This window comes from Virgibacillus sp. Bac330 (assembly GCF_003667845.1).
In the GTDB taxonomy this organism is placed as follows: Bacteria; Bacillota; Bacilli; order Bacillales; family Amphibacillaceae; genus Virgibacillus; species Virgibacillus chiguensis.
This window is the reverse complement of record NZ_CP033048.1, coordinates 57,672-115,342: the sequence shown is the minus strand read 5'-3', so window position 1 is coordinate 115,342 and position 57,671 is coordinate 57,672. Positions and strand designations below refer to the sequence as shown.

The following is a 57,671-nucleotide window of genomic DNA, read 5'->3' as shown; positions in this document are numbered from 1 at the left end:
TCATCAGGTAACACTTCAGCATATACTTCATCTATACCAAGCTGATCTGCAACCCAGTTCGCCACTTTTTTATTATCTCCTGTTAGCATAATGGAATGAATGTCTTGCTCTTTGAGCGTAGATATTGCTTCTTTTGCTGTTTCACGCACCATATCAGCTAAAGCAATCATCCCAATTAATTGTTCATCTACAAGCACAAACACAACCGTTTTTCCTTGCTCCGACATCTCGTTAAATAGTTCTTTATCATATTCGAGCTGCTTATTATGAACATATTTCGGACTAACTACATGTACTATCTTTCCATTCACTTTCCCTTGAATCCCTTTACCAGTAATCGATTCGAAATCCGTTACTTTGTCCACACGTATTTCTTTCTCTTTCGCCGATTGAACGATACCTGTTGCAATGGGATGTTCAGAATTTTGTTCTACACTGGCGGCATATGCAAGTACATCTACTTCCCTTTGTCCCTCTACCGGCACAATATCCGTTACACCAAATTCACCTTTTGTTAACGTTCCTGTTTTATCAAAAACGATGGCATTTAAATTTCTCGCTCCTTCAAAATTAGCTCGGTTACGAATAAGCAAACCTTTTTTTGCTGAAATGGATGTCGACACAGCAACGACTAATGGCGCCGCTAAGCCCAATGCATGCGGACAAGTAATCACCATAACCGTAACCATCCGTTCCATAGCCACATCAAATGAATACCCAAGTAATAACCAAATAATGAGTGTTACAAAACCAGAAAGTAAGGCAATATAAAACAGCCATTTTGCCGCGCGGTTCGTTAAATCTTGTGTTTTGGATTTCGACTCTTGTGCCTCTTTTACCATCGTGACTACTTGCGACAAGAATGATTCTTCGCCGGTTTTTTCTACTTGAATGGTAAGAGAACCTTCCTTGTTCACTGAACCACCGATTACTTCGTCGTCTATCCCTTTTTCTACGGGGACAGATTCACCAGTTAATAACGATTCATCTACCGCAGATTTCCCATCCCTAATAATGCCATCAACTGGAACTTTTTCTCCCGGTTTTACGATCACATAATCTTTACTTTTTAACTCAGATAATGGTACATCTTGTACATTTCCTTGCTCATCTAATTTGTGCGCTTCATTCGGCATGAGTTTTACCAACTGCTCTAACGCATTAGATGCCCCCATTACCGAACGCATCTCTATCCAATGCCCAAGTAGCATAATATCAATTAGTGTCGCTAGTTCCCAGAAGAAATCTTTTCCTTCCCAACCGAACACTGTAAGAGAACTATACCCATAAGCAACGAGAATCGCTAAACCAATTAAAGTCATCATCCCAGGGTTTCTGTCTTTTAATTCACGAATGGCTCCAGTAATAAACGGCCAGCCACCATAGAAAAAAACAAAGGTCGATAACGCAAATAAAATATATTGATCGAATGGAAATTGCCAATCAACGCCAATAAATTCTTGAATCATTGGGGACAAAGCTAAAATAGGTATCGTAAGGATAAGTGAAATAAAAAACCGTTTTTTAAAGTCATTTACCATATCTCCATGGTCATGACCGCCGTGATGTCCATGATGCTGATGCCCCTCCCCATGACCTTGGTGCGCAATGTTTTCATTATGCGCATGAGTCTGGTGATCATGATGAGAGTGGTCGTTCTGATGATGGTGACCGTAATGTTTGTGCTTATGATCCTCATTTTGTTTCATTATACCCCTCCTACTTCATTTCCTTTTTTAATATAAGTTACAAACTAAATTTTCATACCACAATACTATACCCCCCTACGGTAACTGTCAAACAAAAATTTTTAATTTCTTACTATAAAGTGAAGCTTCTTTCATTCCACTATTAGAGCATTCAAAGAGATAACGTAAAAAGTTCTTACGAAAAAAGGATTTAGGTGCCGTTATTTTCTTTCTTACACTTGTTCAAACTCGTATCTTCAATTTATGAGTCTTACAGCACCTTATATTCAGGATAAAACAATCCCTTTTTAAGACATTGACAAAACATTGCTATTAACATGTTTAAAAACGCATTGCATGGGAAACATACGAACTAAAAGGAGGAAGATAGAATGGCACATCAACAACAAGAGGAATTAATTCAAGCTTTACATGAATGCATGACTGCTTGCAATCATTGCTATGATGCTTGCTTACGAGAGGACAACTTAAACATGATGGCGAATTGCGTTCGTCTAGATCGTGAATGCGCAGATATTTGCAGCTATGTCGAACAAGCACTTACGAAAGGGACGCCATTCGTGTCTGAATTGACTGCTTTATGCGCAACTATTTGCGAAGCTTGCGGCGAAGAATGCAAAAAGCACGAACACGACCATTGTCAAAAATGTGCAGAAGCCTGTTTTAAATGTGCGGAAGTTTGCCGTGCAGCCTAATATATGACTTCATTTTAGCGGAAGGTTCTCCATCCACCGTTTGATAACCAAGCGTTTTGCTAAAGCCCTTAAGAATAAGGAATGTAAGCGCTGGAATCTTCCATTTAAATTTGTTTAAACCACCCAAATTTTGAAGTGGGGATTCTTACAGTGGAAAGCCTAAAGAACGAGTTATAGGAAAAAAACAACAATTTTAAGCACAGATGATGTATATTCTTTTATAAGAACAGGGATAATATTTCATAAATATACATTAACATTTAGCTATTAGTTAAAGTTTTTTCACTACTACGAAAGTATTTTTCTATATAGAAGGAGGTTATAACACATGAACATGAAAAAATGGATCTTCAGTCTAATGGTAATTCTATTCGCAACTGTTTTCGCTGCTTGTGGAACGGATCAAGAAAACGAACAAGATAAGGAAAACACAGATACCAATCAACAACAAGAGGAAAAAAATCAAGAAAACGACTCCAATGATGCAGAAGATAAGGATATGATGCATTCTAGCTCAGGGGAGGTTCCTGACGGGTTAAAAGAAGCAGAAAACCCTAAATTCCCTGTTGATAGTAAAGCGATTATTGAAGCGAGTCATATGGAAGGAATGAAAGGTGCGGAGGCAACCATTAAAGGTGCATACGACACAACGGTATATTCCGTTACGTACACCCCGACAGACGGTGGTGAAAAAGTAAAAAACCACAAATGGGTGATTCATGAAGAATTAAAAGATGTGGGTAAAGAGCCTTTGAAGCCAGGGGATGAGGCAACAATTCAAGCCTCCCATATGAAAGGTATGGACGGCGCTAAGGCTACGATTGATTCAGCAGAACAAACAACCGTTTATATGGTTGATTATACGTCAACAACAACCGATGAAGAGGTTACTAATCACAAATGGGTTACAGAAGATGAACTATCTTCTGTAGAACAATAAGCAGATAGCTACTTTTAAAAAAGATTACTTCAAAGATTATAGGAACAAAGGCTTGGTGCGCCCGGTTAGCAACGTCGCGAGTGGAATCATGCCCCCGCAACAGGAGTATGCCGTCGCCCTCCGGCAAGCCCACCTTTAGTCGGCTTTCCTATTTAGTACGAACCGATGATGACTTAGATTAGGGCGCTGGAGCCGGACGTGGTTAAATAACTTAGTAATTTTATCCACAGCTGCATTTTATAATTTCCTAGGCCATTATAAAGCCTATGAATAAGGATTCCGTGCGAATATGCCACGGAATCCTTTTGCATTCGTTTGTAAAACTTAAGAAATAAACCTTCGAAGTCAGATTAGTATTACGCACTAGATATTATTTTGCTATGATAATACTTCCATTAGCTGTCCTCGCTTTAATAACATGCTCTCCATCTCCAACAACAGCATTCCAATTATCCGTACCAAACACTTCGACACCACCATTACCCGTGCGCAAGTCGTACGTCACATTCGTCGGTTCTTCCTCTACATTTATATCAATACTTCCATTTTCGGTATTCATTTCCATCGATTGATCCAAGGTTTTAGCAGTCAAAGTAATTGATCCATTACTTGTTTCTCCATGCAGGCTTCCGGCTACATCATTCAGTTCAATGCCGCCATTTTGCGTGGAAACTTCTGTCGTGTCAGTTATGACTTCATCCAGCATAATTTCTCCATTTGCTCCTGAGGCTTGTAAGCTTTTTACAGTGAACTTTTTCCCGTGAATTGTTCCATTTTTCGTATCAGCTTGGATCGTTTCATACGCTTTTTGTGGTAAATGTACCGTAAGTGTCAGTGAATCACCTTGGTTAAAAAAACGAAACTTGAATTTTTCCGACTTTTTCCGTACTTTTAACGTATTTTCCTTTTTGTCAATGTCCAGAAATTTTTTATCTGGCTCGTTACTTTTCCCTTTCAGTTCTAAAACGATGTCTGAACCATCAGTAGGGATAATAGTTATTTCTTCATTAATCATATCAAGTTCCAAATTTGTTATTTCATCAGCAGAAAATTCTTCCGTAATATCGACATTTTCTCTAACTAATGATTTAAATGTAAACAAACATCCAACACCCCCTATAATAATGAATATAATAGCAACTAAAATAAGTTTTTTCAATTTACTCATTGTTCAGACCACCTTTGACCATTTTAACATTAAAGTGTAAATACTTCATAAAAGCCTTAAACATATAACGGGTAACATAGTACATGCCGATAATAATAAGAATGCCAATACCTGTTAAGGCAATAGAGACAAATACATCAAATAAAAGCAACGTCTCAGGGTATAAAACGACATTTACTAAAACAACTAACGGAGATAATATAAACGATCCGCCGATTACCCACCCAGAAGCAATCAATGAAACTAAAGCAATAAATGGCCCTAATACAATGACTAAATTGAAGAAACCTAAACCAATAACAGCCCAAACCGCACGAAATACATCCCCCGCATTAGAACTATGATTCACTTTTTCCAAATGGTAGGTTGCTACAAGCTCTTTAGCAACCTGATTCGGAGCCCCTAAAGCAGCGGCAACTTCCCCTTCTGTTTTACCTTCTGCCACACCAACGGAAAAATGCTCTGCAAAATCTTGAAGAATTTCCTTTTGCTCCTCTTTAGGAAGTTTTTTAATACCTGCAGCTAACTTTTTCATAAATACATCTTTATTCAATATGATCACTCTCCTGCAACAACTTATTTACGCCACTAGTAAACTGCACCCACTCATGAATCAATTGATGCAAATAGTCTCTTCCTTTATCCGTCAGACAATAATACTTCCGAGATGGCCCTTCTTTTGATTCTTGTAGATAGGTTGTAAAATATTCCTCTTTTGCAAGCCTTCTTAATAATGGATAAACAGAACCTTCCGAAATAGCGATTCTTTTCGATATTTTATTTGCTAGCTCATAGCCGTAATGATCTTGCTTATCTAATAAAGCAAGCACACACAGTTCCAGAGCACCTTTTTTAAATTGAACATTCATGTAGTTTAAGCACCTCATTTCTTATATTTAACTTTCTACCTTCTGCACTAAAACCATGAACAAAGGCTCGGAGCGCCCGTTCAGCAACGTAGCGACTGGAACGAATCAACGAAAGTTTTAGGAATCATGCTCTTGCAACAGGAGTATGCCGATGCCCTACGGCAAATCCGTTTTTAGTCGGCTTAAAACAATGTAACGAACTAAATCTTTATTCATTAACTTGCACAGGTGTGACGAAGGTATATAATATTCGGCATAGTACACTTTATCACTCACTATTATACATTAATTAGTACCTATATATATAATATACTTTAGTACTGAATATTGCAAGGTACTAAAATAAAGTTTATTGTTTTACCTATGTTAGAAACCAAGCTTCCATAAGCAATGGCTTGAACTTTTTATTATAACCACGAAAAATGGAGACAAAACACTTGGCTTATCGTGAAAGCTTTACTCTATGGTGAAAGCCGTCGTTTCACTTTTATTACACCTTCCCTATAGGAACAAAGGCTCGGGGCGCCCGTTTAGCAACGTGGCGGCTGGAATGACATAAATGAACCTCCGTAAGGCACGAACCGATGATAACTTATCGTAGAGCGATTTCGTGAAGTCGCCTAGTTGCTGGGTGCTAGAGCCGTACGTCGCTATTCCGCTAAATCGGCATCCAACAAAAGCAACAAATTTTATACTTCCTCATTCTTCGAAAAAGAGAGGATACTCCTCTCTTTAACCAGTAAACACATCTTCTTCTGGATACCGAATTGACGATTCCCTTTTTTTAGCAAACACAAACGCCATGGTAAGTGGTCCTATTCGTCCAATAAACATCATAATCATAATGACCTCTTTCCCAAGAGTAGTAAGCTCGCCCGTCAGTCCCATGGATAGCCCTACAGTACCAAAAGCAGAAATCACTTCAAATGCAATCGTTAGAAATGGCGCATTTTCAGTGACTGTCAACATGAAAATAGCTATAAATATACAACTAATACTAATCATCATGATCGAAAGGGCACGAACAATAACGTGAGATTTTATTGTTCGCTTAAACGCTGTTGTTTCATTTTTTCCACGTAAAAACGACATCGTTGCTAGCAACATAACAACAAATGTTGTCACTTTAATTCCGCTACCAGTAGACCCACTTCCTGCCCCGATGAACATCAGTAGCATCGTAACAAGTATAGAAGATTCGTTCATTGCAGCAATATCCAAAGAATTAAAACCAGCCGTCCTTGGTGTTACCGCTTGAAAATACGACCCCCATAGTTTATCAACGAATGAAAAGTTACCAATCGTTTCTGGGTTACTATATTCTAAAACAAATAATATGCATAGAGCAGTAACATTAATAACTAACGTACCAACGAGCATTAATTTAGAATGCAAAGACAATCGATGAAATCCTTTTTTATCCCAAATATCTACCAAAACCGTAAATCCTAGACCACCTGTAATAAATAATCCTGTAATAACAATATTTACTAACGGATCACCTACATATTGCGAGAGGCTGTCAGACCAAAGCGAAAACCCTGCATTATTAAAAGCAGATATGCTATGAAACAAACTATAATTTAACCCGTCAGCCCAACCGTACGTGGGCACCCATTTTACAGCAAGGAATATAAAAGCAATTGCTTCTATCGTAATCGAAAAAATAAATAATAATTTCACAAGACGAAGGAGTCCACCTAGCGAGGTTTGATTTAAATTTAAGGACTCCTGTGTTAACAACCTTTGTCGTAACCCAATCTTTTTACGCATCATCATTAAAATAAGTACAGAGAAAGTCATGAGACCTAGCCCGCCAATTTGCATTAAAAACATAATGACAATTTCTCCGAACAAGGTATAAGTTGAGCCAGTATCAACAACAACTAAACCTGTGACAGTTATGGCAGAAGTAGCCGTAAACCAAGCATCTAACCAAGTTATAGACGTATACGTAGCTACAGGCATTTTTAGCAAGCATGCGCCTACGACAATAAAAAATAAAAACGTCAATGCTAAAATTTGTGGCGGATTACAATGAATAATAATTCCACGTATTGGATGTAATGAGATAATTTTTTTCATCATCCCCACCTCTTTCTATAAGTGAACAGATACCTACGCACATTGCTTAGAAAAACTTAGATCTCACCAAATGTTTATGGCAAAATCACAATACACTCCTATAGTGTCCCCTAAGGCGCTGTTATTTTCCATGCATCCTGCAAAATCTTTGTTAAAGGGAGTGTTACAACACCGATTATTTGAAATAAAAAAAGACCAGCAAAAACACATGGTCTCAAAGGTCGCGATTTCCCTAGGACCTCTCTCCTAATATTACATACGCTTACGAGGTTAGCTGTCGGGTTCGGGATGGAGAGCACCCCTTTCTCTATTATGAGAATTCACCCCAAGGCCGCAATAAATCATTTCTACGACCAAATTCCTGTGGTTCCCCCGTTCAAAACAAGATTCAGCAAAGGTTCATAGTTAATTATGAGTAAATCTTTTAATAAGCTATAATTTACTCCGATTGTATCGGATTGTCAATATTTAATTGTGAACTTCAGCAACTTTTTTACAAACGCAAGCGATTTCCTATCCATCTCATTAACATAAAGCAACCATAAAGAGTTCAATCTCTTTATGGTTGCTTTTTGGCACGCATTAAGCGCAAGGAATTGAATACAACTAATAACGTAGCTCCCATGTCAGCGAGTATAGCTAGCCATAAGGTGAGCCATCCTGGAATAACTAATAAAAGGGCAATTACTTTTAAAAGTAGCGCAAAGCCTATATTTTGTTTGATGATCGTTAACGTTTGTTGACTTAGCTCCATTGTATATGGAACTTTGCTTAAATCATCAGCCATTAACGCAATATCAGCTGTTTCCATAGCGGTATCCGTACCAGCACCTCCCATAGCAACACCGACATCTGCTGCTGCTAAAGCGGGGGCATCATTGATCCCATCTCCAATCATCGCAACCTTGCCGTATTGCTGCTTCAATTCTTTAATTGCTATTAATTTATCTTGCGGCATAAGCTCCGACTTTGTCTCTCTAATGCCTACTTCGCGCCCAATCGCAGAGCCAGTTGCTTGGTTATCTCCTGTAAGTATCACCGTTCGTTTACCTAGTTGGTGCAGCTTTTCAATGATAGACAGACTTCCTTTACGAACTTGGTCGGCCACAGCAATTAAACCTTCGATACGATGATCCGTTCCAAATAGCATCACCGTTTTACCTTGCGTTTGTAATGTGCGAATTTGCATTTGCAATTCTTTAGGAAGATGTGCTTTCCCTTGAAATAAGGAAGGACTTCCAATTCTGTACATAGAGTCATTCACTGTTGCTTGGGCGCCCTTCCCCGTAAAAGACTGAAAATTTTCTGCATGTAAGTTATTTACATTATCTGCTTTAGCTTTTCGTAATATAGATGAAGCAAGTGGATGCTGTGAGTAAGTTTCAATCGCTGCTGCATGCGCTAACACGTCTGATTCTGACATATCTCCAAAGGAAATAACTTCTGTAACAACAGGCTTTCCCTCGGTTATCGTGCCTGTTTTATCAAAAGCAACTACATCTATTTTTCCTGTTTCTTCTAAATGAATGCCACCTTTAATTAACACACCATGTCGAGCAGCATTGCCAATTGCTGTTACAATAGCTACAGGAGTAGAAATAACCAACGCACACGGACATCCTACGACTAATACCGCTAGCCCGTTATAGATCCAATCAGACCACGTTGCACTAAACAACAATGGTGGAATCGTAGCCACCAACATAGCAATAACGATAATGGCTGGAGTATAATATTTCGCAAAACGATCGACAAATTGTTGAGAAGGCGCTTTTTCCGCCTGTGCTTCCTCTACTAAATGAATAATTTTAGCAATTGTGGTATCTTGCGCATATTTGGTAACACGCACTTCCAAGGAACCCTCTTCATTCAAAGTACCAGCAAATACTTCATCACCAGCCTGTTTAAACACAGGGATAGATTCACCAGTTATGGTTGCTTGATTAATAGACGATTCTCCTTTAAGAACTTCGCCATCCATGGCAATTTTCTCACCTGGTTTAATCACCATGACATCATTCACTTGTACATCCTTGACATCCATTTCAATTAGCTCATCGCCCCTACGAATTGTTGCACGATTTGGGGCAATATTCATTAATGAACGAATGGATTGCCGAGCCTTCTCCATGGAATATCCTTCTAGCGCTTCACTTACAGCAAATAGAAAGACAACGACAGCACCTTCTGCCCATTCTCCAATAATAGCAGCACCTATAACTGCAATCGTCATTAACGTTTTCATGTCAAATTCAAATCTAGCTAAGTTTTTAAAGCCAGTACGAAATAGCTTCCAACCCCCGATTAGAATAGCAGCTGCAAATGTACTTACTGTTGCAAGATTACTTTCGCCCACTTGAAAGAAAAACACATATCCAAGTGCAGTGAATAAAAAGGAAAATAACGTCGTCAAATTACTTTTCTTTTTCCAAAACGATTGCTTATCTTCCGTTAATCGCTCTCTTTCTGGAAAGACTTTAATATCATCAAAAGCTCCAGCCGCTTCCAACTGTTGCACAGAAGCTTCGCCTTGCACTATAACTTTCGATGCACCAAAATTTAGTTGCACGTCGTCAACGGTTTCAATGGCACGAATATTTTTTTCAAACTTTGCTGCACAATTTGTGCATGATAACCCTCGCAGACGATAAACGTTTTTATTCTCTTCCACGATCGACACCTTCTTTTGCATGAACTGTAGCTATTGTTACGAGCTGATGCACATGCTCATCCTCTAAAGAATAAAAAACAAGTTTTCCTTCTTTTCGATGTTTCGCCAGCCCCATATTCTTTAACAAACGTAAATGATGCGATGCAGTTGCCTTCGTTGCACCAATAATCGTAGCTATATCACATACACATAACTCTCTTTCTAGTGTAAGCGCATAAGCAATTTTTAATCTTGTCGCATCAGCCAACGCTTTAAATATTTGTTCAACCCCATCCATCTTATCTATTTTAGGACGAATTCGGCTTACCGTATCCTCGTCATAACAAAACGTCTCGCAAACGTCGATTGGTTTTTCTTTAGAAGCGCCCATAATTTATCCCCCTAATAATCAAATAGTTGTTTGACTGTTTGTTTATAGTGTATGAATGAGTCCTTTTATTGTCAACTATATGTATCCCAAATTCAAATTTAAATTTGACAAATTTGTGAACATGATTGATAATAAAGAAAATACTTTAAATTTGGATATTGACTCGTAATCATTGTTAGTCTAACTACGTTTTAAAAGGAGTTACGGTACATGAAAAACGAAAAGCTGTTAAAAGCAACAAAATATGTCGGAGCAAGTATATTGTTGACCGGTATCGCCATTTTTCTTTATGGTTTCTTTGTAAGCGATTACAGTTACATTACTGGAATTGGTATTGGAACCGTTATGGGAGCTGTATTTATTTTTCTTATGGGGGTATTTTTAGTAGCCACAGAAGAAATGAATTCGAACAGAAAAACTTGGCGATAGCCGTAGTTTTGCTTATACTAGAATCCATAAAAATGTATTCTTTCCTATAGTAGAAAAAGACTTAACAAATCCGTATCTAAGATTTAATAATGCGCCCATGAAACGAGCCGTTTGCTTATGCGAAGCAGACGGCTCGTTTCATCTATTGTGCAGCGCACCATAGCATTTCGCAGCTAGACTTACTAAAACATGTTTTTTCAATGGTTGTTACAAGCCGAGTTGCCTATATCATTGATTATATATGGAAAATATTGTTTAATTGTATACATAAAATGAAACTTCAATTAGTGGGATTTTTATATCATACGGATTATTGATTGACGTAAAGGCTTTTAATTAATCTGAAGATTTAAATGCTGTTAAATCCCACTTTGACTTATTCAGCGCTCACAACGTCACATTTTTAAAGTAAGAAAACGGACAGCACCTTATATCTGGGATCAAACTGTAACCGTAGAGGAGAGCTTGTACATGACCTTAAATCAACTATTCCAATCTTTGATATCGTATATTCCAGCGACAAACATGAACATGAGAAAAGCATACCAACCTGATGAAATTATTGCAGGCGTGCAATATGATATTTTCTCAAACACTACGAACAAAAACGTAGCAGTATTCTCCGTGGATAATCAAGGAAAGCTACTTTACTATTCTGTAGAAGATGAAATTTTAAAACCATCAAATTACACATTAAAACGTGATGAATTAATTGAAAAAGCAAGTCATTTTGTAAAAACATTTTACCCTGAGATGTATAAAAATTGCAAACTAGCTTCTTTTTTAAAATTAGGAAATGCATACACGGTTCACTTCGCCTATCAGGATGAACAATTGCATTTATTTCTCCCTGAAACAGGAGTTACATTATTTTTAACGAAAAGCGGTAAAATCAGTACGATTATTTCTTTTCATGATAAGAATACGAACATACATTATCCTGATGTCATGATCTCTGCTGAAGCAGCAAAGAAACAATACTTGCACCATTTGAAACTAGAATTACTGATTGCTCCAATGGATACATATTATATAAACAATAATGGCAAATTTCGACTCGTTTACAGCATAATTGAACGTGCATTCTACATACCAGCTGACGGGGGAGAAATCTATGTGCAAAAAGATGCTATAAAACAAATTCCTTTTCATAAACCAGAAAAAGTTAAAACGAATTTACACGATATCATTGGTTTAAAGGGTTATAAGCTAATGAAGAAAAAACAAGCAAAGAACAAACGAATAGAGGTTTGGTCTACCCTACCAAATGTCATTCAGAATAAAACAGATTTTGATATCGAGGAAATAGATTCTTGTCTTATGAAATTATGCTTTGATAAGCAAGATCGATTGCTACAAATAACGAGTGAAGAACTGCCTCCAAAAGACATAAGTAAACCTATTGGCGTAGACCAAGCCGAAGAAATAGCGTATCAGTTATTATTCTACCTTTATCCTGAAGCGCACAAGCAATTGATTAGAATTGATGGTGAGGGGGAAATAGAGGATGTTTATTGCTTTGATTTCCGCTGGCAATATAACAACATCCGTATTTTACACGATATCATTTCTATAGATGTTGGGAAATATTCAGGTCGGATTTGTAGCTTTGATCATCAACCGTTATGTAAACAACGATATGAGCATGTCCATACGACACCGACACTTTCTAAGCAAACGGTCAAACAAATATACGCCGACGATGTACAAATGGAATTACGTTGGTTTCAAGATGGAGAAAGCGATTATAAATTAGTGTATGCACCCACTTTTCCAAAATTAGCTGGCGTTATCCGAATGATTGATGCGCATACAGCGCAAATATTTCAAACTGAAAAGACAGAACTATTTTGTTAGTGCATTGTTCTTAATTGAAAGTTAAAGGACACATACACCTAAAATTTTTTTTAACCTCCTAGGTGTATGTGATCATTCCGTGTTACAGTAATACTTCCAATATACAAGCGGTTTTTACGCGCTATTCATCCAGCAAAGCTACTAAAAATACTCTCTTATGAAACTTGCTAAATTATATCCACTATAAAGCAAAAACGTCTACTTTGTTCCAAATACAATTTCAAATTTAGCTCCACCTAACTCTGAACGACCAACCGATATTTTTCCATTGGATTGTTCAATGATGGCTCTAGCAATAGCAAGTCCAAGCCCCGTTTCTCCACCTTTTCCTTTCACAAAACGGTGAAAAATATGAGGAATTAAATCTTCAGGCACACCTTCTCCGTCATCTTCTATACGAATAAGCACTTTTTTATTTTCCTTCTTCATCTCGATCTGAACTTGTTGATTGGCATGACGAATGGCATTGAATGTCAAATTCAACAATGCTCGTAACATTTTCTCTGCATCCGCTGTGATTTCTGGAGACCCTGTAACGGTATGCTTCAATTCAATACCTTGCTCATTAACGATTGGAAGTGCCCTATCAACCACTTGTTCCATTATTTGTTTTAACTGGAATCGTTCTGGAGTAAAAACGTCTGGTTCACTATCTAATTTAGCTAATAATATCATCTCGTTTATAATTTTTTTTAGACGGTTAACTTCTGTTACCATCATCTCAAGACCTTTTTCTTTCTCTTCTGCATCAAAAATATGATCTCGAATTCCTTCCGCATACCCTTGAATTGTCATCAGAGGTGTTTTTAACTCATGACTCGCATTTTGAAAGAATGTTTGTTGTGAATTAATATATCTTTCCAGCTCTTGGGCCATATCATAAACACTCTGTTCGACTTCTTTAATTTCGCCTGTTGCTTTAATTCGTTTAATGGAATGGAATTGCCGTTTTTCAATTTTTTTCAATTGCTTTTTTAATTGTGAAAGCGGCGTGACTAATTTGCGTGTGAAAAAATAGCTCAGAATAATCGCAATAGCACCACCAATGAAAAACACAATGAGCAAACGAAAGAAAAAACTTTGTTGAACGAGTTCTAAATCACTTAAAGGAGTCAAAAGAATCAGCTCAACCCCTGTACTCTCTGGTCTAAAAATAATGCGCGACGTGACAAACTTAGAACCTTTATATTCCCATAATGCTTTATTAGTATCAGAAAAGTCGTTTTTCTTAAAAAAACCTGCAACTACACTATCAGGAAGCGAAGGAGAAACGGCCACATCTTGATTCCTATCATAAATAAACATTTGCAAACCTTGATCTTCCAACAAACTGTTTAAGTTCTCTACACTCGTGCTATCGTATTGATCATTTAGCACATCCACAATTAAGTCGCCTTTTTGCTTTAACTGCCGCTGCTCATCTTGAATGAGTAAATCTAAGAGTAAAGAATAGATCACATACCCCGTAATTGCCATAATAACGAAAAGCAAAGTTGTAAAAGCTACATTTAATTGCGATTGCAACTTCATGAAGTTTCTCCTTCATCTCTTAAACGATATCCATAGCCCCATACCGTTTCTAACGGTAAATCAGGAAGCTTTTTCCGAATACGTTTTACAAGGTCATCTACGGCACGATCACTTCCAAAGTAATTATCGCCCCAAATCTTGATTAACAGCTCTTCTCTCGAAAAAGCTCGGTTCACATTCTCTACTAAAATAAGTAGCATATCAAATTCCTTTGTGGTTACCTCGTATTCTTCATCCCGAAAGAAAATACGCCGTTCTTCTTTATCTATGGTTAATTCGTCAACTGTGACTCTTGCATCGTTTTCTTCTGTATGAGCCAATCTAATATTCGACCGTTTAAATAATCGTTTCACTCTAGCGACCAGTTCCCTTGGGCTAAAAGGTTTTGTTAAATAATCATCCCCTCCAAGCTCCAAACCAAGGATTTTATCAATTTCTTCGTCCTTCGCGGAAATAATAATGATGGGAACTTCACTTTCCATGCGAATTTTTTTACAAAACTCATAGCCGTCCATTCCTGGAAGCATAATGTCTAATATCCACATACCCGGAGGCTCTGTTTTCCAAAGCTCCCAGGCAGCTTCAGCTGATTCCAACAATGTAACTGTAAAACCTTCTTTTTTTAAATAGGCCGCAACAATATTACGTATATTAGGATCATCTTCAACAATTCCGATATGATGATTCATTTTTTTTCACCTTTCTCTTCATTCTTTGTCTCTATTTTCACATAACGAAAAGAAAACTTCATTAAAAATGGGTTTTCCTTGCAGAATTTCTAATACGTCTGTGGCAAATCGAAACATCTCTTATGGAAAAGGACATTTAAGTTTACGGGTATCTTACCATTAGGCTTGTCCAGCAGGAAGTTCAAATGACCACTCCGCTTAATTTTCTATTCTTTAGTTATTGTACCATTAATGAAGTAACTTCATGAACAAGAACAAATGAAAGACAGTAGATTGAAATCATTCTTCTGTCATCCATACCCTCAAACTGATCTTCAGCAATAGAAACTACTCATAGCAAGTTAAATTAACTTACAAGAACGATTAATAAATTATTTTTAGGGGTATACCAATAACAAGCGGAATAGCAGCAATTTATATGTGATCATTCCACCTAAACTTTACACATTTATTCCACAGTTATACCAAATGATTCCCCAAGGAAGCGGGTATACTAAAAGTATCAATCGGAACTTCACTCTTTGTGAAGGAACCGTTCACCATACAAGGCGAAAAACAGACATCTTTTGAGCGTCCCCCCTACTCCCCTCGATGCCTTTTGATGTCTGTTTCTTGCCTGACATTATAATCTGTCTGAAAGGGTGATGAAAATGGATGATAGAAACAATGAACAAACGAATCAACATAACGGATTTACCGATAACGAAAACCTTCCATCTCAACAATTAAACCAGAATCAAAATTCTCACCAACTAACGGATGAACAATCTAATACGCAACAAAATATGAGCTATGATAGCACCACAGGAAATAAAAAAACAGCGAATAAGTCCTTGTTACATTTTATTTTAGGTGGTATTTCTGGTGGTGTTGTATCTGTTATTATCATAGCAGTGTTAATGTTTACAAATATTATTCCAATGACACAAGACAACGGAAATGGATCCGCTTCAACAGACGGAAATAACAAAGCTCAAGAAGTCGTCAAAACGCTCGCCTCTGAGGATTCAGAAGTGTCCACAAATATCGAAGAAACCTCTAAAGCAGTTGTTGGAGTTATTAATAAGCAACAGCAAGATATTTGGACAGAAAGCCAAGAAGCAGGTACAGGTTCAGGAATCATTTATAAAAAAGAAAACAGCAAAGCGTATGTAATTACAAATCAACATGTTGTAGCAGGAGCAGAAGAAGTAGAAGTCGCTTTAAATTATTCTGAAGAACGCTTAAATGCTAACGTGTTAGGTACAGACGAGTTAACAGATTTAGCCGTGTTAGAAATTGATGGTGATCCTATCACTACCGTTGCAAACATGGGATCTTCTAAAGATTTAAAAATAGGGGAAAATGTTTTAGCCATTGGAAATCCATTAGGTATGGAATTCGCTAACACCGTAACGAAAGGTGTGATAAGTGGACTTGATCGTTCTGTACCCATCGATACAAACGGAGACAGTCGAGCAGATTGGATTACCGAGGTTATCCAAACAGATGCTGCTATCAATCCAGGCAATAGTGGTGGTGCCCTCGTCAATGAAAAGGGTGCCGTCGTTGGAATTAACTCAATGAAAATTGCCAGACAGGAAGTGGAAGGCATTGGTTTTGCTATTCCTGTAGACGCAGCACTTCCAATTGTGGAACAGTTAGAAAAGAAAGGTCAAATTGAACGTCCACTAATCGGCATTAGTACGGCAGCCATTGAACAAGTACCACCTCAATATAGAACAGACATCCAATTACCTGAAGATGTAAAAGGTGGGATGGTTATTGCAAACGTGGAAAACGGATCTCCTGCTGACAAAGCTGGGCTACAACAATTTGATGTGATCACTAAAATTAATGGAAATGACGTGACATCCATCTTAGAATTACGGAAATTTTTATATTCTGATGCTTCTGTTGGTGAGAAAATAGATGTTGAATATTACCGAGATGGGCAAAAAGAAACAACCAAGCTAACTCTGGAAGCAAAACAGACAAAAAGTGAAAACACAACAGAAGAAGGATAGAATAAAGCAGGTTACGGTCCAATTGGATCATAACCTGCTTTTTAAGGCAATCCATTTTCTCTTAATTTTAGCTATGCCGAATTCATTCCTTTTGTCTTAAGAGCAGGGGTTTTCCAAGAATATGTCGAAATGAGATACTTAAGAGGCGAAATGCAGATAAGGTAAATGAATAACATGAAATGTTTATTTTACCAAATTTACCTAATGCTGTTATAATAGAGGCCTATCTCTCATTACAATTAAAGGAGGAAGGGTATGATCTGTCCGAATTGTGAGCACGAAACAAAAGAAGGAAAGTTTTGTAAGAATTGTGGTGCACATCTTAATCTTGAAGAAGCAGCAGTAGCTGAAGAAGGGGAAAGTCAATCTGATACCACACTAAACAATAGGGATTTTTCTTCAACTGTAAGTACAGTAGGAAAACATTTTGCAAGTTTTTTCATGCACTACTTAAAATCTCCACATAAGGCGCGATTTGCCACACAGCAAGATATCATTCCTGCCATCATAAGCATCGTTTTATTCGCACTTGCAGTAACCATAAGCTTCTATGTGGTAGTAACGAGTCAAGTAGGTAGTTATTTTTTGGATATTGGCTTTTTAGATGGATTTATCATCCCATTTATACAATATCTTCTACTATTTGCTTTTATAATTATATTAACTTTCATTTCTACAAAATTAACAGCACAACATATGACTTTGCAAGAAACAGTAACAAAAGTTGGAATTTATACAATCCCTTTTCTTCTTATTTTTTTAGCTGGAATTTTACTTACTTGGATTAGAATCCCTTTTTTCAGTGTGCTTATTCCGATTAGTTTACTTGGCCCAGTTATATTCATACCATCGTTTATTTTACTTGAGTCAAAAGAAAAAGAACACGGTTACGATAGAGTTTATGTTTTAATCGCCTTTTATTTCATTTCTTTTGTAGTCATGTCTTTCCTTTTACAAGATATGATAGGAAGATTACTAGGGGGGTTATTTGGAGGATTAATGGGCGATTTTTTCCAAGGTTATTAATAAGAAAAACAAAGGCTATCGGACAGTCTTTGTTTTTCTTTTTTTTCGTATACGATAATGACTTATTTTAGAGCAACTGGACAATGGAACAGTTAGCAGTATTAAACAAGGAACAAAGGCTCGGGGCGCCCGGTTAGCAACGTAGCGACTGGAACGAATCAACGAAAGTTTTAGGAATCATGTTCCTGCAACAGGAGTATGCCGGCGCCCTCCGGCAAGCCCGCCTTTAGTCGGACTTCCTATTTAGGGCGAACCGATGATGACTTAGCTTAGGGCAATGGAGTGAAGTCGCCTAGTTGCTGGGCGTTGGAGCCGGACGTGACTAAATAACTTGGTGAGTTTATCCATATCTTCTAAATTTTGTAATAATAGTGAAAAAGTGCCTGTTATTGAGAACGGGCACTTTGATCTTCACCCAAAAAACAAATCAAAAAGATTGCTTCCTTTAGAACTTTTCTTGTTATAGAATTCCGAATAGCCACATTCTTTACAATAAACGACTAAAAATTGATTGTTTTGTACGTCGAACACCTTTGACAAGCCGGTTCCCGTCATAGCCACTTCCTTTTGATCAGCGTTTGTACTTCCGCATTTTAAACAACCTTTTTGCTGCAATCTAATCACCTCTCTATTAAAAAAACTTGTCTTGCCTTAGTCTGTCTTATACTATTATTAAAAATAATTTTACTCCCCTATAGTATAAAAATACGTTTCTCATAGAAGTTTGGTTTCAAGAAATGAACATTTACTTTTAGAAAACTCAGCGCTTACTAATTTTAAATTTATTACCTTTTTTATCTATCGCGCAAAAGAAAATGACCCTTTCTTACATCCATCTTATTTATGACTATTTTTAAATCTCAAATACAAAGCATTGTAGAGCCAGCTTTAAGCGTTAAAAATGCCGGTTGTAGAAGTTAAGAAGAGACAACCGCACCTAAATAATTTTTTCGTTAAAAGATAAAGATTTGCTTATTCTTTATCGTTCATACTCATCATCTGTTTGGTCCATAACAGGTTCCGTATATTTCCCATCAGAAGATGCACCTAAATATCCTTCCACATCTTCTACATAGCCGACTTGTTCGTCACTATTCGGATACATTTTATTATAACTAGCCTTATCACCGTAAAAATCAGAAGATGTTTCCGATGTACCATAACGGCTAACTTCCTGCCAAGCATCCTCAGCGTCATAGCCAACTTGTGTCTCATCACTTATTTTATCAGGATTTATATTAGGGCTATACACTTCCTCTTCCATGGTGCGCGTTTGGTTAAATGAATCTTGTACGGTATGCTCCATACATCGGTCTGCAGTTGGGAGAGCTTCAAGCCGTTCATAAGGGATATCATTGCCACATTCTTTGCAAATTCCATAAGTACCTTCTGCAATTGCATGTAAAGCTTTATTAATATCTTCTAATTCCTTTTCAGCATGCTCATTAAGCGCGACATCCTTTCCTCTTTCAAATAATTCGGATGCTGTATCTGCAGGATGATTATCATAATTGGACAATTCACCACTTGATTGTTGCACGGATTCTAAAGTTAACCCCGTATGCTCTTGAACATGGGAAATAAGTTCGGATTGGCGATTTTGTAAAGCCTGTTTACAATTTGCTAATTGCTGTTCATTAATCATTTTTTCACCCTCTTTTATATCCTGTTTATTTTAATACTATGCGCAAAAAAAGAGAGTGACATGCTTTATTTCTGTTCCCAAATCATGTAAATGAGAATATAGGTGTTTTCTTGTTTCTTCTTATTGCTTTTCTGTATATATTAAACCTTTTTGGGCATTGTATATATAGTATTTTTGACTTGTTTTCATTTTTTTATTTTTTCCCGTTACATTCCTGTGACATTTTAAAAAAGTCACATATACAATGTGACGAGAACCAAAGTTTTTTCTTCTTCTATTCACAAAATTCAAACCTCTCATTCTAAAATAGAGGGGTTATTTTATCCACACATCCATAATGCATTCAAAAGGCAAACGTTGCCCAGCAATGCTTATGTATTTATTTTGTTTATTAATACTGGTTATCTTACCTTTTACTTTATAAAAATTATGTTTATCAAAATACCTTAATTCGACTGTAAGATCATTAACTACAGCCATTAACAGTTTAGTGTTTATTTCCTCTTGCTGCTGTTCATCTAATATAGGTTTTTCCTTGTGTTCTTGTTCTTTCCACATTTCTTGAAGCATTTCAATATGTTCTGGCATCATGATAGATGTCCACTTGATAGAGCCACGATCATTAACCATTATGAAACAACCTTCTTTCTCACTTTTCCTGCTGACAATATATTTTCAATGTTAAATGTTAAATGTTCGTACTTGTTTACGATAAAAGCAATAGGCTAAAATACTATTTTCCTTTATTTTGATCACTCAAATATATAGCTCAGTTACTTGATTATTGCTATCCATATAAAAGATGATGATCTTTTGCTTGTTATCTAATGAATTTTTAAATAAGCCTACAATGATTACACCAACTCAGAACGTTTGTTCTTAGTGTATCACAAAACTGAACTAATGTACGTGTTATTTTATGGAAAACAAAAAAATACCACCTCCTCGCAATTCGTTTCATTATATCTATAGGAGGCGGGTTGAGAATCATCATAAATATCTTTTTTACACTGTGAGTATTTCTATCTACACTAGATACCTGGCAAAAAGAAATTACAGTTTTATTATTTCCTGTAGTAACTCTGACTACTCCGCTAAATACATCAGTTGGATTTGAAGACGATATACTTCCTGCTTGTTGGCTCTGCGTATTCATATCAAATGACCTATTAGGCACAGAAGAAATTAATGTCATTAAATCTCCTTTTACACAAAACATAATAAAATTTAAAAGGAAGACAATACATTATCCACTTTTAAATTTTATATAAATTAACTAGAAGGATAATGAGCAGTGATGCAAAATTTCCCTGTGCAGGCATTTGCGGGTGGAGAATTATCCGTGCAAGTTATTTGAACTCGATCAAAAGCTTCAAAAAATGTCACGGCACGAGTATTACCAACATTACTTAGTGGAGAATTTGGAACTTGAAAGTCCGCAACTTCTGTGGCACCGTTAAAAACGGTTACAATTAAATTAGCAGCACACCCGTTATCATAAAAAACACTCACTGTTCCAGTAACAGGTTGTTGGGAAAAATAAACATCATCAGATTCTCCACAAGCAATAGTAAAATTCCCACACACTTCATCAGTTAAAAGCTCACCATTTCCTCTGTCTGGACAGCAACAACAATTACCCATATACTTACCCCTCCTTTTTCTCCTTCAATAACAATTAATGCTGAAACAAATACTTTGCTTCAACTTTAGCCCTGTTCCATATAATTATTTAAAATTGATTAATTTGAATTATGTCAAAAGATAGTGTACTAACATTCAATAGTATTAGACCATATTTCTAGTTGTGAATATTTAATATCAGTTAAAGGGGGATTTACTCTTGAATAATTCCTATAAGGATAGCGCGTGCGGTAATTTTCAAGTACCTTGCGAATTAGGTTGTACAGAAATATTTAATGTCATCGATCATCATAAAAACAAAGCAAAAGGGTCTTTAACAGTTTTTTATCAGTCGGGATGCGCAGAAAAACTAATGATCACCATAAAAGACAGTAATTATTGCCAAAAAATATACTTTATAATGAAAGGAAGTAGTAGAACATTTGCTATAGATGACTTTATAGAAATTGAATTGACTTGTGTAAATGGTTCTAGTCAAATGCCATGCAAAGGTAAATATTGTTTAAATTATGAAATTATAACAAAAAGAAAAAAATCTGATTCTGCATGTAAACGGCCAAAAATGCATATGAATTCTAAATAACCTACGCCAATAAAAGGAGTAAGCTTTTTAAAATCAATACACATCTTTTTTTCGCACCCAAGACATAATACCATCAAGTAGCACACGATCTGATTAACCTGTTTAACCGTGTATGAGTTACCCTTAACAAAATCAGCAATCGATTCGCCAGTCGCAAATTTGCTTGCAGATTTTTTTTGACCGTTACTTTTTGTCTAGGACTAAACAATTTTGATTTTTGTTTGCTGGATGTGGTAGATTTACCACTCAACCGTCTATTCACCTCTGCTTTAACTTCGTTGTATACGGAAGAACTAAACACCTAAAGACTTAACTAAAGACTTACGCTTATTAGCATGTCCATTTACCATGCTTGCCGTCAATGACTTCTTGCGCCATCTGGGCAACAGTTTTACCTTTTGGTTTAGATGCTTTTAATGCCTGATCTACGGTTAACCTCTTTGCGCACCTTGTCATACTTAGCTTGAGCAATCCCTAGTGATTTACGTCTAGCATCGTGACTGTTACCATGTTTACCAGCAATAACTTCCTCAGCCATTTTAGAGATGAATTTATTTGCTGGTTTGTTAGGCTTAGATGGTTTTGCTTGTACGCCACTGTCACCCCAATTGCGGTAATAATCGTATACATTTGCAATAAATTCTGCCCAACTTATGCCGTTTGGTTCTAACCAACTTTGTGGATCTGTACGAACCAATTAGTAACTATCTGAATTAGTAATACAATTGCAGGAACCAAGGCCAACCAAATAGACTTCTTTTTCAACCTTACTTTCAATTAATTTTCATAGGTCACCCCCTTTTTTAAAATTTTACAAATGAAAAACGACTCGTCCGATTAGACTAGTCGTTTACCAAAAATAGTAAAGCCTCTTCATTCCGTCATTGCTACTACACTTTCATTATGATTATTATCTCATCGTTTATATAATCATCAAAGTCTGTTTCTTTTGTACCCCTTAAAATTTATCAATAAGTAATACTTCTAACGTAACCAAAGCAAAAAGCCATCCACCCCATAGGCGAATAGCTTCTGCAAATGTTTTTTTACCTTCTGTTCTATTTTTAATGCGTTCTACTTTTGCTTTAACGACACCGATTTCTTCACGCAACCCGTTATACTTTTTAATAATTTTCTCGTTTTTTGCATTTCATTGCTCAAGTCTCTAAAGTCACCACGCATGGAGTTTATTTGTTCGAATAAATCCTTGTTGGTGTACCATGGTCTTTGTTCACTCATATTTCCCCCTACATAAGACATAAAAAAGTACCTCGTTTGAGATGCTTTAGCATTCATTTAGTTTATTTATTGGCTTTAAGTTCTGCGACTTCTTTCTCTAACTCTTCAACGCGCTGCAATAAAGTTTGAGCCACTTTAGCTACAATAGAATTCATAGATTGTGTATCAAAAGAGTAAAATTTAGGATCTATATCATCTGCAATTAATAATTCTTCGGGTGTGGTTTCAGGAATTAAAACACCATATGATGTTTTATCATCAACTAAAAGTTCATCCCCTCTATCAAATACCCTATTATAAGTTTTGTATCCGGCTTTTTCTAAAATCTCCTTCGCTTCTTCAAATGTTAAATCTTCAATGTTTCTATATCTTTTTTCAATTGGTTCCATTTTAATACACTCCCTTGTTATTTTACCGACTTTAGTAATTATTTCTATACATATTTGATTTTCCCTGCATAAAAATAAAACCTATTCAGCGTCTGTCGTACTTAATCTCTCGTTAACTTTTTGCTCCACTAACCCAGCTAAACTATCCATGCTAGAGCTATTTGCAAAAAACTCTTGCATCGTCACAGGCACGTATCCATGTAAATTAATCTGCCCATACTCGTCAATTGCTCTAAAATCAATACGTACTTCATATCTTGTACTGTTGATTTGATATTCAATCATTACTGATTATCCTCCTCTTTAGATTCTTCAAATTGCTGGCAAATGTAATCGTGTATAAACGAACCTTTATTGCTTAATTCTTTGTCATAATCTAGTACCACCTTTTCAATCATTTGCAGTGCACCTTCTAGGTTTTCATCAATAACAAAATGCTCATTGTACAAATCTTCCTGTTACTTTTTAAATTCTTCTACATCTTCAATATGCCAAATCCCATCATCTAAGTACGCAGTGGATACCTGTTTGAAACCAAATGCTTGATAAAACGCCTTTAAATGCTGTTGGGCTTGAATCTTAATATTGTTTTTAAAATGATTCACTGTATATTTCATCGCTTCCTCCATTTATTCTTTTCCATATACCCTATCCCAGTAAGCTTTTGTCACAAGGACTCTACCTATAGAAGCTTCTACATATTTACTACCAGCAGGAAGTTATCTTGCGTATGCTACTAAATTTTGGTTATCTTGAAGCCACAAATGTGTTGCTTTTAAAGCATATGGGTCTATTTCTTGATATGCGCATTGCTGTTCGACTACAAATACATTCACTCGAGACTTTAATTAAGTATATAGTTCCAGTTGGTCAAGTTCTTGAAAAGATTTTTTCTCCACCTCATATCATGTCCTCTCCTTCATTATTTCTAGATAGAATAACAGGATTTTCCCATTTTTTGTCGAATGAATGTAATATATAGTGCCAATGGAAAGGAGAATGATTTTGCTTACATATGAGGATCGAATTGGTTTTATAGGTACTGGCGTCATGGGGGCGAGCATGGCAAAGCGAATTATGAACGCAGGATACCACGTTTCCATCTATACACGCACAAAGCAAAAAGCTACGAGCTTAATTAACGCTGGCGCGGATTGGGAAGATTCCATTGCCAATTTAACAAAGAACTGCAAGGTCATTATTACGATGGTAGGCTATCCAAGTGATGTGGAAGAAGTTTATTTTAGCGACCAAGGTATTTTAAAAAATGTAGCTCAAGGTACTTACTTAGTGGATATGACAACTTCTAAACCTAAACTAGCAGAGCAAATTGAAAGCGAAGCAGAAGAAAAAGGGTGCTATGCATTAGACGCGCCTGTATCTGGTGGTGATATCGGTGCCAAAAATGGCAAACTAACCATTATGGTCGGTGGAAAAGAAAAAGCATACAAAGATATACTCCCATTATTGCAAACAATGGGCGAAAACATCATTTTGCAAGGAGAAGCTGGAGCTGGACAACATACCAAATTAGCGAATCAAATAACGATTGCTTCTAATATGGTTGGCGTATGCGAAGCCATTGCTTATGCAAAAAAATCAGGACTTAACCCTGAGTTAGTGCTTGATAGTATAACAGCTGGCGCGGCTGGAAGCTGGTCACTTTCTAATCTTGCACCACGCATGATCAAAGAAGATGATGCACCAGGATTTTATGTAAAGCACTTTATTAAAGATATGAAAATCGCACTAGAATCAGCAGAAGAGCTAGGACTGTCTACACCTGGATTAGCTCTATCGTTAAAGCTTTACGAGGAGCTTGAAGCAAAAGGAGAAGCAGATAGTGGCACACAAGCCTTAATCAAATTATTTTCCTCACCGTAATAATTTTTCATACAGAAGGATAACGCATAAACCTTACGCTATCCTTCTGTTTTTATTTTTGTCACGTTTGCAAGTAATAGGAAGCATTTTTGAGTGAAAAGTTATAGCTTTATCCCTATTAAATTTTTTAAAAATTTAGTTGTTTTACATTTTAAAGCAAATTACACTTGTATTGTACAAACAATGGAAAGGAAGGGAGAAAGGTATAATGGAATCCAAAATAGAAATTATTCCAAAGCAACGAATTGCTTTTATGCGACGAACCGGCCCCTATGGTCGCGAAAATAGGCAAGTAATGGAGCGTTTAAAAAAATGGGCTACGGAAAAGAGTCTCCTTCCATCTGCAACTATTTTTGCTATACCTCAGGATAACCCGAAAAAAACATCACCTAAAAATTGCCGATTTGATGTGGGTATCACCCTCTCTGAGGAATACCTTTTACAAGAGGATAGAGCCATTCGCGAAGGTTGGATTTCTGGAGGAAAATACGTTGTTTATAACATCAATCACACAGCTAAAGATATTGCCAAAGCGTACAAAGCTATTTTCCCAGACCTCAACAAACACGGTTATCAAATAACGAACAAACCTATAATGGAAAGATATACTGGCGATATGTATAACCATCCTTATTGTGACATTTGCGTGCCTGTAAAGTAAAATTTTGGCATACCAAAAGAAGTTATCCGTTTGATAACTTCTTCTTTTTTTCATGGATGAAATCACCATTGATCGCATGGAAAAAGCCATTATACGACTTGTAGGTTCGCTATTCACACAGAAGGTTTTAACTATAAAAGTATCGAAGTTTATTGGTAACACTTGGCTTAAGACCATATTTTTTTGGGATATAGCATCATCGTTTTCCGTATAAGACAACCTTAAAGCTAAACATTAGATACTTTCCTATCTACTTACTTTTAAACAAAAGCTAATAATATAGCATAGAGGTTGCTTAAAGTTGATCATTTCCCAATATTTTCATCGTTTGCACGCATGTAAAAATGTATATGGCACACTTGCGACAAGACAGTAACCTTTCCAACAGATCATTTTCCTTTATTCATGTTTTGGTTATCTACTTCTTGCTGAACGGCAAAAGCTAAATCATCATTTCCAAATAACTGAAGCGCTTGAAGTACCGTTTCTGTTGCGATGAAATCAGCTTCTTCTTTGGGCACTGTCTCCTCCATCATTTCTTCCAACACTTTATTAGCTTGTTGATGAGGATACGCCTTTTTATACACTTCTAAAGCATCTACATCATAATTGACACACCACTGCGCAAAAACTAAAATCATCATTCTTTCATTTTGCTCATAGTTTGCAATGACCGTTTTTTCTGTTTCGTTCATACGCTTACCCACCATTTCTTAACATAAATATCCAAGAAAATGATAACGACTGTTGTAAATCAAGCGGCAAATGGTTATACATCTCCTTACTAACACCTAGCTTTGGTACACCATACCCATCTACATATTCCAAATCTATATCCGTACAAAGCTGTTGAAATTCCCAAGGCATCATTGTATTACAAATGACTGTTTCCCCATGCAAGCGCGGATAACTGTTCGCACGCGGTCCTGCAGTCGGTCCTAATATTCCTACACAGATATGTCCACCCTCTTTTACTACACGCTTTAACTCTTGCAACGCTTGCTTTGGATTTTCCGTCCACTCCAAAACATTCATTGCCATAATGGCATCGAATGTATTTGTGGAAAAAGGAATCTTTTGTACATCTCCTTCCAATACATGGATGCTATTTGGAAGTTTGTTCTTCGCATATTGTACCATCACCGAAGAAATGTCAATTGCAGCTACTTGATAACCTTGCTCATATAACTTATACGCACCATACCCATCACCACAACCTATATCTAATACATGCTGATTAGTGCTCAGAAAACGACGCAAAAATGGGATAACAGCCTGTCTGCTTCCGGTTTCCCACATGTTTTTACTGCGTTCATTCCAAGTAACGGCACGCTCATCCCATTGCTTTGCAACCTCTCCATTCCAATTAAACCCCATATTACATCCCCCTCATTCGCCTTATCCTTGTTTCCATTATGCCTTTTATCCAGCTTTTTTTACAGTAAGATCTTAGATAAAATAATTTTTCAGAAAATTACGCTTACCGTTTTACAGAAACGCTTTCTTATAAATAGTGTAATAAAAAACATGCTAAGACCACAGAATGATATAATTGGGATTGAAGTTGACAGTAACTTTTACGAATGAAATAATTGTTTACGTTTGAGTGAAGCTTAAAATTGTTCTATGTCACCACAATGGACGGATTTTATCATTTACATAAAATGAAGTTGACATATCTACATGTGTGAGAAAAAATAAAACCGCATCATTGTAGATTGTGAAAGGAGAAATAATTTGGAAGCATTTTTAATAATAGTAAAGGATATTATTTTACCAGTTTTTATTATAATGGGATTAGGTTTTTTCTTACAAAAGAAATTTGACCTTGATTTACAGACGCTGGCAAAATTAAATATTTACTTTCTTGTTCCTGGGTTTATTTTTGTTAAACTGTACGATACAACATTTTCAGGGCAGCTCTTACTACAAATAGTCGTCTTTTTTACATTATTCATTGCCTTACTCTATATCGTAGCAACAATTACCGCACGCCTTATTGGGTTTGATAAAGGAAAGTCGACTACATTTTCTAATAGTATTCTTTTCTTTAATTCTGGTAATTATGGCGTTCCTGTTAACGATTTAGTGTTTAAAAGTGATCCTGTAGCGATGTCCATTCAAGTCATCATTTTCACCTTACAAAATATTCTCCTATTTTCTTATGGCATTTTTTCCTTACAATCAATCCAAATTGGTAAACTACGAGCGTTATTCAGTTATTTTAAAATGCCCGTATTATACGCCATGCTAGCAGGAATTTTATTAAATATTGCAAATGTTTCCATACCCACTTTCGTTTGGGTTCCAGCTAATTATGTAGCTGATGCAATGGTAGCTATGGCCTTACTTACTTTAGGTGCTCAAGTAGCTCAACTTCGTCTAATTTCCAGTTTGCCAACAGTTTATATCAGTTTAGCTATTCGCCTCATTCTCGGTCCAATCATTGCGCTTGGTATTATACGTATCTTACAACTAGATGGCATGATCGCTCAAGCTCTGTTCATTGCCTCAGCAATGCCCACAGCTGTAAACAGTTCCGTTATTGCACAAGAATATAACAATCATCCAAATTTCGCAGCACAAATCGTTCTATTTTCCACCATGTTCAGTACGATTACGGTAACAGCAGTCATTTATTTATCAAGACTTTTATTTTAAAAGATCAGTTCGCAGGTATCTTCAAATATTTAGTGAAATAGGCACCTAAAATAAACAAAGCAACAGTGATCCCAAAACTCACCAAACCGAGAAATTCAAAGAAGTAGGCAATGATATTTACCATGGATATACAGAAAAAACAAATCGGTGTCAGTGCGCTTTTAATGCCTTTCACCCCTGCTCGTTTTCTTTTTTTGATCGTTACATATATAGCAATGATAAGTATCATTGCTAAACTTCCCCACATTATGTCTGAAAACAATGCCATGAGCCTCCTTTGTTTCAAGATGTTCCTATCCTATATTATTTTACTTGCTTTAAAAGCACTACAAATAGTAAAGATTTTATCTCCCCATAACCGAAAACTTGATTTATACAATAAAACAGAATTTGCGAGGATATACCCACTGCATCCCCCAACTATACCACACATACCTCTCCACGCTTGAAACAGCAGTCTTTTGGTTAAATCAGTCGATAATTTTCAATTATTTCGCGGATATGCTGCATTGTGCGATGCGCAGCTTCATCTGCTGTCAGCCTCGACCTGTTATTCAAAATCGTCGTGAGCATGCCTTGCCAAATTAACACCGTTCTCTCATTTATAGCGTTTGCATCATCTTTATTTAAATAACCATCTGTTATCGATTTATTTAATTCATACCGACTTCTTTTTGATAAATTATGGTGGTGTAGTAATGTTTTAATATCTTCTGTCATATCACCAAAAACAATAGATTGATAAATTGTATAATAATTCTCTAATATCTCTTCCGGTCGATCACCCAAATCAGCTAAAAATATCGCATTATAAACTTGAGGTTCTAAAAAAGAATGATGACAAAAACACTCCCAGCTTAAAATATATTTCTCTAAGGAATTCTTACCTTTGTCCATATATGCAGGGAGTGCTTCAATATATTTTTTTAAGTAACCAAGAGATGCAAAAAATATTAAGTGAGATAATTCTTGAAAATAATTGTATATGGTTGCACTATTATAGCTCGCCTTGTCTGCAATCTTACGAATCGTTACATGTTCAATTCCTTCTTCTTCTATGATATCCGATGTTGCATCTACAAAATAATGCCACATTCGCTGCATCTGTTTTTCTCTTTTTGTCAACGTCATTTTACCGCAACCCTTCTACCTATTTATCCTTTACTATAAAGAAGTTTTTCTACTTTATCAAGATTCAATATAAACGAATATATTATGAATGTAGAAACAATGCTTACGGTTGAATACGTTGAGAAATGCTATTTCAAAACAGTTTCTTTTATAGGTATGCTTTCATTCTTTAATAAGTCCGGCTGAATAATCTTCTCTTGGTTTATTAACCTACGAACTAGTAGCGCGTTTTTTTGTTGATTTATTAACAACGCAGCTTCTATATTATTTTGAGCATTTAAGAAAAAGTATGTAAATTGATGTTCCTTCATTCTACCACGAATAAGGGTTTTCATTTCTTTACTTGCATGACCAAAATATTGAAATTGAGACTTATACTGATCGGACCAAAAGTATGGTACCGCAGAGTAAGGCTTTCTATTATTCGAGAGCATATTATTTGCCACACACTTGCCATGATTCATCGCATGATCCCAATGTTCAATATGGATCATCTGGTTTTTATATGGCCACATCGTGCAATCTCCCGCTGCATAAATGGTCGGTACGGAAGTCTGCCCCCATTCATCAACCACATAACCCCTATCGTGATTGACATCTAAACGAGCCAAACTTGTATTTGGTTCCACCCCAATTCCAATGATTACTGCTTGGCATGAAATCTGTTTACCTTTTGCAGTTAGAACCTCTTCTACTTGAGATTCGCCTTTAAAATGAACAACCTCATCCTCTGTAACAACTTTGACTCCTTGCGTTTGATGTAAATGCAAAAAATATTTACCAAGTTCCTTTCCGAAGACATGCTCTAATGGAAGAGAAGACCTTTCAATGATGGTTACTTCTTTTCCTAGACTTCTGAATGAAGAAGCGAGTTCTGCCCCTATAAATCCTGCTCCAATAATAGCAACATGCTCTACATCTTGTATATATTTTTGCATTTTCTCTGCATCCGTTAACGTCTTTAAATAAAATACACCTTGTAAACTCGCCCCCTTCACCGGAAGCTTTTTTAATTGTGATCCTGTCGTTAATAGAAGCTTGTCATATGGCGTTAATTCCCCATTTACTTCCACCACGACACGCTTCTCTGTATTTACCGAAACAATCTCTGTTCCTAAACGAAGCTCGATACTTAATTTTTCAAAGTGAGCAGCCTCTCGTAAATGCATATCTAATGCAGATAAGTTTCCAACCATGAATTCTTTCGTTAAAGGTGGCCTATCATACGGTATATTTGTATCTCGATCAAAAAGAATGATGCGTCCGGAAAATCCTGATTGGCGCATTGTTTCTGCTGCATACACACCAGCAATACCAGCGCCAATAATAACAATTGTCATTTTCATCTCTCCCATCTATATTAACGCTATTACGACTGCTTGAAATTCTACTATCCGAGCTCCTTTTAGAAATTGATCTAGTGATCTTTCAATGAATAGAGTTGTTTTTTCCACCCCCACCGACTCTCATACGTCAAAATAATAACTTCCTTATCACCAACTCCTTATGGTAATCCCTTACATGAGAATACCCTCCCCGTTTTACTTAATTGATAAACCTTAAAATCTGCTTCAGAAAATATTAAACTAATAGAATCATTTACTCCATAAGCGATATTTCTATAACTTAATCCAAATTTGTTGATCCTTTTCTACTACTTCAAAAATAGGAAGTGACTTATCCGCTGGTCCTTCTAACACTTCACCATCCCGAATATCAAAACAGGCAAAATGGAGAGGACAAGTTACACAGTAATCATCCAATTCCCCTTCAACTAATTTTGCGTACGCGTGACTGCATATTCCATCTACCGCATAAATAACCCCTTCCACTCGAGCAAGCAGTACATCACTTTTTCCAACAGTTACTTCAATCATATCTCCTTCATGGACAATAGAACTATCTCCAATAAAAGTAAAACCTTTATCATGTAATTTATTTTCATACATGGAACTTAGCATTTATAACAGCCCCTTTATTTTCTTCATTTGTTTGAAAGACCTGGCTTTTGCCAAGTCTTTATGAAGTTAATTTTCCTTCAAATTAGTAACCCAAGGTTATGATTTAAAATACTTTGAAAACTCAGGCATGTGGTGCTTTTATCTTCCACTTAGACTTGCTTCAATCACATCTCCAATTCTTGAAAGTTTGTCTAACAACACTTTATATCCAGGATAGAAAAGCTTACCACATTGGTTCATTACATATAGTATTTTTCAAGCGTTTTAATGGTCTGTTTCGCTTAATTCTATTTGCACGTATTTCTTGAAATTTGCAACCCGCCAATCTAATTTAGTTAAAATGCCGCCATTTTCATAGGCTTTAGATTGATTCCCTAGTTGAACCCACTCACTTGCTTCCCAGTCTTGTTCACTTGTAATATGCCAAAAATCTACTGCATCTTGTATATAATGACCTTCCTTTTGCAACACATCAGGATCAAACAACCAGTATCCATTTACAACTGTTTCATCTGGAGCTACCGGGAACATCGCAGCAATAAATATATAATCAGAAGCAAGACATATATAAGAGTGTGGAAAAAGATGCAAATAATAAATATATCTTTTATCTTCTTCACTCAGTTTTGGAAATGCCGGTCGGTACGCATTACCATCTAAATTTACTCGATCGTATCCATCTTTTAATTTCATTGCCCCTACATGCTTCACCACTTTCGTATCCGGGATATTTTTATCAATCCAATTTCTCGGTTGATTTGGTGGTGTAGTACGGCTTAATTCAGGGTGAATATTCGGACAGTGATAACACTCCTCTGCATTTTCCATCAGTAATTTCCAATTCGCCTTCACTGTATAAGTCCGTTTTTCAGCAAGTTTCAACCGATGCATTTCATACTTCTCATAAATGGACCACGATGCTGGTAAATGAAAAGATGCTTTTAAAGATGGCGCATTTTCATCTACGTTTAGCCAAATAAAGCCATCCCACGTTTCTACTTTTACACCTATTAAACCGTGCTCTTCCTTATGAAATCCCTCATCATTTTCAGGTACATTAGGCGCTTTAATCAACTTTCCCGTATCTGCACTATACATCCAACTATGATACGGACAAATAATGTTCCCACGACTGAAATGCCCTGATGAGGCCGTACATAGTCGGGAACCACGATGGCGACAAACATTATAATATCCATTGATTACGCCATTATTTCCTTTTGTGATAATAAAATTCTCGTGAGCAATTTGCACCGTTATATAATCTCCCACTTTAGGAATCTCTTCTTCTCTTCCTACACAAAGCCATGTTTTAAACCAAATTTTATTTAGCTCATGATAAAACACATTCCAGTCATAATACTCTTTTCCAGGCATGGTTGATTCATACTTTGCCTCAACTGGCCACCCACCTTCAATGCTTTTCAATGTAACTCCTCCTCACCTTTACTTATTCCAAATAAGATGTTAAGGGCCTATCCTTAAAAAAACCACCATAGAATAGATAATGATTTTTATATTTACTACATAGTAGAACCCTTTTTCTAGAAAGCTTGTTGATTGCTTAGTTAATAATTTTCAGAGATAGTTTTCGTTAAAACAAAATTGAGTAAATATTCCTTCACTCCCGTTTTAGATCCGCTTCCAGACATATAATACCCCCCAAACGGCTGCATACCAACAACAGCACCTGTGCATTTTCCATTAAAAAACAAATTGCCACACTCCATATGTTCACGCGCAAACGCTAAATGTTCTCTTTTATTAGAATAAACCGAACCAGTCAATCCATATGCAGTATTATTATAAACGTTTATTCCTTCGTAAAAATCTTTGACTTGGCATACGGCTAAAACGGGGCCAAAAATTTCTTCTTGCATAATGCGCGCCTGTGGGTTAACTTCTGTAAATATCGTTGGATGAACGTAATACCCTTGTTGCCGATCGCTCTCTCCTCCTAAAACCAGGCGCCCTTCCTGCTTTCCAATTTCTATATAATTCCTTACCTTATCAAATGCCTTATTATTAATAACAGGGCCAATGTCGTTATTATGTTCTCCTGATCCAACACGTAAGCGCTTTGCTTTTCGAACTAACTGTTCAATAAAACGATCATATACCTTTTCATGTACAATTACCCTTGAACAAGCAGAACATTTTTGACCTTGATAACCGAATGCCGAAATAATGACGCCATCTACCGCAGCATGTAAGTCTGCAAATTCATCCACAATAATTCCATTTTTACCGCCCATTTCTGCTACTACCCGTTTCATCCACCGCTGTTCTGATAATCCTCTATGTGCTATTTCATCTATCTGCAAACCGGCTTCCTTAGACCCTGTAAAAGAAATAAAATTCACATCCTTATGCCCTACCATATAATCACCAATTTCTGCAGCATTTCCAGGAACAAACTGGATAACGCCTTGTGGGACACCAGCTTCCTCCATCAACTCTACAAATTTAGCAGCGATAACAGGTGTTAAAGAAGAAGGCTTTAATAGCACGACATTACCTGTTACAATTGCTGCTACAGTCATGCCTGTTACGATCGCTAATGGGAAATTCCACGGAGATATAATAGCACCTACTCCAAGTGGCTTATATTGTAATACATTTTCCATACCTGGTTCGGCAAAAAGCGTTTCCCCTTGGTCCAATTCCATAGCTTTTCTCGCATACATTTCTAAAAAATCAATTGCTTCCATTATTTCTCCATCTGCTTCTTCCCAGTTTTTCCCGGCTTCATATATTTGCCAAGCAATCCACTCCATTTTTCTTCTTCTCATTAATGCAGCAGCTTTCAATAGGTAACGAGCTCTTTCTTGAGAGGTTAATAAATTCCAATATGCAAACGTACTTCTTGCATTATCCATTGCCTCATCTATATTCTTTTTACCAGCCTTACTTACAAACCCAATAACTTCATTAAAAGATGCGGGATTATAAGAAATAAGTTGATCTTCTGTAAATATTTTCTCACCGGCTATCCGCAAAGGATATTGTTGCCCGAATTTTTGTTTAACAGCGTATAATGCTTCTTTTAGCTCCTGCTGCTTTTCTTCATCCTTCCAAATGATAGGTGACTCATTGGAAAATAGCGAAATTGACATAACGAATCGTTCTCCTCCCTTCTCTTCTTAAAACATGGCAGGTTCTGACCATAGCTTCACTTCCGTGCCAATACCTTGAGCACACGCATTTTGATAAATTTTATAACTATTTGCAGTATCTGTTGCACAAATGCCTAATGTAACAAAGAATATACGATCATCATCACTTTCTCTACAAAGCGTGCTCCCTTTGATGACTCCTCCTAATTCTTTAATGTCATCTGCATGTAACTTACCAGCCTTAGTAAGTTCGGACAATGGATATTTTTCGTCCTGTAAACGCAATTTATAATCCATGCAATATTTATTAAAACCTTCCAAAATAGCATCGTCTGTATGATCCCACATAGAGACACCAGAATGAAAGGACCCCTTTTTGATCCATTCTTTGGGAATATACTCTTCTCCGACATTTACATTCGTTGCCGTATATACAATATCTGATTGAGCAACAGTTTCTTCTACTTCTTTACAAATATGAAAAGAATACCCTAAATGACTCCAATTTGCTGCAAATTTTTCTGCCCGTTCCTCGTTAACATCGTATAATCGAACTTGCTTTATGTGTTTCATCACTTTACTTGTAGCTTCTATATGAGCATTTTGTATTACACCACACCCTACTAAACCAAGTGTTTCTGAGTCAGGCCTAGCACAGAACTTTGCCCCCAGAGCACTAGATGCCCCCGTTCTTAAAGCGCTTACAATAGTGTCATCCATTACGGCAAAAGGGTATCCTGTCTCTTCATGATAAAGAATAATAATACCATTCGATCTTGGTGTTTTCCGTTTCATTGGATTCATAGGGTTACTGGGAATTCCTTTCACAGCTGCTAACTGCATCTCTTCAGAGCGAATTAAAGCAGCATGAACACCTATCCTTTTCCCTGAATAATTGCCTTGTTCCCACAACAAATGCAACAATTCCGGTTCGACAACTTTACCTTCTGCTAGCCAAAGATTTACTTTTTCCACATATTCAAGAATCATATCCATATCTTTTGCTCCACCTTGAATACACTCTTCTTGAGATAACCACAAAACATTCACCTCTTTGTTTGAACCACTCACCTATAATCCCCCATTCTTTTTGATCATGATTATTAATTTGATTACATTATAATCACGATTACAATATAATGTCAATATATTGTCTAAATATTTTGTAATAAATAATAATTTCTTTTATTATAAAAAATAATAAGTATAAACGAAACGGGGACGTACAACAACTTTTCCTGTTAAAAATAGCTAATTAGCCTTTTTACGTACAAATCATCGTGCTATAATGAAGAATGTCAAAGAGGTTAGCGCATACATTCGTATAAAATGAGCCTTCCATTAGCGGCGTTTCTTTAATTTCCACTGATTATTATGCGGATTGAGGTGCTGTTACCTCCCTCATAGACTCGTCCAGGTCAAGATTTCCATTTCTTTAAAGTGGACAGTCTTACAGCAACTTTTATCTGGTATAAAGGTTAGCTTATTTTTAATGCTATTGGATTTAAGCCTCTATTCTAGAAGAAATGAAGGTGTGATATTTTTTGTGGAAACGTAATATTGTTTTATGGATTTCGTTAGCGTTAAGTAGTTTATTTGTAGTTGTAGGTGTTGTATTTAATCAATGGTTAGGAGAAAAAGCGGCAATCTTCTTAGATTTTGCAGTCACTTATTTTAATTGGTTTTATTTGCTCGTTGGATCTTCGTTTGTTATCATATGCGGCTTTTTAATTTTTTCAAAATACGGAAATATCAAACTGGGAAAAGATACAGATAAACCAGACTTTAGTACTACCGCTTGGATTTCGATGCTTTTTAGTGCGGGAATGGGGGTAGGACTTGTATTTTGGGGAGTAGCAGAGCCAGTAAAGCATTATTTATTTCCCCCGTATGGGGAAGGTGGAACGATAGAATCTGCAAATAATGCAATGACATATACATTTTTTCATTGGGGGTTGCACCCATGGGCTCTCTTTGGAATCGTAGCATTAAGCTTAGCTTATTTTCATTTTCGAAAAGGGTTACCTTCAGCAATCAGTTCTATTTTCCATCCTATTTTAGGCGACAAAATTCTTACGAACTTAGGAAAAACAATTGATATACTGTCGGTTTTTATTACAGCAGTAGGCATTTCTAGTACGTTTGGTTTAAGTACATTACAAATAGCTAGTGGCATGGAAGCACGATGGGGCATTGAAAATACATTTAGTACACAACTCATGATTATTAGTTTTGCAACCATTATTTTCTTAATTTCTTCCTCGACTGGCGTGAATCGCGGCATCAAATATATATCTAGTTTAAATGTCATTCTATTATTTACTTTGATGCTTTCCGTTCTTCTCATCGGTCCGACAAAACAAATTTTGGAAATTTTTATTAGTTCTACAGGAAATTATCTTGGTAACATCGTTCCAATGGGGCTAAAAATGGAGCCATTTGACCAAGAAGCAAATAATTGGATTGGCTCATGGACGGTATTTTATTGGGCATGGTGGACAACCTGGGCACCTTTTGTTGGTTCATTTATTGCTAGAATTTCTAAAGGAAGAACGATTAAAGAGTTCGTCATCGGTGTATTAGTCGTTCCATCTTTAATTTCTTTCGTCTGGTTCTCGATACTCGGAGGAAGCGCCATTCACTTGATTCATGAGTTTCAAAATACTGCCTTAGCAGATAATATTAATGCTGACGTAAATGCGGCTCTATTTGCTTTTTTTAATGAAATTCCATTAGGTTCTATTTTAAGCGTGTTAGCACTTATACTTATTTTTTCATTTTTTATTACTTCTGCTGATTCAGCAACTTTTGTACTTGGCATGCTAAGTGATAAAGGAAATTTAAATCCATCTAATCGAATTAAAATGACATGGGGAATTATTTCATCTGGATCTGCTATCGTATTTTTATTAGCTGGTGGATTAGATGCCGTAAAAACAATCTCCATTGTAGTAGCTTCACCTTTTACCTTTATTATGTTGTTTATTTGTTACAGCATTATAAAATCATTAAAAAGTGAATTTAAAGTAAAGTAACTGGGAACAAGAGCGAGTTCTGCGTGAGAGCGAGTGATTTTCTGACGGGCAGGAGCGAATTCCGCACTAGATGAGCGAATTTGCGACGAACGGGAGCGAGCTCCACGCGGGGATGAGCGTATTTACGACGGACGGGAGCGAGTTCCGCGCGGGGATGAGCGAATTTACGACGGGCGGGAGCGAGTTCCGCACTAGATGAGCGTATTTACGACGGACGGGAGCGACTCCCACGCGGGGATGAACCAATTTACGACAGACGGGAGCGAGTTCCGCACTAGACGAGCGAATTTGCGACGGACGGGAGCGATCTTCGCGTGGAGATGAGCGTATTTACGACGGACGGGAGCGAGTTCCGCGCGGAGATGAGCGTATTTACGACGGACGGGAGCGAGTTCCGCGCGGGGATGAACCAATTTACGACAGACGGGAGCGAGTTCCGCACTAGACGAGCGAATTTGCGACGGACGGGAGCGATCTTCGCGTGGAGATGAGCGTATTTACGACGGACGGGAGCGAGTTCCGCGCGGAGATGAGCGTATTTACGACGGACGGGAGCGAGTTCCGCGCGGAGATGAGCGTATTTACGACGGACGGGAGCGAGTTTTACGCGGAGGCGAGCGAGCTTTCGACGAGCAAGAGCGACTCCCGCTCGGAAGCGGGAGTTGATACATGCTTATATGCACATTGCATTTAAACCCATTCCTCTACTTTCATCTGCTCCATGCACCAAGAAACTTTCGTTATATCAACATATCCTGTCTGCTCTTCCATTGCGTTTAATACACCCATAGCTAAACCGAATTTAATCAGTTTTTCACCTGAAAGTTGTCTAGATAATCCGGTGGCAAAGCCGGCTATGACAGAATCACCGGAACCAACTGGATTAGCAGCATTAATATTCGGAGAATGTACGCGATATACCTTATCTTTATGTTTTACAACCGCTCCTTGTTCTCCCATCGTAATAACAACCCAGTCAACTCCATCAAATAATGCTGACTGAATAGCTACTCTCACATCTTCTATATCTAGCTTTTCTTCTCCAAGCAGGTCAGCTAGCTCATCTTGGTTTGGCTTAATCAAATAAGGGACTGTATCCCCTTGCAACGAACGTGCTAATAAATCACCTTTGGTATCTAATAACACCGGAATGCCAACTTCATTTGCGATAGCCAACATTTGCTCATAGTAATTTTTCTGTAACCCTTTTGGTAGACTACCAGAAATGGTTATCCAATTTGCTTGTTTCGCTTGCTCACGAAATTGACGTAAAAATTGACTAGCTTCTTCTTGCTGAATAACTGGACCATCCTCTAATAGTTCTGTTTGTTCTCCATTATGAATTATTGCAATACAATTTCTCGTATCCCCTGTAATTAGCATAAATCCATTTTCAATGTTTAATCGTTTTAGTTCGCTGTTAATAAAATCTCCTAAACTACCACCAAGAAAACCTGTAGCACTAACCTTCTCATCAAGCTGACGAATAACCCTTGCTACGTTGAGTCCTTTTCCACCAGCTGTTTTTCTAACATCTGTAACGCGATTTAGTGTATCTATGTTAAAATCTGATAAGCGATATTGAATATCTACGGACGGATTTAAGGTAATCGTCAAAATCAAATTTATTCCTCCTCATTAGGATCTTTTATCAATGCATATCTTTAACACTTAGCCTAACTCGAATCAGTATGTTTTGTAGAGAAACGGACTAATCCCTTTATGGCGAAAGACGCTATCATTTTTCTTATACAATAAGTCTAAGGATATTTTACTTTTATACCTCATGAAAAATGCTACAAAAGCTGTTCTTCGTTTAAGATCGTTTCCATAATAGACCCAACCAGTCCATCTACAGAAATTAGAGGCAAGAGCATAAGTCCTCTTACCTCTATTGCTTCCTTTTATGCTTTGCCTGCACTCATACAAATTTCTATTTTATCTTTTACTGCTGCCTTCATTTTTTCTTTAGCTGGCGTCATATACTTCCTTGGATCTGTTTCATTTGAGTGCTCGATTAAATGCTCACGAAGTCCTTCTGAAAACGGAATCTTAAGTTCTGTAGAAATATTGACCTTCGCACATCCTAAAGCAATACACTTTTGTACATCTGCTTTTGATATTCCAGAGGCCCCGTGGAGAACGATTGGTACTGTCGCTACATCGTTAATTTTTTCAAGCCGTTCAAAATCAAGTTGCGGTTCGGTTTCATACAAGCCATGCCCTGTACCAATTGCTACTGCTAAAGAATCGACACCGGTTCTTTCGATAAATTCCACTACGGTACCTGGGTCCGTATATGCCGCATCTTTCGCTTCAACTACTAGATCATCTTCCTGCCCTACTAATTTACCTAATTCTCCTTCTACTGTTGCTCCATAAGCATGTGCTTTTTCGACTACTTTTTTTGTAATAGCAATATTTTCTTCAAATGTATGATGCGAACCATCAATCATCACCGATTTGGTTCCTAATTCAAGAGATTCCACAATAGATTCATATGTTTCATGATGATCAAGGTGTAAGGCAATTGGAATATCATGCAGCTTGGCTGCTACTTCTGCGATAGCTTGTACATATGCTCTACCAGCGTATTTCATCGTTCCAGGTGTCGCTGCCAAAATGACAGGGGACTTCATTTCTGCTGCTGTTTCTACAACTGTTTGGATCGTTTCTAAATTATGAATATTAAAGGCTGGTACGGCATACCCTTCATTTCTCGCTTTGATAAGCATTTCTTTTGTGTTTTGGACATATCCCATCGTAAAACTCCTCACTTCTCGTTGTTTTTTTGATATTTAATTTCGCCACTAATGACAGTAGCTTGAATATGGCACTGCTCATCTATGACTACATAATCGGCATATTTTCCTGGACGTATGCTTCCTAGTTCTTGTTCACGACCTAAGCTATGAGCGGGACTTAGACTAGCTAAATGCCAAGCTTCATCCCATGTGCGATCAGACCATTGACTCAAGTTTTTAATCGCATCTTTTAAAATTAACGTACTTCCAGCTAAAGAACCGGTTTCTGTCCGCGCAATCCCATTTCGCATTACAACAGGGAATTCGCCTAACTGATAACTTCCATCTGGCATAAGCCCTGCACGCATGCAGTCCGTAATTAGAACAGTACGATCGCCTTTCACTCGCCACGTAAAAGCTGCGACATCAGGATGTACATGATGCCCATCACAAATTAATTCAACAAAAGCTTGTTTAGCCATTAAGGCTGATCCAGCTACTCCCGGATTCCGATGATGAAATCCAGCCATCCCGTTAAATAGATGCACAAATGTATTTGCCCCTGCTTCAATAGCAGTTTTACAGCAGTCATAATCTGCATTGCTGTGGCCAAGGCTTACTTTTACATTTGCTTCCGTTAATGCAGTAATAAATTCTTTAGATCCTTTCCGTTCTGGTGCTAGCGCAATTTTCACGATAGAACCACCCGCAAGCTGTTGCCATTTTGTAAACAGTTCTAAGTCAGGATCACGAAAATAGATAGGATTTTGTGCCCCTTTATGCTTTTCTGTAAAAAAAGGGCCTTCTAAATAAATCCCCTCTGACTGCGCTCCAGACAGCCCTTCCTCCGTCGCCTCCACAATCGCTGCTATAGATTGTTCCAAGTTTTCGGAAGAGGACGTTAATGTCGTTGGTAGAAACCGCGTTACCCCAAGCGGCAACAAAGCTTCTGAAATTTGCTGCACAGCTTCTTTGGTCCCATCCATAATGTCATAGCCATTGACACCATGAATATGTGTATCAAATAACCCAGGGGCGATGGTATAACCGCTCCAATCCACGATATTAGCTTGTGTAGTAAGGCTTTTCTTCCATTCGCCAAAACGTCCATGATCAATAGCAAGATAACCTGGACCTTCCAACCTATCTTCTAATAAAAATTGATCTGCCTTTATATAATATTGCATTCCTTACACTTCCTTTAAATTGGGTACGAATGAACAGGCTATTTTAGAAAAATTCGGTTTATTGATATAGCTTTGTGCGAAAAACGTTGTTGTTTTACTTATGCAATAAACCGTATCGTGTAAAAGCTTTATATGCCGTCCAAATCCTCTTCTTTGTTCTTTTTCGCGATTTCAAACGATTTAATGTTTGTTTGTCCTTCATATAAAGCATGTTGTACGAAATCATCTAGGTTTTGTTCCCTTTGGAATAAACTGCTTAATAGCATTGGCGAATTGGTTCCGCCAATTACCCTTACATTACCTTTTGATGCAGCAATTTTAGAACTTACGTTAAAAGGTGTGCCTCCCGCTAAATCCGCAAAACAAACAACACCACTTCCATATTCAACCTCAGCCATTGCTGCTATTAAATCATGCTCCAATTGTTCTTGACTTTCATGAAAAGGGACTGTTTTTAACCCTTCTACATCTCCTGCAATCAAACGAATAGATTCATACATCCCCTCAGGATACGAACCATGTCCAGTTATTATAATCCCAATCATTGTATGCACCCTTCCCGACTTCCATTTTCATTTATTTCCTTACCTACATAACTCCAAAATAAGATCCGATAAGCCCTACAACGACGGTTAATCCAATTAAAGTAAGCGGTGAACGACCTTTTTTAAGCAGCCAATAAACGAGTAGTGTATAGGCTAAAGGTAAAAGAGCAGGCATGATTTGATCTAATATATCTGTTTGAACATTTAATTCAGATTCACCTTGTGTCCACGTGTAGTCAATTTTAAATGAAACGTACGTAGCTATTAATCCTCCAACAACGGTTAATCCGACAATAGAGGCCGCACGTGAAACATGCTGTGTTCCTTCTTTCAATTTTGCAATTGCTTTTACTCCTGTTTTGTAGCCATAGTTCATTAAACCGAATCTAACTCCAAAATGGATGATATTGAACATGATTAGAAACACAAAGGGGCCAAAAATATTACCATTTACCGCCAGAGAAGCACCGATACTCGCTGTAATAGGTAATAATGTAAGATAGAATAACGCATCCCCTATACCACCTAAAGGTCCCATCGTTGCCACTTTAATTCCACGAATAGCTTCTCTATCTTCCTTCTTTTGCTCCATTGCTAAAATAATACCCATAATAAAAGTGACAAGAAATGGATGCGTATTAAAGAATTCCATATGGTCTTTCATCGATTTACTTAAATCTTTTTTGTTTTTATGAATCGATTTTAAGCCTGGTAATATAGAGTAAAGCCAACCTGCTGCTTGCATACGCTCATAGTTAAATGAAGCTTGTAATAATAAAGATCTCCATGCTAATTTTCTAAGTTCCTTCGTTTGTAAATCCGGAGCAGAAGTTGTATCTTCATAATGATAACTATTAGATGCCATCCGTAATCTCCTCCTCTTTAGGCGCAGGACCTTGTTTATTTTTATTTTGATAAAAATCATATAGCGCTATCGCTAAACCAATTAAAGCGATTGCTAATATTGGTAATTCTAAATATGCCGCAAGAATAAATCCTACGATAAAGAACATAATATACTCTACTTTCATCATAATTCTCAGTAACATTGCAAAACCAATAGCTGGCATAATTCCTCCTGCAATGGATAGGCCATCTATAATCCATTGGGGGACAGTTTCAACAAAGGCAGCTGCTTGTTCTGCTCCGAAATAAATTGGTAAAAATGCGATCAGTGCATTAAAAGAAAATAGAATGGCAATACCTAAATAATTTATCCTGTCTATCCCTTTTGTATTTGCATCTAAAGCAAATTGATCTGCTTTATGCATGACAGGGGCAAATAATGTGAAAAATAATGTAATTAATCCTTGTACCGCGACAGCAAATGGTATTGCTACCCCCACAGCCACTTGTGGATCTTGACCAGCTATCACACCAAAGGCTGTACCAATAACTCCTCCAATAACTACATTTGGAGGTTGGGCTCCTGCAAGCGGAACCATTCCCATCCAAATTAATTCCAACGTACCCCCGACAATTAAACCAGTAGTTACATCACCTAAAATTAAACCGACAACTAAACCGGTAACAACAGGACGGTGCATGTGGGTTAAACCTACATATAAATCAATCCCAATAATACCTGCCCAAATAGCAATTAAAACCGCTTCCATTAACATGTTTGATTCCTCCTTTGTAGCGTAAGTTATTTAAGAAGATCCATAATGTCTTGCCCTTTTTCGTTTGGAACTCCTCTTAAATCAAGCGTTACCCCCATATCATGCAGCTTATTAAATGCTTCAATATCTTTTTCATCAACAGAGACAGTAGAAGAAATTTGCTTTTTCCCTTCTGCATAATGCATATTACCTATATTGATATGGTCTATTGGTACACCGCCTTCTTTTAAAGCTAGTGCATCATGAACATCTTTAACGACGAGAAATATCTTTTGCCTTGGTGAAGCCTTATGGATCACATCAATGGTTTTTTGAATAGAAAAGTACCTTGCCTGAATAACATCTGGCAACACCATATCCATCAAACTCTGTTGCACTTCGTCTTGTGAAACTTTATCATTGGCAACTACGACTAGATTTGCTCCTAAATGGTTAACCCAAGTAACTCCCACCTGGCCATGTATTAAGCGATTATCAATTCTTGTTAACAAAATATTTGGTTTTGTAGTCATTTTTTTCATCCTTTCGATTTGTTTAAATAAAGGTTGAGAAATAAGATTTTTATTTCAATTACTGTAGAAATGCACTGCTATAACAATTTAATTGCTTTTAGGATGCAGTAATACATTTTAAAACACGTACTTTCACTTACGTCCCAACCTCATTTCTTACCATAAAGTAAAACCCTTCAAAAATAGGCATCTATTGCTGTAGCCGATATTTATTTACACGTAACCAGCCTTTCACTATGCGAATGACATAGGATAAATCGTTACGCCTTGCACTACGCGATTGACGGATCCGTCTGGGCTTGGGTTATCTGGCGTAATTCCTAATTGAATCGATTTTTTCAGTGCTAAAACTTGTGCAAATACGACGTATAGTAAAGATAGGTAGAAATCATTTTCTAGTGACTGCTTGCTATTATTAACAGACACTGTCCAGTTTGCATATTGACTTACTTCTTCATTATCCATTTCAGTAAGCGCAACCGTTTTAATGTCCTTTGGTTCTCCGGATAACTCTTTTAATATATCCAAATCATATTTTTGTGTATAAGCATCTTGAGACATAAACAGTACGACGATGGATTTGTCATTCAAAATAGATTTCGGTCCGTGACGGAATCCTAACGAAGACTCGTGAACAGCTACCACTTTACCTGCTGACAGCTCAAGCATTTTTAAAGCTGCTTCATGAGCAAATTTCCCAAGCGAACCAGAGCCTAAATAAACAATCCTGTCCATACTATGCTCTAACACCGCATCTACCGTATTCACAACGCTTTCAATAAATTTCTCTCCATTAGTAATAACCGTCTGTAGCTTCTCACCTGCATTAGTATCTTTAGAAAAAGCCAAATAACAAATGACCATCATACTCGTAAAGCTGCTTGTCATAGCAAACCCTTGATCATGCGCTTCTTCCGGTGTAAGAATCGTTATGCTGTTCTTATCATCTTTTGTGTTGCCTGCCAGCTTCCCTTCTGGATTACATGTAATATTTACTTGATAAAAATGGTCGATCCTATCTGTTGCCAACTTAACCGCAGCCAAACTCTCCGGACTATTCCCTGATCTTGCGAACGATACCAAAATGGTTGGTACTTTCTTGAAGAGATAGTTAGTCGGATTAGAAACGAGATCTGTTGTTGCAATTGCTTCAAATTGCACCTTTCCCTGATCTTGTTTTTGTAATTCAGGAACTAATATGTCACCAGCAAACGCTGACGTTCCGGCACCAGTTAAAATTACTCGCACTTTCTCATGCTTACTATATATAGCATGTAAAAAGTTGTGAATTTCCTCCTTTCTCTCTGCAAATATGTGTAATGCTTTATTCCAAACTTTAGGCTGCTGATAAATTTCTTGAGCCGTATGACCTGCCTTGCCTTTTTCTAATTCTTTCTGAGTTAAGCCAAACATGATGCTCCTCCTTCATTCATCTGGTTATGTTGTCATAACCAGTTGTGTTATGAAATAGCTCTATTAAGTATAATATGAACTCAATAGAGGTTTTTTACGTTAGTTCTACTGTATAATCAAATTTATCGCCTCGTGCTACGCTAATGGTATACTCAATCAGTTGCTCGTGATGATAGGCAAATCGTTTAATTAACATAGCTGGTTGCTGGGTTGGAGCATTTAAATAACCAGCTTCTGTTTCCCGTAATTGGGTTGCTGAAAAACGTTCAATTGCTCTCGTAACATGGACCTGATAATCATGTGAAAAAATATCATACATAGGCTTTTCCATCAATTTTTCTTTTGTTAAATATGGAAACCACTTCTTTGGTAGATAGGATGTTTCATACATAAGTGGTTGTTCATCTGCAAGTCGTAAACGTACGACCTCAAATACTTCATCCAACGGTTCTAACCCCATTTTATTTGCTATCCTAGTATCAATGGCTATCTCTTTAAAAGATAAAACCTTGGTCATCGGCGTCTTTCCCACTTTTTTCATTTCTTCTGTAAAGCTGTACAATTTAACTAAATTTTGTTCAATGGAGCTAGCCGATACAAATGTTCCTTTTCCATGTAACTTATAAATATAACCTTCTCTTTCTAACTCTTGCAGCGCCTGCCTAACCGTAATCCTACTTAATTTATACATATCACACAGTTCACGCTCAGAAGGTAATTTATCATGTTCTTCATACGTCTCTTGTTCGATTTTCTCAATGATTTCGTTCATAAGTTGTAAATATAAAGGCACCTTACTACTTTTGTCCAAGACTTTAAATGCCCTCCTCTCTATGTGGTTATAACCAGTTGTTGATTTTAGTATAAAATAAACTTTACATAATGTAAAGGCTTTTATACGAATAAAATGTACATAGTTGCCACTAGTATAATACAGATACATATCTATTTTTTCACATAATGCGTTGCATACAGCTTTTCCACATAAGGACTTCCTGACTTCGAAAATCGTAACTGTTGTTTTGCTCCTTTTCCCCAAGATTTATATACCGTTTCAGAAGGCTTTAAATCCTGTTCTCGGGCAAACTTTCTTAACGTTTGCAAGATAAATTGCAGTTTGGATAGGTTACCAAGTATCATTCGCTCTAAGTAGGAAACCCTTTTACGCCTCCAATCTTCCACTTGCTTCGGAGTAATTCTTTCCATTTTTATTAATACATCTAGCGGACTAATGTATCCTTTTTCTTGCACTAATTGTGCCGCATAATAGCGAACGCTTTTTTCAATTTTTTGTTTACTCATGTTACCCCCCCTTTTTACAAATGACCACATTTAATAGCATTACGTTTATTTACATCATTAAAGTATACTATATAATAAAGCGAATCTTCCATCCATGGAAATGTTTCAACACCCCTTAGAAAAATTGATAGCTTTGCGCAAATTGCTATTTCATTCTACAACTTTCCTCCCTATATGATATAATCGTATTATATTTTAGAGAGGAGGGATTATAAACATGCAAATGGAAGAAAAGATCATTACGATGCTGGAACAAATCTCTACAAGCATACAAGAACAAGGGGAACGAGTTGGTTCTCTTGAAACACGCTTCGATAACCTCGAGAAGCGTTTTGATAACCTTGAGCAACGATTTGATAATTTGGAATCGCATTTTGATAACCTTGAACAACGTTTTGATAATCTGGAGTCGCGTTTTGATAACCTTGAACAACGTTTCGATAATCTGGAATCACGATTTACTGAGCAAGAACAAAGACTTGATGAACAAGGACAAAGAATTGCAACTATCGAACACAAACTTGATGAACAAGGACAAAGAATTGCAACTATCGAACACAAACTTGATGAACAAGGGCAAAGAATTGCAACTATTGAACAAAGATTGGATGAACATAAAGACATCTTAACCGCACTACGCTCCGGGCAAGAATATTTAAAAGCAGAGATAGACGGAATGCGTATAGAAAATGCAAAAGAGTTTGGTTATGTGAAGAAAGAAATCAGCAACATGCATGTAAATTTTGCTGTACTGAGAGAAGATGTATGGACAAATAAAAAGGACATTTATATGCTAAAACAAGCAAGCTCGACTTAACGATAGACTTGCTTTATTTTTTTCTTGTTAACCCTCTGTTTTTCTCTTCAACAAAGTCCCCAAGACTAATTATCCTATTATTACATGACATCCCCTTTTCAATTGTAAAAGGGGATGTACATATTTATTAGAGATTATATACAGTACTTGGCACAACACGATACGTTGCTTTCTTCATACAAGCCATGTCTGTTTCCTAGCCTAAAACAGAATCAAATATTTCCACCAAAAGCAACGCTACAGCACCCAACACAGTAGCATCTTTCCCAAGTTTCGTTACCTTCACTTCTGTATTTTTTGCCCCTTCTGTCAAAGCATTGTTGTTGACTGTCTTTTTAATAATAGGTAAAAGGAATTCCTCACTTTTCATAACCCCTCCACCTAACACAATCTTTTCTGGGTTAACAATATGTATCACATTGGTTAAGCCAATACCTATAGCAAAGCCTGTTTCTTCTAATACATCTACATACAGCGTATTTCCAGCTTTTGCGAGCTCAAATACACTCTCTGCAGTGAGCTTAAAAGAATGCTCCGCTTCTCGTTCAGCTAATTTTCGCTGTGCGCATCTTACAATTGCTGGACCCGTAGCAAAAGTTTGCAAGCAGCCGCGATTTCCACACTCGCAAATTTCTCCGTTAATGTCGATCGTCATATGACCTATTTCACCAGCAATATCTTTTGCACCATGAAACAATTTTCCATCTGTTACAATCCCAGCGCCCACGCCTCGCCCTAAGTTAACAGTCACCATACTACCTAAGTTACCATGACCACCAAACCATGCTTCACCTAGAGCCATTGCACGCGCATCGTTTTCCACTTTTACCGTCACACGAAACTCTTGTTCTAACGCTTCTTTTATCGGAATATCCGTTAATTTTAAATTGGGGGCATATAAAGATTTCCCTGTAGCTACTTCGACAACACCATGCATCGCTACACCAATACCCATAATTTCTTCCATTTTCACATTCGCATGACGTACCACCTCGTTAATACTCTGTTTCATAACATCTAGAAAGGAGGCCTCTGTAATCGGATTGTTTAACACATATGATATACGTCCTAAAATTGTACCACCCAAATTAGTAACAATTGCATTCATCGTCTCCGGACCAGCATCCACTCCCACCAAATAATAGGCTGTTTTATTAATATAAAGCATCGTAGGTCTTCTCCCACCCATTGAGGTAGCCTTTTTCTGTTCATAAACCATACCTTGCTCTAGTAATTCTTTAACAATACTGCTTACTGTAGGGGGAGTCAGCTCTGTTTCCTTAGCTATTTGTGCCCTAGAAATAGGCTCGCACGTCCTAATTTTATTTAAAATAATTGATTTATTTACTGATTTCATTAACTGAAATGTTCCTCGTTGCATAGCAACCTCCAAAATGATAGCAAAATATTTGTGTGCAACTTATCTCTTGAGAAAAACGTCGTCGTTTTATTTGAATAGCGCAAAAAAATATCAGACTTTTTGAATCTACTGTGAATTATTATACCATTCCCATTGTTAGATGAAAAAGGCTTGGCTTATTGGAAAATATTTCTGATGTTTTCCTAGCAGCGTATGGAACACCGCATTTGGGCTTTGTACCTATATTTCATAATAGATGGTAGTTCTCCTAATGCGAGACGAGGCGGTTTCTTATACGATAGCCCTTATAAAATTATATTTTCCTATACTGTTAGAAAAATTTGGCTTAACGCCAAACCATTATAGCGGAAACTGTGGCTTTTCTTATTACTATAAGCCTTAAAACTTTATACCTTCTTATAGTGTAAAAAGAAAAGACTTGACAGCCCCCAAGCCTGACGTATCTGTTAACAACCTATACACGCTTTGCAAAAGATAAAGCCTCACCTACTTCAATTGCCTATCATTTGGATAACCTTTGCTTAGCACTACTTTTTCCTTTATAATTGACAGCAACAATTCCTATTGCCACTAACCCTAAAGCTGCAATAACATATACATCTAATGTCTCCGCTGGAATAAAGATAGCTGATAAAATGGCTCCAGATACAGGAGTAATAAATTTAAACATGCTTATTTCGCCAGCTTTATTATACTTTAAGATTGAGTACCACAAAGCAAAGGCAGCCGCAGACAATACAGCAGAATATACGAACAACCAAAACCCTAAAGGCGTGAAAGTCATCGCTCCACTTTCTAGCTGTGGTACTCCAAAGATCAACATCAGGCTAGCACCAATTGACAATTGCCAGCCTGTTATGGCAAAGGGATGAATACCAACGGCTAACTCTTTTGCCATTATTGTACCAATCGCCCCTGTTAATGCCGCTAAAATCATATAGCCCTCTCCTGTAAAATGGAAGCTAAGTTGGAACTCTTGCCCCCAATTAGCAACAATAATTCCAGCAAAACCAGCCGCTAAGCCAATCCCTTTTTTCCAATTCATCCGATCATTGCTATAGAAAAAGTGAGCTAATATAACGGTAAAAAATGTACCGCTTGAAACTAAGATCGCCCCTTCCATTCCAGAAACTTTCGCTAACCCGTTATAAAAAAAGAAGTATTGCAGTCCTGTTTGGATAACACCAAATATTGTCAAAAACAGCATTTGCCTTTTCGTTACCATTAATCGCTTTCGATCTACAAGGAAGAGACCAATTAATATGATTAAACCTGCTAGTAAAAAACGCATTCCTGCAAACACAATCTTAGCAATGGTATCATCTGCTGCCATTTGTAACTCATCATAGCTTACTTTCAAAACAGGAAAAGCACTGCCCCATAAGATGGAACAAAAAATAGCAATGCCCACCACAATCCATTTTTTCTCAAAAACACGATTCACTTTATGTCATCTCCTCTATGATCCATTTTCTAGTATTCTTTATGAAAACGCATTTCATCATCTGCATTCCGCGAAAATATTGAATTTAAAATGTGAAGGTACAATACTCTATTATTTAAACATACAGACCTATTGTCAAACATATCGTTTTGTAGTTAGTTAATTAAAATAATTAACTAATGTAAATAAACTATATCACCAAAATTCAACAAGGGGCCTATTTTTAGTGAAAGGAAAAAGGCACTTTGTAATTAAAAATGAGAGGCATCATCATTTACACGGTGGTATAAACAGCTTTAGCCATGTGCTCTGGCATGTTACTACAGAGCAAATAGAAAAAGGATATTCGTGCTATTCTGAAAACCATAGACCTGATGGAGATATTGGTTATCCTGGCAATGTGGAAGTGACGATCAGCTATATTTTGACAAATGAAAATACATTTACGATTATACGACAACAACGGATCAAGCAACTCCTATCGCCTTAACGAATCATAGTTACTTTAATTTGCGAGGAAGTAAAGGAGAAACAGTGAAGCAACATTATGCTAAAATGAGGAGCGATATTTGCTTGGAATGAAATAAAGACCTCATTCCAACAGGGAGGCCCTATTACAAACGCACCTGCGCTTCATTTTCAATCTTACCAGCACCATGTCAGGTTGATTGGTGGTAACGTGTAAACAAATACAAACAACATTTTCTCGTTACCAAGGAGTGTGTTTGAGACACAGGGTTCTCCAGCTGTACTTCGTTACAATCATTTGCCAAGTATTATGTTAGAGCCGAATGAAATGTATCATCAAACAACTACTTTTTCCTTTGGGATAAAGGGTTAAAAGGCTACATGTAGAAAAATTGGCTATCGTCGATGGAGCACCGTCGTTTAATCCATAAAATTTTAAATACCAATGATGCCTTAAGGTTTCAAGCATCATTGGTTGTCTCCTGAAGATAGGTGGTAAAATCTAATACTAGTTATTAAGTATCGCAAACGTTACCCATTTCGTAACATGAGCAATTGGGACCATAATGTCCTACTAAAAATATTTTAAGGACCTTCATTTTTGAAGTAATCTTACTAGATAATTTTATCTACAGTACTTATTTATCTTCATATTTTATTTCATGTCTATGACAAAAATCAATCGCGATTTCCTTTAAACGGTTATGATGATAATCATACCAATCGTCCTCTAGGTCTAATGCGATTATTTTATCTTTAAATCTACGAAAAGCACCCTTTCCTCGTATCGCTGTTAACAATTGCTGTTGGTGTCGCTCATTTTTTACTGCTAGACAAAAATCTTCCATAATGTCGTATTCATCCATATCATATTTACTTGGAATGGTTTGATATTTCTCAAAAGAAAAAACAATATCTTCTGCCAATTTCAACTGTTTTTGTTCCCACGATGGTAAATGATCACCCTTTTCGCCATCTTCTGCCATACTTAAAAACTCTCTCATGATGTACACGATTTCCCCTGTTTCCTTATTCACAAATACATTGGAATCATCAAATTGCATATCCATCTCGTCGATTAATTCGGATAGTTTTAGAGCTTGGCTCATCCTTATTCCCTCTATTCTATAAAATAATTTTTCTCTCTTGTGGGTTCTTCACCCGTTACAGCCTCATGTGTCTTATCGTCACATTTTTATGACGAAAAACGCCATCGTTTTACATCTACTATAAATGCTTGAAATCTACATATTTCCCCATCAAAAAAATTTAAAATGAATTTCTTTCGTCAATAAAGGATCTCACGCAAATCGAGGCAACACGTTATATTTAAGAACCATTTTGTAATAATGCTACAAAATGAGCAATAATTTTTGCGGTTAGCCCCCAAACCACTCTATCCTCGTAATAGTAAAATAATTCCTCCATTTTCGGTGTGCTCCAATTGTAATCTCTTCCCCCCTGAATATCATGATAAGGAAAATCCGCTTCCGGTATCACTTTAAAACTCACTTGATAAGCTTTTGGCTTCGTATCAAGGAAAAAACGTAAAGGTACGGAAAATAGTTCTTCTACCTCTCCAGGGTTAGGATGAATGTTTTCTGTATTCTCAACCGTTCCCGTAAAAGGAAATACAATCCTTCCAAAATCAGATACAATATAGTCTAATGGAATTACATTACGAATTTGCGTTTGCTCTATCCCCAATTCTTCCGATGTTTCCCGTAAGGCACAATGCAACTCATCTTTGTCACTTGGTTCTACTCTCCCACCTGGAAAACAAACATCTCCTGGTTGGCTTCGCATATGCTTCGACCGGACCTCAAAAAGCAAATGGGTTTCATTATTTACTTCTATTAGTGGGATAAGCACTGCATATTCACGAAAATGCTCCCTCCCTAAGATGGTCGGTTTTCGATGTTGCAATCGTTCAATAACTTCCGCTGTGTTCATTATGTCACCCCTAACCACGCTACCTATACTTATTATATAACACTTGTAATTAAGTTGAAATGAAACCAAAACGATTAGGTAGAATGACCCTCAGAGCTTTCCTTATTATTAACAAAGCGAAAGATCCTCTAAAAGAACCATTCTAAAGCGATTAGCAAATCTTACTTATTGTCCATGTTGATGTCGAAAATTATACGATGAACTTCCACATTTTACTATACCTTTATGTATTGTGCATGACTCATATTGGTTAACCGTAAATCCCTTCGTTCAAACTATGATTCATAGAATAAAAAATCCACTTCTTCTAGCTAAATGATGATCGTATATGGACACACGATTCAGCAATGAATATAATCTATTTGTTTTCCAATAATGCTATTTCACTATATCGTCACAAGCTTTGCGAAAACTATATGGACCATTTATGAGGATGCGCTTATAACAAGAACCCTGTAACATAACACACTTCACTTTGTTTAAATCTCAATCCTTTTTCTTCCATTTATAAGTAGTTGTTTATTACATGGTATTGTAAATATGTCGATATTTCCCGGGAAATTGAAAAAACAGGGCTTAAAAAAGACAAATAGTTATGAACGAAACGTGGAATGAAATGATGTGGGGGAGCTTCGATATGAGGCAATGCCTTAGTAGGAAACGGACTTTTACTGGTGCGATTAACCATCTGTAATTACGAATCCCTCAACTTGTTGACCCCCTTTGTTTATTGCATGCATGGTAGAAAAACTTGGCTTATCGCCAAATCTTTATGTCGAAAGAGTTTATGTTAATACGATAAGCCTTGAATTTTTGTTTTCCTATCATGCAAACAGTATAACGAACTCCTTTGAACTATTGGTTCATTTTTTCAGGTAAATCATAAATGGTTGCAATTAAAACATTCAGCTTGCCTTCAATACGATGAAGCAGATAAAAGGTCACTGCCACTGGAAACCCAACTTCGGTTATAAATGCAATCCACATATCCATATGCCATGCCTCCTTCCTTCTAAAGTCTGTCTATTCTAAATAAATATTTGCTAATATACATACCCTGTTATGAACAGCACACGTTTCATACTGGAAAACCACTACTAAAAATTGGTAGCTGGGTAGTTTATACATTTTTTTCACAACACTCGCCTGAAATAAAATTAAAATTCACTTACTAGCATGTTTCTCTTATTCCACTGATTGTTACGTAAATTCATCGGCAATTTACGTGATGTTATTTGCCACTGAGACTCCCCCAGCAATCGCACTTCCAACTCTTAAAGTAAGATTCTTACACCATCTTATATCCAGACTCGCCTTAGAATAAAACGATAGTTTATTTCATGTCATGTGGTAATCTTGAAATGTAAAGCAAACGACCAGCAGATGACTACTGGTCGCATACATGCCTTGCTTATTGTTATTGCATTTCTACTTCTTCAACAATTCTCTCCACGATTCTTGCGCTTTTTTTGGCAACTAAATCTCCTCCACTAGAAGTGAAAGCATTTTGTTGCAAGATTTCATCCATAGCTGCGTTAACAGTTGCAGTATCAACTGGCTCGACTGGTTTATCAATGGAATAATTGACTGTTTTACCATCTTGGTTCGTAAATTTTAATTCCAGCTTCTTCATCTTTTTCCCTCCCTTCCTTTTCGTTTTATTCATTACTCCTCGACAATGTTTGAGCTATCCTTACGCTCAATCGATAGCAATGACAACTGTTGTAAACCAACAATTGCTTGGGCAACTGTATATAGCTGCTCGGGCGTGGCAGTCGTTTTCACATTATTGAAGCTTTTAGCCTTTGTGAGTTGCTTCCCACTATTTCCATCGATACCATTGTCAAATTCCAATCTAAGAGACGAATCCATCAAAGTTGCAATAGCCATGTTATCACCTCCTTCATACCTATAATCGAAAGAAGTAGTTCGGAGGTGGTGAAATGCATCTATGAAACTATCATATTTTGTGCTATGCCACCAATATTCAAGCTATACTATAATAGTTTAATATAACTATAAAAGGGGATAACTTATATACGTAACGACAAATTGTTAGGTGCCACTATGATAGTCTTATTTATCATATTTATTACTGGTTGTAGTAACGATGATGAAAAAGAAAATGAGATAACTGCAGACGATGTAGTTAAAGCATTTTTGAAGAAAATGATTTAGAAGTTAAAGACCCAAGAGAGATGACAAAAGAAGGCATTTATTTTTTTACACTATCTGTTGGAGAAGATTCTGGTGGTAGAATTATGAAATTTGAAAATAGAACAGACTTAGAAGATACAAAAGAATATTACGACTCCATGGCCGAAGAAAGCACTTTGTTATTTTCATGGACAATGGCAAAAGATAATATTTTAGTGCAAATTAATGGTGAACTACCTGAATAGGAGTATAACAAATACAAAGAAGCGTTAGAATCAGTAAAATAGCGTACAACACGATAGCGAAAAGAAAGATAACAAATCTGCTTTTGGTATCGTGTTTTCAAACCATATCTTAGAATTTTCCACAAGGTTTACGGGTATTCCTCACAATATCCTTTATAAAAACTCTTCTATCTCCAATTTATTTCAACAAAAAATTTCATCATGTATTATAATTATTCGTCAATTTATGATATGCTATATTTAGATTTCTTCAACTATTATATTTTTTTTTGATAATACTACTTTTAAAAGCAGTTTACCTTCTTAATTTTGAAGATTTTTAAATCGGAGGTAACCCTTATGGTGAAAGTTATTACTTATGGTACATTTGATCTTATACACCCTGGCCATATTCGTATACTACAACGGGCAAAGCAATATGGCGATTTTTTAATTGTTGGTTTATCAACAGATGCATTTAATCATGCTAAAGGGAAGAGCGCATATCACTCCTATACAGATCGAAAAATAGTTGTTGAAGCAATCCGTTATGTCGACTTAGTAATACCTGAAGTTACTTGGGATCAAAAAATAGATGATATTCAAAGCAATCAAATTGATATTTTTATTATGGGAGATGATTGGAAAGGTTCATTTGACTATTTAAATAAATACTGTAAAGTTATATATTTACCAAGAACAGAGGGAATCTCTTCTTCAAAGATTAAGAATGATTTAAACGGACATTTATAGCTAAACTTCTACTATTACTATCCAGTCACATCATGTTTAGGTAGTTAGCTCTGTTACCTTTCTTACAAGATTGTAATAAATATTTAATTTACGAATGCATCATTTCATAGTAAAATTAACATTGGCTTAATATAATTTAACCTTGGGCGTAAATTACACAAATCGTGCAATGGTTTTAATTAAAAGGAGAAGCGTAATGGGAAATAATGATATAAATACTCGAATAGTGAAAAAAAAGAAAAAACGCAAACTTCGTAAAAGAGCCTATATACTATTACCACTTTTTATTGTTTTTATAGGCGCATTGAGTTGGGCAATCTCTTTATACATTAAAGCTGACTCAGTCTTAACAGATTCATATGAAGATGATGGCAGAGATAAATCAGAACTAAGAGCAGAGAAGGTGGATCCAAAGTTCGACAATGTCTCCATTTTAATGATGGGAGTAGATGACAATGATCACAGAACTGGTAATGCTCGTACAGATTCTTTAATGGTAGCAACATTGAATAAAGACGAAAAGAGCGTTAAACTTGTTAACATCCCTAGAGACTCTTATGTATATGTTCCAGCTTATGGATATGAAACAAAAATCAACCATGCCCATGCAAAAGGTGGCCCTAAAGCAACCATAGAAACCGTAGAAAATTTGCTTGAAGTCCCTATCGATTATTATGTTAAAGTTAACTTTCATGCATTTGTGGAAGTCGTAGATGCTCTTGGTGGAATAACAGCTGAAGTTCCTTATGAATTTAAAGAATCAAACTCCATGGATAAACGCGATGCAATTCATCTAATGCCTGGTGAACAAAAATTAAATGGTGAGGAAGCACTTGCACTAGCTCGTACACGCAAACTAGACAATGATATTGAACGTGGAAAACGTCAGCAAGATTTAATTAAAGCTATTGTCAAAAAAGCTACGTCTGTGAATGCATTATTGAAATTTGATGATGTAATTGAAGCAATAGGCGACAACATGACAACAAACATGACATTTAGTGAAATGAAAAGCTTTATTTCTTATGGAACAAGTGGGTCAAACATAGATATTGACTCTTCAACATTAAGTGGAGTTGATTACCAACCTGCTAATGTATACTATTGGCAACTTGACCAACAAGCTCTTACAGAAACAAAAACGATGCTACAAAGC

General features: G+C 36.8%; 61 protein-coding genes, 1 pseudogene and 1 riboswitch (2 of these 63 cut by a window edge). Of the genes and pseudogenes, 16 read left to right on the top strand and 46 right to left on the bottom strand.

Annotated elements, in window-relative coordinates:
- Window positions 1-1,709: the 5' portion of a heavy metal translocating P-type ATPase gene (locus D9780_RS00520; protein WP_121638885.1), read on the bottom strand. 388 nt of this gene lie to the left of the window's left edge; only the first 1,709 of its 2,097 coding nucleotides appear in the window; it begins with the start codon at window positions 1,707-1,709; its stop codon lies beyond the left edge, outside the window.
- Window positions 1,710-2,080: 371 nt separating this feature from the next.
- Here D9780_RS00520 and D9780_RS00515 point away from each other — a divergent pair, with 371 nt between their 5' ends.
- Both D9780_RS00515 and D9780_RS00510 read left to right on the top strand, forming a co-directional pair.
- Window positions 2,081-2,404, top strand: a complete 324-nt coding sequence (locus D9780_RS00515) for a four-helix bundle copper-binding protein (protein ID WP_121638884.1) — start codon at window positions 2,081-2,083, stop codon at window positions 2,402-2,404.
- A gap of 334 nt (window positions 2,405-2,738) precedes the next feature.
- Window positions 2,739-3,344 carry a DUF1541 domain-containing protein gene (locus tag D9780_RS00510; protein ID WP_121641392.1) on the top strand — a complete coding sequence of 202 codons (606 nt, stop codon included), beginning with the start codon at window positions 2,739-2,741 and terminating at the stop codon, window positions 3,342-3,344.
- 370 nt (window positions 3,345-3,714) lie between these two features.
- Here the strand turns inward: D9780_RS00510 and D9780_RS00505 are convergent, their stop codons facing one another.
- From D9780_RS00505 to D9780_RS00480, 6 genes are all read right to left on the bottom strand, one after another.
- Window positions 3,715-4,512: a DUF4097 family beta strand repeat-containing protein gene (locus D9780_RS00505; RefSeq protein ID WP_121638883.1), complete on the bottom strand. Its 798-nt coding sequence runs from the start codon at window positions 4,510-4,512 to the stop codon at window positions 3,715-3,717.
- Window positions 4,505-5,065 carry an HAAS signaling domain-containing protein gene (locus D9780_RS00500; protein ID WP_121638882.1) on the bottom strand — a complete coding sequence of 187 codons (561 nt, stop codon included), beginning with the start codon at window positions 5,063-5,065 and terminating at the stop codon, window positions 4,505-4,507. Before D9780_RS00500 ends, D9780_RS00505 begins: the two co-directional genes overlap by 8 nt.
- On the bottom strand, window positions 5,058-5,381 hold the full coding sequence (locus D9780_RS00495; protein ID WP_073009642.1) for a PadR family transcriptional regulator: 324 nt from the start codon (window positions 5,379-5,381) through the stop codon (window positions 5,058-5,060). Before D9780_RS00495 ends, D9780_RS00500 begins: the two co-directional genes overlap by 8 nt.
- 732 nt (window positions 5,382-6,113) lie before the next feature.
- Window positions 6,114-7,466, bottom strand: coding sequence for a TrkH family potassium uptake protein (locus tag D9780_RS00490; protein WP_077706311.1), 1,353 nt, complete (start codon window positions 7,464-7,466; stop codon window positions 6,114-6,116).
- Between the two features lie 244 nt (window positions 7,467-7,710).
- Window positions 7,711-7,870, bottom strand: a riboswitch (cyclic di-AMP (ydaO/yuaA leader).
- Between the two features lie 155 nt (window positions 7,871-8,025).
- Window positions 8,026-10,137 carry a heavy metal translocating P-type ATPase gene (locus D9780_RS00485; protein ID WP_121638881.1) on the bottom strand — a complete coding sequence of 704 codons (2,112 nt, stop codon included), beginning with the start codon at window positions 10,135-10,137 and terminating at the stop codon, window positions 8,026-8,028.
- Complete coding sequence (locus D9780_RS00480) at window positions 10,124-10,507, bottom strand: ArsR/SmtB family transcription factor (protein ID WP_073009612.1); 384 nt, start codon at window positions 10,505-10,507, stop codon at window positions 10,124-10,126. Before D9780_RS00480 ends, D9780_RS00485 begins: the two co-directional genes overlap by 14 nt.
- A gap of 210 nt (window positions 10,508-10,717) precedes the next feature.
- Between D9780_RS00480 and D9780_RS00475 the strand changes: the two genes are divergently transcribed.
- Together D9780_RS00475 and D9780_RS00470 are read left to right on the top strand one after the other, a co-directional pair.
- Window positions 10,718-10,936, top strand: a complete 219-nt coding sequence (locus D9780_RS00475; protein ID WP_073009609.1) for a hypothetical protein — start codon at window positions 10,718-10,720, stop codon at window positions 10,934-10,936.
- Window positions 10,937-11,407: 471 nt separating this feature from the next.
- Complete coding sequence (locus tag D9780_RS00470) at window positions 11,408-12,793, top strand: YcdB/YcdC domain-containing protein (RefSeq protein ID WP_121638880.1); 1,386 nt, start codon at window positions 11,408-11,410, stop codon at window positions 12,791-12,793.
- 198 nt (window positions 12,794-12,991) lie between these two features.
- Here D9780_RS00470 and D9780_RS00465 read toward each other — a convergent pair whose 3' ends face one another.
- Window positions 12,992-14,323: a sensor histidine kinase gene (locus D9780_RS00465; RefSeq protein ID WP_121638879.1), complete on the bottom strand. Its 1,332-nt coding sequence runs from the start codon at window positions 14,321-14,323 to the stop codon at window positions 12,992-12,994.
- Window positions 14,320-15,012 carry a response regulator transcription factor gene (locus tag D9780_RS00460; RefSeq protein WP_073009600.1) on the bottom strand — a complete coding sequence of 231 codons (693 nt, stop codon included), beginning with the start codon at window positions 15,010-15,012 and terminating at the stop codon, window positions 14,320-14,322. The genes D9780_RS00465 and D9780_RS00460 overlap by 4 nt, the downstream gene beginning before the upstream one ends.
- 650 nt (window positions 15,013-15,662) lie before the next feature.
- Between D9780_RS00460 and D9780_RS00455 the strand changes: the two genes are divergently transcribed.
- Both D9780_RS00455 and D9780_RS00450 read left to right on the top strand, forming a co-directional pair.
- Window positions 15,663-17,018 (top strand): S1C family serine protease, encoded by a 1,356-nt coding sequence (locus D9780_RS00455; protein WP_371413683.1) that lies wholly within the window; start codon window positions 15,663-15,665, stop codon window positions 17,016-17,018.
- A 255-nt stretch (window positions 17,019-17,273) separates the two neighbouring features.
- On the top strand, window positions 17,274-18,044 hold the full coding sequence (locus D9780_RS00450) for a zinc ribbon domain-containing protein (protein ID WP_121638877.1): 771 nt from the start codon (window positions 17,274-17,276) through the stop codon (window positions 18,042-18,044).
- A 411-nt stretch (window positions 18,045-18,455) separates the two neighbouring features.
- Here D9780_RS00450 and D9780_RS00445 read toward each other — a convergent pair whose 3' ends face one another.
- The 4 genes from D9780_RS00445 to D9780_RS00425 all read right to left on the bottom strand — a co-directional run bounded on the left by D9780_RS00445 (window position 18,456) and on the right by D9780_RS00425 (window position 21,333).
- Window positions 18,456-18,599 (bottom strand): zinc ribbon domain-containing protein, encoded by a 144-nt coding sequence (locus D9780_RS00445; protein ID WP_240458807.1) that lies wholly within the window; start codon window positions 18,597-18,599, stop codon window positions 18,456-18,458.
- 424 nt (window positions 18,600-19,023) lie between these two features.
- Window positions 19,024-19,689 carry a TraR/DksA C4-type zinc finger protein gene (locus D9780_RS00440; protein ID WP_121638875.1) on the bottom strand — a complete coding sequence of 222 codons (666 nt, stop codon included), beginning with the start codon at window positions 19,687-19,689 and terminating at the stop codon, window positions 19,024-19,026.
- Window positions 19,690-20,004: 315 nt separating this feature from the next.
- Complete coding sequence (locus D9780_RS00435) at window positions 20,005-20,319, bottom strand: YolD-like family protein (protein WP_121638874.1); 315 nt, start codon at window positions 20,317-20,319, stop codon at window positions 20,005-20,007.
- 642 nt (window positions 20,320-20,961) lie between these two features.
- Window positions 20,962-21,333, bottom strand: a complete 372-nt coding sequence (locus tag D9780_RS00425) for an S-Ena type endospore appendage (RefSeq protein WP_121638872.1) — start codon at window positions 21,331-21,333, stop codon at window positions 20,962-20,964.
- Window positions 21,334-21,532: 199 nt separating this feature from the next.
- On the opposite strand from D9780_RS00425, the gene D9780_RS00420 reads away from it, so the two are divergent.
- Window positions 21,533-21,916, top strand: a complete 384-nt coding sequence (locus tag D9780_RS00420; RefSeq protein WP_121638871.1) for an S-Ena type endospore appendage — start codon at window positions 21,533-21,535, stop codon at window positions 21,914-21,916.
- A gap of 403 nt (window positions 21,917-22,319) precedes the next feature.
- Here D9780_RS00420 and D9780_RS00415 read toward each other — a convergent pair whose 3' ends face one another.
- From D9780_RS00415 to D9780_RS00395, 7 genes are all read right to left on the bottom strand, one after another.
- Window positions 22,320-22,613 carry a hypothetical protein gene (locus tag D9780_RS00415; RefSeq protein WP_121638870.1) on the bottom strand — a complete coding sequence of 98 codons (294 nt, stop codon included), beginning with the start codon at window positions 22,611-22,613 and terminating at the stop codon, window positions 22,320-22,322.
- Window positions 22,583-22,654, bottom strand: a complete 72-nt coding sequence (locus D9780_RS21560) for a hypothetical protein (RefSeq protein ID WP_371413726.1) — start codon at window positions 22,652-22,654, stop codon at window positions 22,583-22,585. The genes D9780_RS00415 and D9780_RS21560 overlap by 31 nt, the downstream gene beginning before the upstream one ends.
- Before the next feature lie 220 nt (window positions 22,655-22,874).
- Window positions 22,875-23,027, bottom strand: a complete 153-nt coding sequence (locus tag D9780_RS20900) for a hypothetical protein (protein ID WP_162985745.1) — start codon at window positions 23,025-23,027, stop codon at window positions 22,875-22,877.
- Between the two features lie 190 nt (window positions 23,028-23,217).
- A complete protein-coding gene (locus tag D9780_RS00405) occupies window positions 23,218-23,544 on the bottom strand; it encodes a hypothetical protein (protein ID WP_121638868.1) in 327 nt (108 codons plus the stop codon).
- Window positions 23,545-23,625: 81 nt separating this feature from the next.
- The gene (locus D9780_RS00400; RefSeq protein WP_121638867.1) at window positions 23,626-23,829 is read right to left on the bottom strand and encodes a hypothetical protein; all 204 of its coding nucleotides are present in this window, start codon (window positions 23,827-23,829) and stop codon (window positions 23,626-23,628) included.
- On the bottom strand, window positions 23,829-23,993 hold the full coding sequence (locus D9780_RS20895; RefSeq protein WP_162985744.1) for a hypothetical protein: 165 nt from the start codon (window positions 23,991-23,993) through the stop codon (window positions 23,829-23,831). Before D9780_RS20895 ends, D9780_RS00400 begins: the two co-directional genes overlap by 1 nt.
- A gap of 9 nt (window positions 23,994-24,002) precedes the next feature.
- Window positions 24,003-24,161, bottom strand: coding sequence for a GNAT family N-acetyltransferase (locus D9780_RS00395; RefSeq protein ID WP_162985743.1), 159 nt, complete (start codon window positions 24,159-24,161; stop codon window positions 24,003-24,005).
- A 382-nt stretch (window positions 24,162-24,543) separates the two neighbouring features.
- On the opposite strand from D9780_RS00395, the gene D9780_RS00385 reads away from it, so the two are divergent.
- Both D9780_RS00385 and D9780_RS00380 read left to right on the top strand, forming a co-directional pair.
- Entirely contained in the window at window positions 24,544-25,428 is an 885-nt protein-coding gene (locus tag D9780_RS00385; RefSeq protein WP_073009585.1) for an NAD(P)-dependent oxidoreductase, read from the top strand.
- Between the two features lie 208 nt (window positions 25,429-25,636).
- Window positions 25,637-26,089: an AraC family transcriptional regulator gene (locus D9780_RS00380; protein ID WP_077706318.1), complete on the top strand. Its 453-nt coding sequence runs from the start codon at window positions 25,637-25,639 to the stop codon at window positions 26,087-26,089.
- A 389-nt stretch (window positions 26,090-26,478) separates the two neighbouring features.
- Here the strand turns inward: D9780_RS00380 and D9780_RS00375 are convergent, their stop codons facing one another.
- Entirely contained in the window at window positions 26,479-26,784 is a 306-nt protein-coding gene (locus D9780_RS00375; protein ID WP_073009579.1) for a hypothetical protein, read from the bottom strand.
- 4 nt (window positions 26,785-26,788) lie between these two features.
- Entirely contained in the window at window positions 26,789-27,466 is a 678-nt protein-coding gene (locus D9780_RS00370; protein ID WP_121638864.1) for a class I SAM-dependent methyltransferase, read from the bottom strand.
- Window positions 27,467-27,826: 360 nt separating this feature from the next.
- On the opposite strand from D9780_RS00370, the gene D9780_RS00365 reads away from it, so the two are divergent.
- Window positions 27,827-28,750: an AEC family transporter gene (locus D9780_RS00365; protein ID WP_121638863.1), complete on the top strand. Its 924-nt coding sequence runs from the start codon at window positions 27,827-27,829 to the stop codon at window positions 28,748-28,750.
- A gap of 4 nt (window positions 28,751-28,754) precedes the next feature.
- On the opposite strand, the gene D9780_RS00360 is transcribed toward D9780_RS00365, so the two are convergent.
- The 7 genes from D9780_RS00360 to D9780_RS00330 all read right to left on the bottom strand — a co-directional run bounded on the left by D9780_RS00360 (window position 28,755) and on the right by D9780_RS00330 (window position 36,029).
- Complete coding sequence (locus D9780_RS00360; protein WP_240458753.1) at window positions 28,755-29,012, bottom strand: hypothetical protein; 258 nt, start codon at window positions 29,010-29,012, stop codon at window positions 28,755-28,757.
- A 203-nt stretch (window positions 29,013-29,215) separates the two neighbouring features.
- Window positions 29,216-29,881: a TetR/AcrR family transcriptional regulator gene (locus D9780_RS00355; RefSeq protein ID WP_371413682.1), complete on the bottom strand. Its 666-nt coding sequence runs from the start codon at window positions 29,879-29,881 to the stop codon at window positions 29,216-29,218.
- A gap of 128 nt (window positions 29,882-30,009) precedes the next feature.
- Window positions 30,010-31,221 carry an NAD(P)/FAD-dependent oxidoreductase gene (locus D9780_RS00350; RefSeq protein ID WP_240458752.1) on the bottom strand — a complete coding sequence of 404 codons (1,212 nt, stop codon included), beginning with the start codon at window positions 31,219-31,221 and terminating at the stop codon, window positions 30,010-30,012.
- Window positions 31,222-31,500: 279 nt separating this feature from the next.
- Complete coding sequence (locus D9780_RS00345) at window positions 31,501-31,842, bottom strand: Rieske (2Fe-2S) protein (RefSeq protein ID WP_121638861.1); 342 nt, start codon at window positions 31,840-31,842, stop codon at window positions 31,501-31,503.
- Window positions 31,843-32,106: 264 nt separating this feature from the next.
- Window positions 32,107-33,270, bottom strand: a complete 1,164-nt coding sequence (locus D9780_RS00340) for an aromatic ring-hydroxylating oxygenase subunit alpha (RefSeq protein ID WP_121638860.1) — start codon at window positions 33,268-33,270, stop codon at window positions 32,107-32,109.
- Between the two features lie 140 nt (window positions 33,271-33,410).
- Entirely contained in the window at window positions 33,411-34,958 is a 1,548-nt protein-coding gene (pruA, locus tag D9780_RS00335; RefSeq protein ID WP_121638859.1) for an L-glutamate gamma-semialdehyde dehydrogenase, read from the bottom strand.
- Window positions 34,959-34,985: 27 nt separating this feature from the next.
- Complete coding sequence (locus D9780_RS00330; protein WP_121638858.1) at window positions 34,986-36,029, bottom strand: ornithine cyclodeaminase family protein; 1,044 nt, start codon at window positions 36,027-36,029, stop codon at window positions 34,986-34,988.
- A 473-nt stretch (window positions 36,030-36,502) separates the two neighbouring features.
- Between D9780_RS00330 and D9780_RS00325 the strand changes: the two genes are divergently transcribed.
- A complete protein-coding gene (locus D9780_RS00325; protein WP_240458751.1) occupies window positions 36,503-37,993 on the top strand; it encodes a BCCT family transporter in 1,491 nt (496 codons plus the stop codon).
- A gap of 690 nt (window positions 37,994-38,683) precedes the next feature.
- Here the strand turns inward: D9780_RS00325 and D9780_RS00315 are convergent.
- From D9780_RS00315 to D9780_RS00270, 10 genes are all read right to left on the bottom strand, one after another.
- Window positions 38,684-39,616, bottom strand: a complete 933-nt coding sequence (locus D9780_RS00315; RefSeq protein WP_121638856.1) for a hexose kinase — start codon at window positions 39,614-39,616, stop codon at window positions 38,684-38,686.
- Window positions 39,617-39,897: 281 nt separating this feature from the next.
- Complete coding sequence (gatY, locus tag D9780_RS00310; protein WP_121638855.1) at window positions 39,898-40,755, bottom strand: tagatose-bisphosphate aldolase subunit GatY; 858 nt, start codon at window positions 40,753-40,755, stop codon at window positions 39,898-39,900.
- A gap of 11 nt (window positions 40,756-40,766) precedes the next feature.
- Complete coding sequence (gene nagA / locus D9780_RS00305; RefSeq protein ID WP_121638854.1) at window positions 40,767-41,924, bottom strand: N-acetylglucosamine-6-phosphate deacetylase; 1,158 nt, start codon at window positions 41,922-41,924, stop codon at window positions 40,767-40,769.
- Between the two features lie 128 nt (window positions 41,925-42,052).
- Window positions 42,053-42,469: a PTS sugar transporter subunit IIA gene (locus tag D9780_RS00300; RefSeq protein ID WP_121638853.1), complete on the bottom strand. Its 417-nt coding sequence runs from the start codon at window positions 42,467-42,469 to the stop codon at window positions 42,053-42,055.
- A gap of 43 nt (window positions 42,470-42,512) precedes the next feature.
- Window positions 42,513-43,334: a PTS system mannose/fructose/sorbose family transporter subunit IID gene (locus tag D9780_RS00295; RefSeq protein ID WP_121638852.1), complete on the bottom strand. Its 822-nt coding sequence runs from the start codon at window positions 43,332-43,334 to the stop codon at window positions 42,513-42,515.
- Entirely contained in the window at window positions 43,324-44,091 is a 768-nt protein-coding gene (gene agaW, locus D9780_RS00290) for a PTS N-acetylgalactosamine transporter subunit IIC (protein WP_121638851.1), read from the bottom strand. The genes D9780_RS00295 and agaW overlap by 11 nt, the downstream gene beginning before the upstream one ends.
- A 26-nt stretch (window positions 44,092-44,117) precedes the next feature.
- Window positions 44,118-44,603: a PTS N-acetylgalactosamine transporter subunit IIB gene (agaV, locus tag D9780_RS00285; RefSeq protein WP_101932810.1), complete on the bottom strand. Its 486-nt coding sequence runs from the start codon at window positions 44,601-44,603 to the stop codon at window positions 44,118-44,120.
- A 234-nt stretch (window positions 44,604-44,837) separates the two neighbouring features.
- The gene (locus D9780_RS00280; protein WP_121638850.1) at window positions 44,838-46,016 is read right to left on the bottom strand and encodes an SIS domain-containing protein; all 1,179 of its coding nucleotides are present in this window, start codon (window positions 46,014-46,016) and stop codon (window positions 44,838-44,840) included.
- A gap of 94 nt (window positions 46,017-46,110) precedes the next feature.
- Window positions 46,111-46,827, bottom strand: a complete 717-nt coding sequence (locus tag D9780_RS00275; RefSeq protein WP_240458750.1) for a GntR family transcriptional regulator — start codon at window positions 46,825-46,827, stop codon at window positions 46,111-46,113.
- A 134-nt stretch (window positions 46,828-46,961) separates the two neighbouring features.
- Window positions 46,962-47,318: a hypothetical protein gene (locus tag D9780_RS00270; protein ID WP_121638848.1), complete on the bottom strand. Its 357-nt coding sequence runs from the start codon at window positions 47,316-47,318 to the stop codon at window positions 46,962-46,964.
- Window positions 47,319-47,535: 217 nt separating this feature from the next.
- On the opposite strand from D9780_RS00270, the gene D9780_RS00265 reads away from it, so the two are divergent.
- Entirely contained in the window at window positions 47,536-48,135 is a 600-nt protein-coding gene (locus tag D9780_RS00265; protein ID WP_121638847.1) for an exodeoxyribonuclease VII large subunit, read from the top strand.
- Between the two features lie 196 nt (window positions 48,136-48,331).
- Here D9780_RS00265 and D9780_RS00260 read toward each other — a convergent pair whose 3' ends face one another.
- Together D9780_RS00260 and D9780_RS00255 are read right to left on the bottom strand one after the other, a co-directional pair.
- On the bottom strand, window positions 48,332-49,516 hold the full coding sequence (locus tag D9780_RS00260) for an ROK family transcriptional regulator (RefSeq protein WP_121638846.1): 1,185 nt from the start codon (window positions 49,514-49,516) through the stop codon (window positions 48,332-48,334).
- A 502-nt stretch (window positions 49,517-50,018) separates the two neighbouring features.
- Window positions 50,019-50,960, bottom strand: coding sequence for a DMT family transporter (locus tag D9780_RS00255; protein ID WP_121638845.1), 942 nt, complete (start codon window positions 50,958-50,960; stop codon window positions 50,019-50,021).
- 226 nt (window positions 50,961-51,186) lie between these two features.
- Here D9780_RS00255 and D9780_RS00250 point away from each other — a divergent pair.
- Window positions 51,187-51,542: pseudogene (locus tag D9780_RS00250) on the top strand (hypothetical protein).
- Window positions 51,543-52,066: 524 nt separating this feature from the next.
- On the opposite strand, the gene D9780_RS00240 reads toward D9780_RS00250, so the two are convergent.
- The 5 genes from D9780_RS00240 to D9780_RS00220 form a co-directional block, all read right to left on the bottom strand.
- Entirely contained in the window at window positions 52,067-52,537 is a 471-nt protein-coding gene (locus D9780_RS00240) for a UPF0158 family protein (RefSeq protein WP_073009530.1), read from the bottom strand.
- 220 nt (window positions 52,538-52,757) lie between these two features.
- Complete coding sequence (locus tag D9780_RS00235) at window positions 52,758-53,381, bottom strand: NUDIX hydrolase (RefSeq protein WP_121638844.1); 624 nt, start codon at window positions 53,379-53,381, stop codon at window positions 52,758-52,760.
- 855 nt (window positions 53,382-54,236) lie between these two features.
- The gene (locus D9780_RS00230; RefSeq protein WP_121638843.1) at window positions 54,237-54,374 is read right to left on the bottom strand and encodes a YvrJ family protein; all 138 of its coding nucleotides are present in this window, start codon (window positions 54,372-54,374) and stop codon (window positions 54,237-54,239) included.
- 424 nt (window positions 54,375-54,798) lie between these two features.
- Complete coding sequence (locus D9780_RS00225) at window positions 54,799-55,014, bottom strand: DUF2922 domain-containing protein (protein ID WP_073009521.1); 216 nt, start codon at window positions 55,012-55,014, stop codon at window positions 54,799-54,801.
- A 32-nt stretch (window positions 55,015-55,046) separates the two neighbouring features.
- Window positions 55,047-55,271 (bottom strand): DUF1659 domain-containing protein, encoded by a 225-nt coding sequence (locus D9780_RS00220; protein WP_073009518.1) that lies wholly within the window; start codon window positions 55,269-55,271, stop codon window positions 55,047-55,049.
- Window positions 55,272-55,579: 308 nt separating this feature from the next.
- Between D9780_RS00220 and D9780_RS00215 the strand changes: the two genes are divergently transcribed.
- The 3 genes from D9780_RS00215 to D9780_RS00205 form a co-directional block, all read left to right on the top strand.
- The gene (locus D9780_RS00215) at window positions 55,580-55,783 is read left to right on the top strand and encodes a hypothetical protein (RefSeq protein WP_121638842.1); all 204 of its coding nucleotides are present in this window, start codon (window positions 55,580-55,582) and stop codon (window positions 55,781-55,783) included.
- A gap of 339 nt (window positions 55,784-56,122) precedes the next feature.
- On the top strand, window positions 56,123-56,515 hold the full coding sequence (gene tagD, locus D9780_RS00210) for a glycerol-3-phosphate cytidylyltransferase (protein WP_121638841.1): 393 nt from the start codon (window positions 56,123-56,125) through the stop codon (window positions 56,513-56,515).
- Window positions 56,516-56,711: 196 nt separating this feature from the next.
- A protein-coding gene (locus D9780_RS00205) for an LCP family protein (RefSeq protein WP_121638840.1) crosses the window boundary here: on the top strand, window positions 56,712-57,671 show its 5' portion. 114 nt of this gene lie beyond the right edge of the window; the window shows 960 of its 1,074 coding nt (coding positions 1-960); the start codon lies at window positions 56,712-56,714; the stop codon falls past the right edge of the window.

Coding starts and splice junctions, on each gene's coding strand:
- D9780_RS00515 (WP_121638884.1), top strand. CDS start 2,081: ATGGCACATCAACAACAAGAGGAATTAATTCAAGCTTTACATGAATGC.
- D9780_RS00510 (WP_121641392.1), top strand. CDS start 2,739: ATGAAAAAATGGATCTTCAGTCTAATGGTAATTCTATTCGCAACTGTT.
- D9780_RS00505 (WP_121638883.1), bottom strand. CDS start 4,512: ATGAGTAAATTGAAAAAACTTATTTTAGTTGCTATTATATTCATTATT.
- D9780_RS00495 (WP_073009642.1), bottom strand. CDS start 5,381: ATGAATGTTCAATTTAAAAAAGGTGCTCTGGAACTGTGTGTGCTTGCT.
- D9780_RS00490 (WP_077706311.1), bottom strand. CDS start 7,466: ATGAAAAAAATTATCTCATTACATCCAATACGTGGAATTATTATTCAT.
- D9780_RS00480 (WP_073009612.1), bottom strand. CDS start 10,507: ATGGGCGCTTCTAAAGAAAAACCAATCGACGTTTGCGAGACGTTTTGT.
- D9780_RS00475 (WP_073009609.1), top strand. CDS start 10,718: ATGAAAAACGAAAAGCTGTTAAAAGCAACAAAATATGTCGGAGCAAGT.
- D9780_RS00470 (WP_121638880.1), top strand. CDS start 11,408: ATGACCTTAAATCAACTATTCCAATCTTTGATATCGTATATTCCAGCG.
- D9780_RS00465 (WP_121638879.1), bottom strand. CDS start 14,323: ATGAAGTTGCAATCGCAATTAAATGTAGCTTTTACAACTTTGCTTTTC.
- D9780_RS00460 (WP_073009600.1), bottom strand. CDS start 15,012: ATGAATCATCATATCGGAATTGTTGAAGATGATCCTAATATACGTAAT.
- D9780_RS00455 (WP_371413683.1), top strand. CDS start 15,663: ATGGATGATAGAAACAATGAACAAACGAATCAACATAACGGATTTACC.
- D9780_RS00450 (WP_121638877.1), top strand. CDS start 17,274: ATGATCTGTCCGAATTGTGAGCACGAAACAAAAGAAGGAAAGTTTTGT.
- D9780_RS00445 (WP_240458807.1), bottom strand. CDS start 18,599: ATGACGGGAACCGGCTTGTCAAAGGTGTTCGACGTACAAAACAATCAA.
- D9780_RS00440 (WP_121638875.1), bottom strand. CDS start 19,689: ATGATTAATGAACAGCAATTAGCAAATTGTAAACAGGCTTTACAAAAT.
- D9780_RS00435 (WP_121638874.1), bottom strand. CDS start 20,319: ATGGTTAATGATCGTGGCTCTATCAAGTGGACATCTATCATGATGCCA.
- D9780_RS00425 (WP_121638872.1), bottom strand. CDS start 21,333: ATGGGTAATTGTTGTTGCTGTCCAGACAGAGGAAATGGTGAGCTTTTA.
- D9780_RS00405 (WP_121638868.1), bottom strand. CDS start 23,544: ATGGAACCAATTGAAAAAAGATATAGAAACATTGAAGATTTAACATTT.
- D9780_RS00400 (WP_121638867.1), bottom strand. CDS start 23,829: ATGATTGAATATCAAATCAACAGTACAAGATATGAAGTACGTATTGAT.
- D9780_RS00395 (WP_162985743.1), bottom strand. CDS start 24,161: ATGAAATATACAGTGAATCATTTTAAAAACAATATTAAGATTCAAGCC.
- D9780_RS00385 (WP_073009585.1), top strand. CDS start 24,544: ATGATTTTGCTTACATATGAGGATCGAATTGGTTTTATAGGTACTGGC.
- D9780_RS00380 (WP_077706318.1), top strand. CDS start 25,637: ATGGAATCCAAAATAGAAATTATTCCAAAGCAACGAATTGCTTTTATG.
- D9780_RS00375 (WP_073009579.1), bottom strand. CDS start 26,784: ATGAACGAAACAGAAAAAACGGTCATTGCAAACTATGAGCAAAATGAA.
- D9780_RS00370 (WP_121638864.1), bottom strand. CDS start 27,466: ATGGGGTTTAATTGGAATGGAGAGGTTGCAAAGCAATGGGATGAGCGT.
- D9780_RS00355 (WP_371413682.1), bottom strand. CDS start 29,881: ATGACGTTGACAAAAAGAGAAAAACAGATGCAGCGAATGTGGCATTAT.
- D9780_RS00350 (WP_240458752.1), bottom strand. CDS start 31,221: ATGACAATTGTTATTATTGGCGCTGGTATTGCTGGTGTGTATGCAGCA.
- D9780_RS00345 (WP_121638861.1), bottom strand. CDS start 31,842: ATGCTAAGTTCCATGTATGAAAATAAATTACATGATAAAGGTTTTACT.
- pruA (WP_121638859.1), bottom strand. CDS start 34,958: ATGTCAATTTCGCTATTTTCCAATGAGTCACCTATCATTTGGAAGGAT.
- gatY (WP_121638855.1), bottom strand. CDS start 40,755: ATGGGATATGTCCAAAACACAAAAGAAATGCTTATCAAAGCGAGAAAT.
- nagA (WP_121638854.1), bottom strand. CDS start 41,924: ATGCAATATTATATAAAGGCAGATCAATTTTTATTAGAAGATAGGTTG.
- D9780_RS00300 (WP_121638853.1), bottom strand. CDS start 42,469: ATGATTGGGATTATAATAACTGGACATGGTTCGTATCCTGAGGGGATG.
- D9780_RS00295 (WP_121638852.1), bottom strand. CDS start 43,334: ATGGCATCTAATAGTTATCATTATGAAGATACAACTTCTGCTCCGGAT.
- agaW (WP_121638851.1), bottom strand. CDS start 44,091: ATGTTAATGGAAGCGGTTTTAATTGCTATTTGGGCAGGTATTATTGGG.
- agaV (WP_101932810.1), bottom strand. CDS start 44,603: ATGACTACAAAACCAAATATTTTGTTAACAAGAATTGATAATCGCTTA.
- D9780_RS00280 (WP_121638850.1), bottom strand. CDS start 46,016: ATGTTTGGCTTAACTCAGAAAGAATTAGAAAAAGGCAAGGCAGGTCAT.
- D9780_RS00270 (WP_121638848.1), bottom strand. CDS start 47,318: ATGAGTAAACAAAAAATTGAAAAAAGCGTTCGCTATTATGCGGCACAA.
- D9780_RS00265 (WP_121638847.1), top strand. CDS start 47,536: ATGCAAATGGAAGAAAAGATCATTACGATGCTGGAACAAATCTCTACA.
- D9780_RS00260 (WP_121638846.1), bottom strand. CDS start 49,516: ATGCAACGAGGAACATTTCAGTTAATGAAATCAGTAAATAAATCAATT.
- D9780_RS00240 (WP_073009530.1), bottom strand. CDS start 52,537: ATGAGCCAAGCTCTAAAACTATCCGAATTAATCGACGAGATGGATATG.
- D9780_RS00235 (WP_121638844.1), bottom strand. CDS start 53,381: ATGAACACAGCGGAAGTTATTGAACGATTGCAACATCGAAAACCGACC.
- D9780_RS00230 (WP_121638843.1), bottom strand. CDS start 54,374: ATGGATATGTGGATTGCATTTATAACCGAAGTTGGGTTTCCAGTGGCA.
- D9780_RS00225 (WP_073009521.1), bottom strand. CDS start 55,014: ATGAAGAAGCTGGAATTAAAATTTACGAACCAAGATGGTAAAACAGTC.
- D9780_RS00220 (WP_073009518.1), bottom strand. CDS start 55,271: ATGGCTATTGCAACTTTGATGGATTCGTCTCTTAGATTGGAATTTGAC.
- D9780_RS00215 (WP_121638842.1), top strand. CDS start 55,580: ATGACAAAAGAAGGCATTTATTTTTTTACACTATCTGTTGGAGAAGAT.
- tagD (WP_121638841.1), top strand. CDS start 56,123: ATGGTGAAAGTTATTACTTATGGTACATTTGATCTTATACACCCTGGC.